Raw genomic sequence first — 55,405 nt, forward strand, 5'->3', positions numbered from 1 at the left:
CATAGGCTTGTTCTATCCTGCTTAGAATGCGAATGGGATCCAGTTGTTTTTCGAAATCTATCTTTTTAAGATAAATGACCTCGTTGGCAGTCTGGTCCAGGATACAAAAAGAAAGTCCATTCAGGTTGATCTGAATGGACAATTTCTTATTATTTGTATTCTTGTTACTCGTTGTCTTTGTCTCCACCATATCTGTCAAATCCATTACCACTGGTACTTACTTCGGTCATGGAACCAACACTTATATAACGACCATTTACATCATCCACAGACTGTACTTCGTTTTCCTGAAGAACCAATGTTCTGTCCTGGTCTGAAAGAACTACGGCTTTAGGGATTCTGGCTTCAAAAACAGGGATATCTGAATCTCCTTTTTTGATAGTTCCGGCACGTAATTCAAATTTAGCATCCACTCCTTCTACCGGTACATTCATCATTGTACGGTATCTTTCCTGATTACCTTTAAATAGGGAATCTCTTACAGGAACGAATCCTAAAGTATCAACCACTACACTTTCAATATACTGGTCAACACCATAAGTCTTTTTATATTCTTCGTCAAGGAAAGTAGTATCACGACGTTGAGTAATTGCAAATTCTGCAGTATCAAGGAATTTTACCAGGCTATCCCAGTCTCCTTGAAATTTACCAGTTACTTCTTGATGAGCCAATTCTGCAGCTCTGATATCCTTTAGGTTTTTGATAACCTTAGTGTATCTTTTTTCTTTGATCTTGTTAAATTGTAGTGGTTCGTAAACCGCGTTGAATGTAAGATATGCCAGGAAGATAATCACCAACCAAAGAAGTATCTGTATTACAAATCTCATGCTTTTAAAGTTTAGTTTTAATTTGAAGGTTATAGGTTACAGGCAAATCTACAACTTTTTTTTATTCGCAAAAGTTTCTGTCATAAAAATCCATTCTTATCTTTGAGATTTTATGCACTTTATATGGATAACCCCACTCCCGATTCCTTCTTTAAATTACTGTTAGACGACCTTGGTTTTGAACCTACGAGCAAGCAGGATATAGCATTGCAAATGCTTTCTGAATTTGTGGTAAAAGGAGGGAAGGATCGCTTGTTTTTACTGAAAGGTTTTGCCGGTACAGGGAAAACTACCATTATAAGTACTCTGGTTAAAAACCTTTGGAAAATAAGGAAGTCCGGAGTTCTGCTAGCACCCACAGGAAGGGCCGCAAAGGTGATTTCCAATTATTCCGGAAAGGAAGCATTTACCATCCATAAAAAAATCTATTTTCCTAAAAAATCGGGTGCCGGCGGAGTTCAATTCACCTTACAACCAAATAAACATAAAAACAGCTTATTTATAGTAGATGAGGCTTCGATGATCTCTGATGATGGTGGAAATTCGAAATTATTTGAAAATGGTTCTTTGCTGGATGATCTTATTCAGTTTGTATATTCAGGAAATAACTGTCAGTTAATTCTTATTGGAGACACAGCCCAGTTACCACCGGTCAAAATGGATCTAAGTCCGGCCCTGGAAGAGCAAAAGCTTGGGATGAACTATAATAAGGAGGTCTCTTTTATAGAATTGGATGAAGTGGTAAGGCAAAGTGAAGAAAGCGATATTTTACGAAATGCGACTCTTATTAGAGAAAGCCTGCAGGATGAGATCTATGAGAGCTTTAAATTTGAACTCACTTCGAATGCAGATGTGGTTAGGCTAAAAGATGGCTATGAGATCATGGATGCGATCCAGGATTCGTATGGGGTCAATGGTTATGAAGATACCAGTATTATAGTAAGATCCAATAAAAGGGCTAATATGTACAATCAGCAAATTAGGTCCCGGATACTTTTCCAGGAGGATGAACTCTCTGCAGGAGATTATTTAATGGTGGTGAAAAACAATTATTTCTGGATCAAACCAAGCAGTGAAGCAGGTTTTATTGCGAATGGGGATATTGTAAAAGTGCTGGAGATCTTTGAATTCAAGGAATTATACGGTTTCAGATTTGCTGAAGTTCAGGTGCAAATGGTTGATTATCCAAAAATGAGACCTTTTGAAACGGTTATTATGTTGGATACGCTCACCAGTAACACCCCTTCACTTACCTATGATGAGTCCAATAAATTATATGAAGAAGTAAAGAAGGATTATGCTAATGAACGTTCAAAATATAAACAGTTCATGCAGATCAAGAACAACAAATACTTTAATGCCCTGCAAATCAAATTTTCTTACGCAATTACCTGTCATAAATCGCAGGGTGGGCAGTGGAAGAATGTATTTATTGAACAACCTTATCTTCCCAATGGCGTGGGCAAAGAGTATTTACGCTGGTTGTACACAGCCCTGACCAGAGCACAGAATAAATTATATCTTATAGGGTTTGGTGATGATTTTTTTACTGAAAACTAATCTTTATTTTTACTGAAAAATTATGATGCAGCATAGAGAGAAAAACCGGGTGATCGCCATGATTCCTGCCAGATTTGAAGCTTCAAGATTTCCGGGAAAACTAATGCAGGATCTCAATGGCAAAACGGTTATAACCAGAACCTATGAAGCAGCTAAAAATACCGGATTATTTGAGGAAGTCTATGTAGTTACAGATGACGATAGAATATTCAATGAAATTGAAAAAGCAGGAGGGAAGGCTATTTTAAGCCAAACTCCGCATGAATGTGGCAGTGACAGGATCGCGGAAGCAGTAGAAAATATGGACGTGGATATTGTGGTAAACGTACAGGGGGATGAACCATTTATAGACGCGAATAGTCTGGCGAAACTACTTGAGGTTTTTGAGCAACCGGGTGCAGAGGAGATCGACCTCGCGAGTCTAAAAACCAAACTTACCGATAGTGATGAAATTACTAATCCAAATAATGTAAAGGTGATCACCGGGGAAAACAATCATGCCCTGTATTTTTCAAGATTTCCTATTCCTTATCCCAGAGATACCTCTGCCAATGTTACTTATTTCAAGCATATTGGGATTTATGCCTTTAGAAAATCTGCCTTAATGGATTTTTACCGACTGCCTATGTTACCCCTTGAAGCTTCAGAGAAAATTGAATGCATCAGATACCTGGAATATGGGAAGAAAATAAAAATGGTGGAAACTTCAGTAAAAAGCATTGGGATCGATACTCCTGAAGACTTAGAAAAAGCAAGGGAATTACTTACTGATTGCTAACTGCTTTTTTATAGGTTTGGAGTGCCCGCTCCCGGGCTTCTTTGTGGTCAACCATTTCTTCGGGATAATCTGTGGTATCATAACCTTTTACCCATCCTTTAATATATTTCCTGTCTTTATCGAATTTTTCGATCTGTGTAGTTGGATTGAAAATTCTAAAATACGGGGCGGCATCTACACCGCTACCTGCGGCCCATTGCCAGTTTCCTACGTTGGAAGCCATTTCATAATCCAGTAATTTTTCTGCAAAATAAGCTTCTCCCCATCTCCAATCGATTAAAAGGTGTTTGCAGAGAAAGGAGGCTACCAGCATTCTTATTCGATTATGCATGAATCCGGTCTTATTTAACTGCCGCATGCCTGCATCAACCAAAGGATAACCGGTTTCTCCGTTCTTCCATTTTTCAAATTCCTCTTCATTATTTCTCCAATGAATTCTGTCGTATTTTTTTCTGAAAGCATCGGTCACAGTATGTGGATAGTGATAAAGAATCTGCATAAAGAATTCCCTCCAAATGAGTTCATTCAGGAAGGTCTTAGTATTTTCATCATTGGCCTTTTGAACCATTTTTCGAACACTTACCGTCCCAAATCGCAAATGAGGTCCAAGTCTGGAAGTTCCATCTACTCCCGGAAAATTTCTTTTCTTTTCGTATGACTGGATTAGGTCTTCAGAAATTTTATATGGCGGTACTTCAATAGAAGATCTGCTAAAGCCAAGATCATTTAAGTTAAGATTTGGCAATCTGCTGTTTTGAATTAAATTTTTTAAATGCTTTTCAGAACCAAATATTTCAAGATTTGAATCTTTGAAAACATCCATCCAGGTATTTTTATAAGGAGTAAAAACTACATAAGGGTCTCCGTCTTTTTTTACAACTTCATTTTTTTCAAATATTACCTGATCCTTATGATCTTCAAATTCAACCTCATGATCATTTAAAAGATTCTTTATTTCCTGATCCCTTTCCCGGGCATAAGGTTCATAATCTCTGTTCGTAAATACTTTTTGAACTTTATAATTTTGTAAAATTTCAGTAAATACCTTTTTAGGTTGATCATGATAAATGGCTATGGAGCTACCATATTCTTCCTGTAAAGTTTTTCTAATCTTCTGAAGGGTTTCATATATAAAAGTAACCCTTGCATCATCTTTAGGAAGGTTGTCCAGAATCTCCGGATCAAATATGAAAATGGGCATCACCGGTAGCTTTTCTCGAAGAGCTGCAAGCAAACCTGCATTATTGTCTAACCTAAGATCTCTTCGGAACCAGAAAATATTTAAATTCTTCATTAATTGCTATTAATTGTAGAAAGTCCACCGTCCACACCAAGCACTTGGCCTGTGATCCAGCCGCTTTCATTACTTAGTAAAAAAGAGGCGAGATTCGCAATATCTTTAGCTGCACCAATTCGTTTTAATGGATGTCTTCGATCCATTTTTTTCCTTTTATCTTCATTTGATAATAGTTTTTCAGCCAGAGGAGTATCTGTTAAAGAAGGAGCGATCACGTTTACTCTGAATTTTGGTGCATATTCTGCAGCCAGTGATTTTGCAAATCCTTCAATAGCGCCTTTGGAAGCTGCAACACTGGTATGGAATGGCATGCCAACTTTAACCGCAACTGTACTAAAGAAAAGCAGACTTGCCTGATCTGATTTTTTTAATTTCTCAAGTACTCCCTGAAGACATTTCACCATTCCGAAAAAATTAAGATTCATTTCCTTTTCAAAATTTTCCGGTTTGATCATTTTAAAAGGTTTAAGGTCGATCGAACCTGGACAATACACAAAACCATCTAATTTTTCAGGAAGATCCAGTTGTGAAATGTCATCTTCCAATACATCAAATTTGAGATGTTTGACCTTATTTGTGTCCAATGTACCCGTGGTTCGGGAAGCAACAATTATATTATTATTTACTTTTAAAAGCTCAGAGATTTGATAACCAATCCCGCTAGAACCGCCAATCAAAAGAATATTCTTTTTCATATTTTCTAATTTATAATCTCCTGCTTTAAGGTTTTTTGCTGGTTGTGGGATTCATCAAATTCACCGAATAATTCAATAAGTTTTTCTCTTCTGTAATCAAAGATCTCCTTCAATTTGGATCTTACCAGGATTGGGTGCGCTAGTCGCCCAAGAAGCCCAAAAGGAAGTTTATAATCTATAATATCTTCCATTTCCACTCCGCCGTTTATTGGTTTTATAAAATGTTTATGATGCCATAAGGAGTAAGGGCCAAACCTTTGTTCATCTACAAAATATTCACCTTCCTTTACATGAGTGATTTCTGTTACCCATTTGGTTTTTATTCCGGCCACAGGAGTAACCAGATATTGGATCAACTGTCCCGGAAACATAGGCCTGTCACCGCCAGATATAATCTCAAAACCCATATAATCCGGAGTGATGATTTTCAGATTTCCCGGGTTTGAAAGAAAGTCCCAGGCTTGAGGGGCAGAAATGGGTAGTTTTTGAATACTGGTAAGGGTATAGATTTTCATCAAAGGAATTTTGATAAATGTACACCAGAGTTTGTTTAAAATAAAATTAATTAAGTTAAACAAAAATTAAATAGAAAGTTTCCGCTTAAATTAAGATGCTCGTAGCAAAGTTGTTGAAACTGAACCTGATAATCGCTGATGTTATTAAAAATATGAGGTAATTGGTTTAATGTTTATCTTTAAGCTATCTAAAATCAAATAATATGAAAAAATTACTATCTCTGGCATTAATATTTTGCCTTTGTTTTACAGTAAATGCACAGGTTGAAGCACCTGCTCCAAGTCCGCTTGGAAAAATTGAACAAAAAGTTGGATTAACAGATGTTACCGTCGAATATTCAAGACCTGGTGTGCGGGGCAGAACCATATTTGGAGATCTGGTTCCTTATGGGGAGATCTGGAGAACCGGAGCCAATGCCAATACCATAATTACATTTAGTGATAATGTGATGATTGATGGGAAAGAACTTAAAAAAGGTTCTTATTCCATTTATACTAAACCTCAAAAGGATTCATGGGAAGTAATGTTCTACAGTACTATCGATAACTGGGGTGTACCGCAAAATTGGGACGATAGTAAAGTTGCTTTAAAGGCAAATGCCAAGACGATAGAAATGCCTATGAATATGGAAACATTTACTATCCTTATCGATGAGCTTAAAAACGATGCTGCAACCTTGAATTTTATCTGGGAAAACACCATAGCTATGGTGGATATGAAATTCCCGACAGATGAAAAGACTATGGCCAGTATCGAGAAAATCATGAATGGTCCTACAGCAAATGATTACTTCGCTGCTGCTTCCTATTATCATGAAGCCGGAAAAGATTTGGATAAGGCTTATAAATGGGTAAATAAGGCTACTGAAATGGCCGGAGATAAAGCATTCTGGATGTTAAGAAGAAAATCTCTTATCGAAGCAGATATGGGTAAAACCAAAGAAGCTATTGCAACTGCTAAAAGATCCATGGCCGCTGCCGAAAAAGCCAACAATCCTGACTATGTAAAAATGAATAAGGAATCCATTGCGAAATGGGAAGGAAGTAAATAGTTCCTAAACTTGAAACATTTACAAAAGCTCTCATTAACCATCCGGGTTTTGAGAGCTTTTTTAATATGCCAATCCAATCTTGTTTCTAATTTCATCCAAAAGCTGGATTAGGTCCAGGGTGTTCTGATGAGTCCAAATGTTGCTTTCTATGCGTTTTTCCTGAAGCATCCTATTCACGTGTTCAGCTTCATAAGTATATCCATTATTTTCCACCCCAAAATCCCTTACCTCATGTTTATTATTCACGTATGTGGTTATAGAGGTAGGTTCATGGAACCTGGAATTTATCTGAATTCTGGCTTTTTCAAATTCAATTTCAGCCATAGTTTTGGTCTTTTCTTCAAAAGTGGAAAAAAGCTCAATTTTACGGCCATTGGAGTAAATAAATACAATTTCACAATTTAGGTCCACCCCGGTTTCTGTCATTTTAGCCTTTGCCAGAATCTCTTCTGGTTTTCCTAGTAAACTGTAAGCAAGGAATACCGGATAAATACCAATATCCAGTAAACTTCCACCGCCCAGAGATTTGTTGAACAATCTTTTAGTGGCGTCATATTCCGCAGGAAATCCAAAGTCTGCTTTTAGAGATCTTATTTCTCCATATTCCTTTTTGTTGACGATCCTGGAGACATGTTTAAAGTGGGGAAGAAACGCGGTCCAAAGGGCCTCCATTATAAAGGTGTTATTTTCCCGTGCGGTGTCGATCATTTCCTGAGCCTGGCTGGCATTAAGGGCAAAGGGTTTTTCGCACAATACAGCTTTGCCAAGTTTTAAGCATTGAATGCTGAGTTCATGATGAAAAGCATGGGGAGTAGCAATGTAAACTACATCAATTTTTTCGTCCTGCATTAATTCCAGATAGGATCCGTAGTATTTTTTACAGTTAAATTTTCCTGCAAAAGATTTAGCCTTTTCCAGATCCCTACTGGCTACAGCATGGAGTTCTGTTTTATCAGCATACATAAGGCCGGTTGCAAATTTACCGGCGATCTTACCCAGACCAATAATTCCCCATTTTATTTTAATCATGGACTAATAGTTTGTGGATTGTCATTTCTGAATAACTGTATTAAAAAAGCTATGGTAATCACCAGGACGCATCCTAAAACATTCAGCCATAAATAAGGCATGAGGTCCATCTTAAATACCAGGATGACAAGAATTTGGGTAATGATGGCAGCAATGAAAACCGCCGTGCTTTTTACATATTTGATGAAGAATGCTAACAGGAATATCCCAAGAACATTTCCGTAGAAAATACTACCAATAATATTTACCAGTTGTATTAGATTATCAAAAAGATCTGCCAGACTGGCGAATAGAATCGCAATTACTCCCCACATCAAGGTGAACCATTTGGAGGCTGCCAGATAATGTTCTTCACTTTTGATCTCTTTGTGATTCCTGCGGTAAAGATCAATCACTGTGGTGGAGGCGAGAGCGTTAAGTTCTGAAGCCGTAGAAGACATTGCTGCAGAAAGAATAACCGCCAATAATAAACCAATAAACCCGCGGGGCATATTATTCAGGATAAAATGAATAAAGACATAATCTTTATCATTGCTTTCGGCTTCCCCTTCAGAAGCATTGATAAACAGTTTTGCTTTTTCTCTAATTTCAAACTGCTCTTTTTCGAGGTTTTGATAATTCTTTTGGAAAACTGCCAATTCCTCCTCACTCATCCCGGCTTTTCGATCGGCATAATTCAGGGTGATCTCATGTTTTTTTTCCTGAACCTCTTCATGGTCGATCATCAAATCTCGGTACTGTTCAGAATAATTGGAATTTAATACGGTTTCTGTCGCTGCCGGATTGAAGTTTAATGGAGGAGAATTGAATTGATAGAAAACAAACACCATAACCCCAACCAGCAGAATGAAGAACTGCAAAGGCACCTTTAGAAGTCCGTTAAAGATCATACCCAGCTGACTTTCCCTAACCGAACCACCGGTGAGATATCGTTGTACCTGACTTTGATCTGTCCCGAAATAGGAAAGGGCAAGAAAACTTCCGCCAATCAATCCGCTCCATAAGGTGTATCGGTTCTCAAAATCGAAAGATAAATCCAGAACATCCATTTTACCCGAAGTACCGGCAATTTCAAGGGCATTAAAGAAGTCAATATTTCCCGGCAGGTAATTCAGGATTATTATAAAGGCTACGATCATTCCGGTTAAGATCACCGCCATTTGCTGTTTATGGGTAACGCTTACCGCTTTTGTACCACCGGATACTGTATAAATTATTACTAGCGTACCTATTATGATATTCAAATAAGTTAGGTTCCAGCCTAATACAGCGGAGAGTACAATGGCTGGTGCAAAAATGGTGATTCCGGCAGCAAGCCCTCGTTGGATGAGAAATAACAAGGCGGTTAAAGTTCTTGTCTTTCTATCGAATCTGGTTTCCAAGTATTCATAGGCCGTGTAAACATTAAGCCGATGGTAAATGGGAATAAAAACCATACAGATGATAACCATTGCAATGGGCAGCCCAAAGTAGAACTGAACAAAGCCCATCCCATCATGGTAGGCCTGACCCGGAGTGGATAGAAAAGTGATGGCGCTCGCCTGAGTTGCCATTACAGATAAACCTATGGTCCACCATCTGGCGTTTTTTCCTCCTCCAACATAATCTTCCACATTTTTGCTTCCGCGAGATTGGTAAACTCCATACCATACAATAAAGGCTATGGTTCCAATTAAAATGATCCAGTCTATTAATTGCATTTTAAGCGAAATATTTCATGATAATATAAAAGGCCAGAATATAAAGGGCATTGGCAATTAGAACCCAGGTATAACTTTTTTTCCAATGATATGAATCTGGTTTTTCCATTATTTTCCAATAGATAACATGTTAGCGAATAGTCGGTAGGCCCCCGGAACGGCTTCAGGAAATTGTCTAAAAAAGCTTAATCCCGTGTATATATAATATCCTTTTCCATATTGAACCACGAGCAAACTGCCGGTTTTAGGTGTCTCTCCATCATCATTCATACTGAGGATTGGAGTAAATTGTTCTCCCCAGGAATCTGGGAAATATAAACCTCGTTCCTGAACCCAATTGCCAAAATCGGCATTAGAAAGCTTGTTGGGATAATTCAATACCGGATGCTCCGGGGCAAGGAATTCCACCTTTGCATTTTCATTGGTCACCCGGTCCCTTGATAAAGTTAGTGGGTAAGGGGCGAGCTTATCGACTAAAAGCCCACGGTTGGTATTATACTGCACGATCAAAGTTCCGCCATTCTCCACATATTCCATTAAAGCCTTCTGGCGGAATTTAAGTTCGTCAATGGTGTTATAAGCGCGAATGCCTAAAACAATGGCGTCGAATTTTTTAAGATTGTTTGTCGTGATCATTCCCGGAGACAGAATACTCACGGAATAACCCATTTGTTCCAGACTTTCGGGGCCGGAATCTCCTGCACCATGAATATAGCCTATATGTTCACCTTTTTTCTCTATCTCGAGTTTTACAAGCTTCATTCCGGCCTGTTCTATGATGTTTTGATCAGGGAAATATCCATAGTTAATTTCAGTGAGCTGTTTGTCATAGGTTTTTCCCTCTACCAGGGCAGTAGGGATAAGTCTGGTTTCTGAAGCCTCTGTAGGAGGGGTGATTTTAAAACTCAGTTTTTCAATTCCTCCAGGTTGATTAATAGAGAAGCTGGAGGCAACGGGTTCAATTTTCCAGCCTTTCCCCGCTGTTAAATTAACTTTTCCTGAAATTTTAGAGGTATTGGAAACAACTTCAAGGGAGACTAATTTGGATTCTCCGTTATTAAAAACCAGTAGTTCTTCATTAAACCTAAGATTTAAAGCGGGTACAATCTCAAAATTCTTATAAGTTTCGCCTAATACATTATCGTTGTATTTGTGTACCAATGGTTGTGTAAAAACGAGGTCAACACCCTCAATTTTTAGCTGAAATTTGGCCACTGCATAATCTGGGTTTACGGGTAGACCTCTTAAAGTCTGGTCGTTTACCGTATACATCCCCATACTCGATTTATCCCTTAACCAGTAGGGAGAAGTGTATTGAGCTTTTTCCGGAATTGTGAAAACTACTGAAGAATTCCAGCTGTCATTATTTTTAAGCGATATGGAAGGTTGTATTTCAGAATTATTGGGATAAAGCGTAACTGCTTTAAGCTGAATATTTGCATCACTCCGGTTAATCGCTTCTAACTGGACTTTAATTGATTCTGAAGGGATAGCCGTGGGTTTTTCTACAACTGCTTCCAGGAATAAACCGGAAACCGCATAAATAATATCTTTAATTTGTTCGGTTTTTAAAGCTTTCCAATGTTCATCTTCAAGTTTCTGAATTAACTGATAAGCCTTTATTAATTGTGGAAGACTTGCTGAAGGATCCTCAAAATTAAAATCATTTTCTACAGCTTGTAAAATATCACCAATAGGCTTTCCTCCTTTTAACCGATTCCAGCTGGTGTCTATCCCATCGAATATATCAGAATCTTCTTCAGGCATATCACCTTTTATTAATTCAATATACTCCATTTGTTTACCACGACTTCCTGTGCTACCAAATCCCTGAGAACGGTGCTGACTCCTACTTAATGAGGCGATTTCAGGATTGGAAAGTCCTTTTAGTGGAAAATAGGTGCCCGTGTCGAAACTTATAAATTTAGATTTATCTGCTTCGGCAAAAGCTTCATCTCCTCCATAGAACCAGGGTGAAGTGTTAAAAAAAAGTCGTTTAGGCTGATGAGCCTGAACATATTTCAGCTGTGTTGGAAATTCGGTCTTATTGCCTGACAGGTCAAATGCTTCAACACTTAAAATGGCAGAAGAAGTATGATGGCCATGAGTGGAACCCGGGGTGCGGTGATCGAATCTATTAATAATAACATCTGGTCTAAATTTTCTAATAGCCCATACCACGTCATTTAAAACTTCATCTTTATTCCAAATTTCCAGAGTTTCAGAAGGGGTTTTAGAATAACCAAAATCGTTCGCACGGGTAAAGAATTGTTCTCCGCCGTCGATTTTACGTGCCGCCAGCAATTCATGAGTTCTAATTATTCCCAGTTTTTCTCTAAGATCGGGTCCAACGAGATTTTGTCCACCATCGCCTCGCGTTAGGGATAAATAGGCAGTTCTGGCATGTTTGTGATTCGAGAAATAGGAAATTAATCTTGTATTCTCATCATCGGGATGAGCAGCTATATATAAAACTGAACCAAGGAAGTTGAGTTTTTTAAGTTGTGAGTAGATTTCAGAAGAGCTCCATTTTTCCGGAGCCTGGGCATTGGTGTAGGTAAAACTAAAGAGCAGAAAGGCAATAAGAAAATTCCTCATCAAAACAGATTTTACCAAATATAAAAACTTTCAATTCTACATTCCGGATTATTTCTATTCTTTTACCTACAGGGCATCCTTTCCTTCATCACGATACCGATTCCTTTCGATAAGTGACACCGGTTTTTGTAAAATCAGGTTGTTAGGGTAGGTGATCAATTCTCCTTCTCTGGTTCTAAGGTGTAGATGAAATGCTTTAATATCCTCAATTTCTGCTTCCACCTCAAGATCTTTATCATGTATCCTAATGGTATCTCCAATCTTATAAGGAAAAGAGAAAAACAAGATGATCCCGGAAGTGATATTGCTAAGAATAGACCAGATCGCAAATAAAGCAACCCCTATAACTGCAAATACCGAAGAAAAGATCACCGACAACTCGGTTAGACCTACTCCCCAGGCAATCGCCAAAAGAAATGCTGCAATTAACAGGATTAGAATATTGATGTATTTAAACATCAGCCTGGTACGGGTGAAATTGATCTCACTTTTTTTGCCCACTTTATTGGCAGCTGTTTTAAGTATAAACTGGATAACCATCAGCAGTATGATAACAGCAAGGGAGTACAATAATTCGTCGCGGTAGGTAGTAAGTAATTCGTACATTAATCCAGATCTAATTTGTTGCGTAAAGGTAAATCTTTATTCGAATTTCTGTTCCAGTAATCGGTTCTTAAAAGTTGTTTTTTTACAGCTCTCGTAGTTAAAGTTATAGCATCATTTCCGGTGCCTGATGGATAAGTTTCTTCCCACTTTTCTACGGAATAAGGGAAGGACCTGTCAAAGTAGATCTTGAGATTTCTTTTTAAATCCGGATAATTTAGCTCGTAAACATTCAAATGGTTGTTGGTATAATATTCTCCGGTGGCAATATGAGGTTCAACTTTTTGATGGGTTAGCCGCAAATATTCAAAAGAAGGGATCATTTTAAAATTACCTACAGGTAAATCAGAATACTGAACGCGCAACCGGTTCCAGATCTCGTTCTCAAGATTTACCTTATTTATTTTTATATAAGTATCTGCCTCTCCTTCAAAATAGGAGTGGGTAACTATATCAAAATCTCCCCGGTTATTCAACTGCATATAAGTTTGCCCGCACCATTCCTGAATAGATGCCGAAACCTTAATTGCATGCGGTTTTCCATCCAGTGGATAAAAACTGCTCTGCATAATGCTATATGGATAGATTCCGGTGAGAAATTTCTTGGTTGAATTTAGTTTTAAACTGGAGATACCGCCGGAAGTAATTGAATTTGCTTTTACCTGTTGATCTGGTAATAGATCTTCGGTCACGTAAATAAGAACTGCTTCACCTTCCCTAATTTCACCGTATCGGGCTTGTTCCAGGTGGTAGGAGGTAATTTCAGCTTTTCCTGAATACCAGTAGTCTTTAAATTCATCAGTTAGCACCAATTCCGGTTGCCTGTTCATCATTTCTGAACAAGAGCTAAACAGTAAAAGAACCGCTATGAGGCTAAATTGGCGAATCATGTTTTTATATAAAGTTACAAAATTCAGCCCGTAACCATGGTTTTTAAAGTTCTGTACACCAAATCTGTTGGTAATCCAACAACATTAAAATAGCTGCCCTCGATCTTTTTTATTCCAATAAGGCCAATCCATTCCTGTATGGCATAACCTCCGGCCTTATCAAAAGGCTTGTAATTAGTGACATAATATTCGATCTCCTCATTGCTAAGTTCATGAAAGGTAACTTTGGTAGTATAGTTCACAACTTGCTGGGATTCTGAGGTTGTAAAACAAACTGAAGTAATTACCTGATGTTCTTCCCCGGATAGGGTAGTGATCATTCTAACAGCGTCATTATGATCCTTCGGCTTTCCCATGGCAGTTCCATTATGAGAAACTATGGTGTCACTGGTTATAAGGATTTGATTGGCGCTAAGATCATCTAAAAATACTTCGGCCTTTAATTTTGATAAATAATCTGTGACCTCTTCATCTTTCAAATGATCGGGATATACTTCATCGACAGATCGCACGTCAATAGTTACCGGGATCCCGAGATCTTCAAAGAATTTCTGTCTTCTGGGTGAACCCGAAGCGAGAATTATTTCGTGGTTACTAAGTAATTGTTTCAGCATGGATTAAAGTATTATAAATTGAAGCAGACCTATGGAAAGCAACCCAAAAAATAAGATGAATTTTAAAACCCGACTCAATTGGGTATAGTTTGATTTTCTGTCTGCCGAGAGTATGGATACAAGAAAATATAAAAGCGGCGCAACCAATAAAAATAAAGCATATAAAATGGCCACCCGGTTTTCGAACAGGTATTCATACATGTAATAAAGGAGGAATCCGGTTGGAATAAGTCCCAGTAAGAATAAAGCTTTATTGGTTCTTTTTTGCCCAAGAACTATAGGGAGCGTTTTATAACCTGCATTGTAATCTCCGTCAATATCTTCCTGATCTTTTACAATTTCGCGCAGGAAATTGATCAAAAATGCGAATATTGAGTAATCAATTAAAATAGAAAAAATGGTGGCTTGAGTTGATTGATTTTGAGGTGTTATAGCCGGTAAAAGGTCATATAATCCAACTCCTACCGGGATTAGCCCAACTATCAGGCTAACCAGGATATTCCCTACCAGTATAGTTTCCTGGAATTGTGAATTGTAAAGATATAAAATGGCTGACCCAAAAATGAAAAATGCCGAAAATGCAGGCCTTCCCACCATATTGGATAAATAGAAACCTAATCCAATTCCTATAATATTTAAAACAAAGAATAGGGTGTAAGCTTTCTTTTCCGAAATATGCCTGCCTACGTAGACCTTCCCCGGTTTATTATTTTTATCGGCCGTGATATCAAAAATATCATTGATCACATAACCTGCCGCTGCAACCAGAATTACTGCCAGCACCAACATGGAGAAACCAAACAAATTCAAGGTGATGGCCACCCCAAAAGGTTCAAAAAGGCCATATTTAATAAGGAACATGGTAAGGGCAATGAAAATAAGGTTCCCCGGCCTTAAGATCTTAATATAATTGATCATAGATTATGGAGTTTTTTCCATCCATTTTCCCTGTACTTTCATTACCTGCTCGATCACATCCCGTACACATCCTTCACCACCTTTTTTGTGGGATACATAAAGGGAAACTTCTTTAACTTCAGGGACTGCATCCTGTGGGCAACATGGGAGACCAACCAGTTTCATGGGATAATAATCGGGGATATCGTCTCCCATATATAAAACCTGTTCTGGATTGATATTATAAATATCAAAGAACTCATCCATTTGTTCCACTTTGTCACTAACTCCAAGATAGATATCGGTAATTCCAAGATTTCTTAATCTGCTGCGAACACCCTCATTTTTACCTCCGCTAATAATACAAACCGTATAACCGGAGCTTTGAGCAAGTTTTAGCGCATAACCGTCTTTGATATTCATGGTTCTTAAAAGTTCTCCCTGTGAAGATATCTGGATGGAACCATCTGTTAATACTCCGTCAACATCAAAAACGAAGGTGTTGATCTGGTTTAAGTGTTCTTTATAGCTTTTTTCCATGTAAATTTTGAATAGAATGGGTGATTAGTTCATATATTTTTTTGCGGTCACCGTCCAGCATGGACAGGTGTTCGTCAATAGTTTTTTGATCATTCCTGAGTGCAGGACCGGTTTGAGCTGAAAAAGGCGGGAGGCTGTCGATTTTCGAAACAGTTTCCCTGATCAATGGCTGTAAAATTTCAAAGGGAAGGTCATGTTCCCGGCAATAATCTGCTGCAATGGTAAAAAGATGGTTGCTAAAATTATTTACAAAAACTGCGGAAAGGTGTAATGCCTTGCGCTGATCTGAATTTACTTCGAATACTTTTTTACTTAAAAATGAAGCCACTTCTTTTAAAAGGCCCAGGTTTTTTTCTGAATTTGCTTCAATGCAAATTGGAATTCCGCTGAAATCTACCGGTTTATTTTTACTGAAACTTTGCAGCGGATAAAATACTCCGTGATTCTCAAATTTTGAAAGGGAATCCAGAGTAACACTTCCTGAAGTATGGACCACCAATCCGTTTTTTGAAGTTAAATTATTGGCAACTTCCGGGATGGCTTCATCTTTTACTGCCAGAATATATAGAGCTGCATCTTCAATTTCATCAAAATTACTGGACTTCCTGGTAGAACGATCGGTAAAATCAATTTTATCGATATTCCGGTTAAATACCTGGATTACATTGATTTGCTCCGTTTTTTTGAAGCTCTGGTATAAATGTCCGGCTACATTCCCGGCGCCTATAATTACCACCTTGATCATGGGGCTAAATTACCAAAAATATTAAGCCTGGGAAATTAACACCAGCTGTGCGGAGATTGAAGGTTTATAAAGGCCTATAAATGATAAAAAATCGTTAAATTTGCAGCCTTAAAAATGACTCTTTTTCATGCAGAAAAAAATTGCCTCCGTCCTTTTTTCTACCCGTATAATGGCCGTCTTGTTTATCATCTTTCCAGTAGCCATGGCTATGGGAACTTTTATAGAAAGTTGGTATAGTATAGAAACAGCCAGAATTCTTATTTACAATACCTGGTGGTTTGAAGGTATCATGCTATTTCTACTTATTAATTTTATTGGTAATATTAAACGCTATCAGCTATACAAAAAAGAAAAATGGAGTACGCTATTACTGCATCTTTCGTTTATTCTAATTCTAATTGGAGCCTTTGTTACCCGGTATATAAGTTATGAAGGCGTAATGCCAATTAGAGAGGGTGAAACAACAAATAAGTACATGACTTATGATACGTATTTTACCTTTTTTATGGATGGGGAGATCGACGGGGAACCAAGAAGAAGAGTTCTACAGGAAGTAGTCCTTTTTGGACCGGAGGTTGAAAATGATTATGTGCTGAATTCAGATTTTAATGGGCAGCCGGTAAAATTTGAAGTTACCAATTTTATTCATGGTGCAGAGGAAACACTGGTTCCTACAGAAGATGGTAAAAATTACCTGAAAATTGTTGAAGCAGGCGATGGCCAGCGTCATGATCATTTCCTCGAAGAAGGAAAAGTTAGCAATATTCATAATGTGCTTTTTACGTTAAATAGTCCGCAGGACGGAGCTATTAACATTCAGGTTGATGAAAATGGAAAGTATCTAATTGACTCTCCTTTTGAAGGAACCTTTATGCGCATGGCCGACCAATTGGAGGGAAATCTAGTTCAGGATTCTACACAAACTTTAATGTTGCGTTCCCTGTATAATATTGGGACCATGCAATTTGTTATTCCTGAGCCGGTAATTAAAGGAGAATACGATGTGGTGCCTACCAATCCTAAGACCAAGCAGGATATGGATGCGGTGACCTTAAATATTTCCTCCAATGGAGAATCTCAAACTGTTACCTTATTAGGCGGACAGGGAACTGTAGCCGAACCGGAAAAGATCGAGCTGGCCGGACTGGAAATCTTTCTTAATTATGGTTCCATAGAAAAAGAACTTCCTTTCGCTCTTAAATTGAACGATTTTATAGCTGAAAAATATCCGGGAACGGCTGATAGGGAAACACCTGGATATGCTTCTTTTAAAAGTAAAGTAGAGATCGTAGAGGAAGGAAAACAGCCGCGGCCTTATGAAATTTATATGAATCACGTACTGGATTATCAGGGATTTCGATTTTTTCAATCCAGTTTTGATCCGGACGAAAAAGGAACCGTGCTTTCCCTTAACCATGATTTCTGGGGAACCTGGATTACATATATAGGATACTTCTTATTATACTTTGGATTAATGTGGATTCTTTTTGATAAAAATTCCCGTTTTGGACAACTTAAAATAATGCTGGACAAGATCAAAGCGAAGAAAAAAACCATAACGAGTTTAGCAGTTCTATTGGCGATGTCCTTTGGAGCAAATGCACAGGATGATAATCATGAGCATAGTGAAACTGCGAAAGCCCAAATTGACAGTGTTATTGTAGAGAACGCAGTTAGTAAAGAACATGCTGCAAGATTTGGAAGACTTATAATTCAGGATGCCGGTGGAAGGATGAAGCCTGCGAATACTTACTCTTCTGAGCTGTTGAGAAAACTTAGCAAAAGTGATGAATATGCCGGATTATCATCAGATCAGGTGCTGGTTTCTATAACCGAAAATCCTGCTTTCTGGTATCAGGCTCCGCTAATTTATGTTCAGAAACAAAACGATAGCTTACATAATATCCTTGGAGTAGAGAAGGGAAGGAAGTATCTCGCATTGGTAGACTTTTTTGATGAGAAAGGGAATTATAAATTATCACCTTTCCTCGAAGGTGCTTATAAAGCTGCTGTTCCCAATAAATTTCAGAAAGATTTTATTGAAACAGATAAGAAGGTAAACCTATTGTATCAGGCAGTAAGAGGTAATATTTTAAAGATATTCCCTATTCCAAATGATGAAAATAATGAATGGGTTTCTTACCCTGAAGTTGATGAGTCTGGATTAAAAGGAATGGATTCTGTTTATGCCAAGCAAATTCTGCCTTTATATATGAATGCCCTTAGAACTGCCAGAGAAGAAGGGGATTATGCCACGGCGAATAAGTATCTGGAAAGTCTCAAAACCTATCAGGAGAAGTTTGGTAGCGAAGTTATGCCTTCAGAAGAAAAGGTTAATGCTGAGATCCTGTATAATAAGTATGATGTTTTTAGAAATCTCTTCTGGCTTTATATGGTTGCAGGTCTTATTATGTTATTCTTTGTGATCGTCCAGATCTTTAAGGATACTAAGATCATTCGATCATTGATTTATACAGCTGCCGGAGTGATACTCGTACTTTTTATATTACATACAGCAGGGCTTGGAGCCAGATGGTATATTTCTGGCCACGCTCCCTGGAGTGATGCGTACGAATCCATGATCTATGTTGCCTGGGCAACCATGTTCTTTGGTCTTGCCTTTGGAAGAAAATCCAATCTTACCATTGCGTCTACGGCCTTTGTTGCTTCCATGATCCTCATGATTGCACACTGGAACTGGATGGATCCATCAATTGCGAACCTTCAGCCTGTATTGAATTCCTACTGGTTGATGATACATGTTTCTGTGATCGTGGGAAGTTATGGTCCTTTTACCCTGGGAATGATCTTAGGGGTTGTATCTCTTCTTTTAATGATTCTTACTAATGAAAAGAACAAGAAAAAGATGGATATCAATATCAAGGAGATCACGGTAATTACTGAAATGGCTCTTACCGTTGGATTGGTAATGTTAACCATAGGAAACTTTTTAGGAGGACAATGGGCCAACGAAAGTTGGGGAAGATATTGGGGCTGGGATCCAAAGGAAACCTGGGCTTTAATCAGCATTATGGTTTATGCCTTTGTGATCCACATGAGATTGGTACCTGGTATGAGAAGCAGATGGTTTTTTAACCTTATGGCTGTAATTGCTTTTGCCAGTATAATGATGACCTATTTTGGGGTGAATTTCTACTTAAGCGGACTTCACTCTTACGCCAGTGGTGATAAGGTAATTACTCCAAGTTTTGTTTATTATTCTATCGGGGTAATCGCTGTATTAGGAGGTTTGTCTTACTGGAAATTTCAAAAGTATTTTGCGAAGAAATAGTATTGAACTTTCACTTATATAAATAGAAAAGCCCGCAAATTTTGCGGGCTTTTTTATTTATATGGAAAACTATTATTTGGTATTTCCAACCATATCTTTAGGATCTACCCATTCATCAAACTGTTCCGGGGTTACATACCCAAGATTTACCGCTTCTTCTTTAAGAGTGGTTCCATTTATATGAGCAGTGTTGGCAATTTCAGCAGCTTTGTAATATCCAATTTTGGTATTTAAAGCAGTTACCAGCATTAAAGAATTATTCAGGTGTTCTTTAATACGCTTTTCATTTGCATCGATTCCTCTTGCGCAATGTTCTTCGAAAGATACACAGGCATCACCAATTAGCTGTGCACTTTGAAGCAGTGCATTCGCCATTACAGGCTTAAATACGTTCAGTTCAAATTGACCTTGCATTCCGCCAACACTCATAGTGGTGTCATTTCCTATAACCTGAGCACAGACCATAGTAAGCGCTTCGCACTGGGTAGGATTAACTTTCCCCGGCATAATTGAAGAACCTGGCTCGTTCGCCGGAATATTGATTTCTCCAATTCCGCTTCTTGGACCCGATGCAAGCATACGAATGTCGTTACCAATTTTATTCAGAGCAACTGCAATTTGTTTTAAAGCGCCATGAGTTTCAACAAATGCATCATGAGCAGCAAGAGCTTCAAATTTATTTCCTGCAGAAACAAAAGGCATGTCGGTAAACTTCGCGATAAATTCAGCTACTCTTTTGGAATAACCTTTAGGAGTATTCAATCCTGTTCCTACAGCAGTTCCGCCAAGGGCAAGTTCAGCTAAATGCGGAAGCGTATTTTCAAGGGCTCTTATCCCGTAATCCAGTTGAGCTACATAGCCGCTAAATTCCTGACCAAGGGTTAGGGGAGTGGCATCCATAAAATGGGTTCTTCCAATTTTCACGGTATTCTTAAATTCCTCCGACTTCTTTTTAAGAGTATCTCTAAGTTTTTTAAGACCCGGTAAAGTGGTTTTGGTCACCTTTTTATAAGCCGCAATATGCATTCCTGTTGGGAATGTATCATTTGAGGACTGAGACTTATTTACATCATCGTTTGGTTGTAAAGTTTTTTCGCCTTCACCAATGGTTTTTCCGGCAAGTTGATGTGCACGGTTAGCGATTACCTCGTTAACGTTCATGTTACTTTGAGTACCACTTCCCGTTTGCCAGATTACAAGAGGAAATTGATCATCATGTTTCCCTTCAAGAATCTCATCACAAACTTTGGCTATAAGGTCTCTTTTATCAACCGGAAGCACTCCAAGTTCGCAATTGGTATATGCGGCTGCCTTTTTAAGGTAAGCGAATCCGTATATGATATCCAACGGCATTGAAGAGGCAGGTCCAATTTTAAAATTGTTTCTGGAACGTTCAGTTTGAGCACCCCATAATTTATCTGAAGGAACTTTAACCTCCCCCATTGTATCTTTCTCTATTCTGTAATCCATATTTGAAAAATTGGTTGTTTCGCAAAGTTAATGTTTCGCAAATTTTTTTGAACTAAAAAATCTGGAAATTTAAGCTCTTCATGGCTAAGAATTTATAACCAATTCTCCTCTCAAATTTTGATAAAATGCTTGACATTTTTGGTAGGCTTTATCCATAGTGATACGAAAGATCTTACAGGTAAAAATCCCTAAGGTGGAAATTTTACAGGAATTCCCTTTCACAAAATTTTAAGAAATCTACATAACTTATATCCTCTTTAATTAAATATTCATAATATGAAAAAGCACGACTTTCTACTTGTTTTTTCATTGGTTCTTTTACTTCTTGCCCCTGGTTGTAGTACCGATGACGATATGCCGGCAGAGACTGGTGAATTCTTTACTGCAAACATAAATGGTGCGACTTTCGATTCTTCTGAAAGTTCTACTGTTCTCAGGTTTGACAGAGATTATAATACTTTGGGTACAGTTACTTTATTTGTGGAATCCCTATCCGCAACCGGTCAAAAGATCGATTTTAAGATTGAAAATTATGTGGGAGAAGGGAAGTACTTTATAGGTGATTATAAGTATAATAACAACTGGATCACTTGCCAGAATTCCCAGAAAGAGGGATTATGGACTATAATGCCTAATACTGTGCTGAATGAGAGTACCAATTTTATTGAAATCACTTTGGTCCATGACGATTACATTGAAGGTAATTTGCATTGTGAAAAGCTTTGGGGAGAAGTGAATAGAAGTTATGGGTTGGTAAACGGTAGTTTTCGCTTATATTATTGACACATTAATATCTTGAAAATACTGGCGAACACTGTAAGGCTTGATTTTTTAATCTTAAAAAGTTAAATAAATTTTGTGATAAGCGGGACAGAGTTGCTATCTTTGGCGAGATTCAAATCAAACTTTGACTGTTATGTTCGAATTCGATCAATACTTAGGCTTCTTAGCATTTTTAGCGATATTAACCATGGGTTTCTGGCTTATGATCTTTTTAATGGCATTCCTTCCTTACTGGATTGGAGGTTCTGTTGGAGAGTTGATCAAGGAAAAACGTGAAGCTCGAAAAAAAGCTAAAGCGGAAAAAGCATAAAAAAAGGGACTTTCTTAGTCCCTTTTTTTTTATGTCTTGTTTTCTCTGAGATTAAAACTCTCCTTCTTCAAAATCTTCCCCGTTTCCTCTTTTTGAAGGTCGTTGTTTCTTTTGATTGAATCTATAGATAAGCGATAAAGTAAAGTTCTGTCCCTTTCTCCACTGGAACTCACTATCTCTCTCATATGTTTCGGTTAACGTATAAGAATCTCTTTTTCTGGAATTCAGCAAATCTCTTACATTTAATGATAGCGTGGCATTTTCATTAAAAATGTCTTTACTAAATGCAAGGTCTAAAGATAGGATTCCTTCCTGAGTTCCCTGTATGCCTTCATAAGCTCCACGATAAAATGCATTTGTTTGCCAGTCTATCTTGGCAGGTAAAGTTACTTTCGAACTAAAGCGGGCAAACCAGCTGTTATTTTCAGCATCATAACTTTTACCGTTATAATCCCCTTCAGTTTTAAATCTGAAGAAATTAAAACTACCATTCAGTCTAAGCCATTTTGCAGGGTTATACAGCAAACCAAGTTCTGCTCCGGTTCGATCGTTGCTGGAAAGGTTTACAGGGATGGTTCTTACCACACTGGTTCTTGCAACATTGTTCTCTATCCTCTCAAAACTGTTGGTCTCATGTTGATAATAGATAGAAGAAGTCAGGGTTAATTTTTCCCATCTTTTTAAATATCCAAGATCAAATGCATTGGAATATGCCGGACTTAAATTAGGGTTACCCTGGAAGATGTTGTTCGTACTGCTTCGTGATGGGAACGGATTAATAAACCAGCCACGAGGTCTGTTTATTCTACGGTTATATCCTAAGGTAATATTTTCCTCCTCAGCCAGTTCATAAATAAGATTCACGGTTGGGAACAAACCAAGGTAATTGTTATCAAAATCGGTATCGATTGGAATTCCAAAATTTTCTTCTAATTCTTCATCAGTAAGTTCACTATCGATCTTTCCTTTTAGTTGGGTATTCTCCAGTCTAAGACCCAGTAAGAATGATAAATCACCAAATTTGCTGCCATACTGCGTGTACACCGCATTCACATTTTCGGTATAATCAAATACATTTGATAAGATGTCATTTTTCACAAAACCTCCTTCTTCTATATTTTCCTGAAACAGGATATAATCTGTGATCTCATTTTCAAAGTTCCCACGGTAACCCGCTTCAAACTGTGAATCTTTGCTAAAAGGCAAAACATAATCTGCCTGTATCAAATATTCTTTTTGATCTTCAGTAGTATTAACCTTTTCACCAATAAGGGCGTAGTCAATATTTCCCGCGTTAGAATTTATATCTTCAGTAATGGTAGTGAATTGAGTTTCACTGTCAGTTTCATACTGGAAATCAACCGTTAATTTATGACCGTTCCTGTCGAAATTATTTACATAATTTAATGCCCATTGCCAGCTTTCATCTTTTTCCTTTTCTTTTTCTCTTCTTTCAGTTTGAAGTACCAGGCCTTCCTGACTTTTATAATAATCTGAACTGTTCGTGGTAAGATCCTCATCTTCACCATTGCGATAGAAAACCGTTCCTGTAATGGATGATTTTTCATTCAGGAAATATTCCATTCCAAAATTTGAATTGAAATTCCTGTTTAGGCGCTCAATATTTCTATCCTCAAAAATTCTGGAATAATTAGAAGAGCTGTTCTCGAAGTATCTCGTATCGAAGAATCCGCCACCCGGTGCATCAAAATACCTGTAACCCGTAGTGGTGAATAAATTGAAATTTTCTGTCCGGTAATTAATATTTGCGGTGAGCCCGGCATTGGTTGGAGTTCCGGCATTAAGCGAAACAGAACCATTAAAACCAAGTGTTTTCTTTTGCCTTAAGATGATGTTTAGAATTCCGGCAGTTCCCTCGGCATCATATCTCGCAGAAGGTGAGGTGATAACTTCAACCCTGTCTATGGCATCTGCAGGAAGATTGTTCAGGACATTGGTATCTCCAAATCCAGCCATGGCCGAAGGTTTTCCATTGATAAGAATCTTTACATTTTCATTTCCCCTAAGGCTTATCCCGCCATCAATATCCACGGTTACAGACGGTACATTGTTAAGGGCATCGCTAACAGTCCCTCCGGCAGTGGTAAGGTCCTTTCCAATATTGTATATCTTTTTGTCGAGACGTACTTCAACCTGAGTGGTTTCTGCACGGACAACCACTTCGTCCAGGTTCTCTGAATCCATACCCAAAAATATGGTTCCCAGATCCCTGTCTTTATCTATTTGAAGATTATTGAAATTTTTCGACTTATAAGAAATGAATTCTACACTTACATTATAAGTGCCACCTGCTACTTCCACCTCAAATATTCCATCGATGTTGGTAACACCTCCGGTGACCTGTGAAGGTTTGTTTACATTTTGAAGAGTGATCGTGGCATATTCCAAAGGAACCTGTAACTCATCGTCCATGACTTTCCCGGTAATGGTATACTTTTTTTCATTGGATGGGCCCTGTGCCTGAGCCTGAAAAGCAAGTGTGAAAATAAAACACAGCAATAAACTTAGAGAGAAGCAATTTCTTTTGGTCATTATTCAATTTTTATCTTTGACCGTCTTAACTCCTCTAAGTTTAATTAAGGTTCGTTAATTTTTTGTTAACGAATCTTTCTTGAAGTTGCCCCTTCTATAATTATCAGGCCTTACGAGTGATTTCTCTGCTTAAAATTAGATAATTTTCGAACTGCTCTTCGTTAAGGAATTTCTGAAGCGCTTTATGTTCACTTTTTTGAATGGTCTTTAATTTTACAATTTGCTGCTCTGTTCCCAGAGTGGAATTAATGATCTCATTCTTTTTGATGGTATATTCAATTAACGTATCTTCCAGTAACCTGGTTTGCTCGTAACTCAGCTTTAATTTCTCCTTCCAGGCTAAAGCCAGTTCTTCAGCTATTTCCTTAATTTCCCTCCTGTTCTTTTCGTGAATATGGATCTGGGAATATACAAAGCCGGCCACCGCCGCCGATGCGATCCCTAATAAGGCTATTTTATATTGTAGTTTCATCTCTTTAATTTTTAAAGAAGTTTTTCAATTTGGGAAGGTGGTCTTCCTATTACTGCTTCTTTATCAGCTTCCACGATTGGTCTTTCGATCAACTTTGGATTATTCACCATTACTCTAATAAGTTCCTTATCACTCAGATCTTTCTCTTTATAATCGTCTTTCCAGATCTTTTCGTTCTTGCGAACCAGTTCGATGGGCGCTATTTTCAGTTTATTTATTAAGCCTGATAGCTCTCCTTCGTCAAGAGGTTCCTTTAAATATTCTCTTACATTATAATCTACACCAGAGTTTTTAAGGATCTCAAGACCTTGTCGCGATTTACTGCATCTGGCGTTATGATAGATAGTATACATTTCTAAAATTTTCCTTTATAATATATTCATTCTATTTCAAAAAATAAAACTAATAATCCGGTTTTATTCGGTTTCACTCTTTTGGCCCATCATCATAAGGAATGCTTTGAGGAAATGATCGATTTCTCCATTCATTACCGCATCTACATTCCCGGTTTCTTCGGCCGTTCTAACATCCTTCACAAGTTTATAAGGATGCATCACATAATTTCTAATTTGCGATCCCCATTCGATCTTCATTTTAGAATCCTCGATTTCCCTTCTCTGGGCCTGTCGCTTTTGAAGTTCGATTTCAAATAACTGACTCTTTAAAAGCTGCATCGCTTTATTCTTATTTTCCAGCTGAGATCGGGTTTCAGAATTTTCGATCACAATTCCGGTAGGAGCATGGCGTAATCTAACTGCCGTCTCTACCTTATTTACATTTTGACCACCGGCTCCTGAGGATCTCATTGTTTCCCAGCTAAGGTCTGATGAATTGATCTCGATTTCGATACTGTCGTCAACTAGAGGATAAACGTATACAGATGCAAAGGAAGTATGGCGTTTTGCGTTAGAGTCAAATGGCGAAATACGCACAAGCATGTGCACTCCATTTTCACCTTTTAACCAGCCAAAAGCGTATTCTCCTTCTATTTCCAGGGTCACGGTTTTGATACCCGCAACTTCACCCGCCTGATAGTTTAATTCTCTAATTTTAAAGTTTCGCTTTTCAGCCCACATCAGGTACATTCTCATGAGCATTTCTGCCCAATCGCAACTTTCTGTTCCACCGGCACCGGCAGTGATCTGTAAAACGGCACTCATGCTATCACCTTCTTCAGAAAGCATATTCTTGAATTCAAGGTCTTCTATAAGTTCAGTTGCAGCCTGATTCCGATTTTCCACGTCTTCAGCAGTTGCTTCATTTTCCTTATAGAATTCATAGATAACCTCGAGGTCATCCACGAGGGTTTCAGCTTTTTCATAATCCTGAACCCAGCTTTTTTCAAAATTGACCTCTTTCATGATCTGTTCCGCTTTTTTAGGGTCGTCCCAGAAATCAGGAGCAAAGGTCTTTTCCTCCATGTTGGTTATTTCGATTTTCTTGGCATCAATGTCAAAGATACCTCCTTAACGCAACCAGGCGCTCTTTGAGATCTCGTATGTTCTCTGTAGTGATCATTTGTTTGATTTGACGTAAAAATAGAATTTAGGGGTGTTTCGGAAAAGTATTTAACGAATATTTTTTAGTTTTAGGGGGCTTATAAAACTCCATGCATGCGCAAGATTTCACTTATTATTCTGGCTTTCAGTATTTCTATAATCGCCAGGGCCCAGTTTCTTGAAAAAAAGAAAGATTTAATTACTCAGGACGGCTACTTTACTTTCCATTATAATCCGGCGGAAGATGAAATTTATCTGGAAGTGGATAGCCTGGAAACAGAATTTTTATACACACATTTTCTTACAAGTGGAATAGGATCCAATGATATTGGTCTGGACAGGGGGCAACTTGGGGGAACAAAAATTGTAAAGTTTCAAAAAGCTGGCAATAAATTATTACTTGTTCAGCCCAATCAAAATTACCGGGCACTAACCCAGAATAAAGCGGAAAAGGAAAGCGTTGCTGAAGCATTTGCCAAATCTGTGATTTTTGGTTTTGAAATTAAAGAGAACAGAAACGAGACATATATTATAGATCTTACACCTTTCCTGATGCAGGATGCCCATGGGGTTTCACAAAAACTGAAGAAAGGAAAATATGGTTCTTACAGCGTAAATAAATCTAAAAGTGCATTGGAACTTCAGCGAACCAAAGCTTTTCCTGAAAATGTAGAATTTGAAGCTTTACTCACCTTTGAAGGGCAGCCTCAAGGTCGTACGATAAGTTCTGTAGTTCCAGATCCTGAAAATATCAGTGTGATCCAGCATCATTCGTTTGTGAAGTTACCTGATGGTAATTATGAAAAGAGGATTTTTGATCCAAGGAGTGGCGCAATTTTCATTTCATATTTGGATTATGCATCTCCTGTCTATGAACCCATCACGAAGCGGTATGCAATTAGACACCGACTGGAAAAAAAGGATCCTTCAGCAAAAATCAGTGAAGCTGTCGAACCAATCATTTATTATCTCGATCCCGGAACTCCGGAGCCGGTAAGAACGGCTTTGCTGGATGGCGCAAAATGGTGGAATCAGGCTTTTGAAAATATAGGTTATAAAGATGCTTTTCAGGTTAAAATGTTACCGGAGGGAGCCGACCCTTTAGATGTGAGGTATAATGTTATCCAATGGGTGCACCGGTCTACCCGGGGCTGGAGTTATGGAGCGAGTGTGGTAGATCCAAGAACAGGTGAGATCATAAAGGGGCACGTAAGTCTGGGAAGCCTGCGTATTCGTCAGGATTTTTTGATCGCTCAGGCCATGATGGATAAACCTTTTGCTGGTAATGATGCCAATCATGATCCCATGATGGAGCTGGCTCTTGCCAGAATAAGACAGTTATCTGCTCACGAAGTTGGTCATACTATTGGCTTTGCGCATAATTTCGCTGCGAGCACGCTTAACAGAGCCTCTGTAATGGACTATCCACATCCTCAATTTGAACTGAAGAATGGTAATATTGAATTTGCCAATGCTTATGATACCGGAATTGGGGAGTGGGATAAAGTAACGGTTAAGTATAGTTATGCAGATATTCCTGAAGATAAAGAAGAACGGGATTTTTTAAATGCAGTTCTCGAAGAAGCCAGATTAAATGGATTGACCTTTATATCTGATGCCGATGCCCGTCCTGCCGGTGGTGCTCATGCATATGCTCATTTATGGGATAATGGTGCAGATGCTTCAGAAGAATTGGAAAGAGTGCTCAATATTAGAAAGAAAGCCATCGAAAATTTTTCAGTTGATAATTTTAGAAAAAATGAACCTTATACGGTCTTGGAAGATGTTTTTGTTCCGCTATATTTTTTCCATCGCTACCAAACCGAAGCAGCCGTGAAATTAATTGGTGGGCTGGAATATGAATATGCGGTAAAAGGTGGAAATAATACTGTGGTAAACCACGTGGATGGAGAAGTGCAAAAAAAGGCGATTGCCAATATTTTAAAAACCCTGGATCAAGAGATCCTTGCAATTCCTAAGGATAAGGTTGGTTTATTTCCTCCAAGAGCTTTTGGTTATTCAAGAGATCGGGAATCTTTCAGGTCGAATACAAATACCGCTTTTGACGCTCTTGGAGCCCCGGCCACAGCTGCCGATATGAGTTTGGCTTTCTTATTGAATCCGGAAAGGGCAGAAAGAATGATTCAACAAAACGCTATGGATCAAAATTTACCCGGGCTAGGATATTTATTAGCTCAGTTAACTCAGAATACCATTAAACGGCAGGTTAAAGGCAGTTATGAAAAAAGCGTCCAGAACACCATCAATTTTGTGGTGTTTAAACATTTGCTGAATCTCGCCATCACTGATAAGGCCACGCCAATGGTAAGAGCACTAACAAACCAGGAAATTGATAATTTAGCGGGCTGGATGAGAACCTCTCAGGATCCGGTTTCGAAAGAAATGTACAGAATGATCAAAAGATTCCGGGAGGCGCCGGAAGAGTTTAAACTAAAAATAAATACGCCTAAGATCCCAGATGGATCACCAATAGGTAACCTGTAAATAATATGAAAGAAATTGATTTAAGAAGCGATACAGTAACCAGACCTACTAAAGGTATGTTGCAGGCCATGATGACTGCGCAAGTTGGAGATGATGTGTATAAAGAAGATCCCAGCGTAAACGAGCTTGAACAAAAGCTCGCCGATATGTTTGGAATGGATGAGGCCTTATTTTTCCCTACCGGAAGTATGGCGAACCAGGCCGCCATTAAACTTCATACGCAACCGGCAGAGCAACTAATTTGTGATAAATGGGCGCATGTGTATAATTATGAAGGCGGTGGTGTTTCTTTTAATAGCGGTGTGTCATGTAAATTACTCGATGGCGATCGCGGGATGATCACTGCAGAAATGGTTAAAGAAAATATCAATCCGCCGGATTTTTATCATAGTCCGTTAACCAGTCTGGTGTGCCTTGAAAATACTACCAATAAAGGGGGAGGAGCTTGTTATGATATAGAGGAGATCAAAAAGATTAGAAAGGTTTGTGATGAGAATAGTCTGGGACTTCATTTAGACGGAGCTCGATTATTTAATGCTTTGGTCAAAAAAGGTGAAGACCCAAAAGTATACGGAAAGTTATTTGATACGATATCTGTATGCTTAAGTAAAGGTTTGGGAACTCCCATGGGATCTGTACTTATAGGGAACAAAGATTTAATGGAAAACGCCATCCGTGTGCGAAAAGTATTAGGAGGGGGAATGAGGCAGGTTGGATTTATGGCCGCCGCAGGAATTTATGCTCTGGATCATCAGGTAGAACGTCTCGCCAAAGATAATGAACGTGCCACTCAGATTTCGGAAGTATTGAATCAGCTTAGCTATGTGGATAAAGTGGAACCTACAGAGACCAATATTGTGATCTTCTATTTGAAGGATACCAGCAAGGAAACTGAATTTATGGGTGAACTTTCAAAAGCCAATGTGAGAATCAGCAATATGGGGCAGGGTAAAATAAGAATTGTAACTCACCATGATTATACTGAAGAGATGCATCAGTTTTTCCTGAAAACACTTAAAGTTATCAGTCTTTAAATAATCTTAACTTAAGATTAGTAGGGATTTAATATAATCTGGTTTTTAAATAATTATTTTTCGAAAAAGACGAAAATGAAAAATTTAAAACCAAGACATGAAGTTCCTGAATTAAGAGTAAAAACAACTAAAGGAGTTGATTATAATCTCCAATCCAGTAAACCGGAGAATTTCACTATGGTAATTTTTTACCGGGGGATTCATTGCCCGGTTTGCAAAAAGTATCTGGAAGAGTTAAATACTAAGATCGATCAATTCCGCGAAAAAGGAGTGGACGTAATATGTATAAGTTCGAATAATAAAGAGCTTGCTCAAAAAACGGTAGAGGAGTGGGATGTGGATAATCTTAATATTGGATACGACTTTAGTATAGATGAGGGAAGAAAATGGGGGCTGTTCATTTCAGAAAAAGAAAAAGAATCTGAACCGGATGTGTTTGTTGAACCGGCACTTTTTCTTGTAAGACCAGACTCTACATTATACTCGGCAAGTATACAGTCAATGCCTTTTGCACGACCAAAATTTGATGAATTATTAAAATCTATATCCTTCGTTGTTAAGGAAGATTATCCTGCAAGAGGAGAAGCATAAAAAAAAGCGGGTTTTAAACCCGCTTTTTTTTATTTAAACATATCCATTCCGGGGATATCCGGCATTCCATCTTTAGCAGCAGATCCAATTTCAGCTTCATTGATTTCAGTAGCTTTTTTGATCGCTTTATTCATGGTTAGAACAAGATAGTCTTCCAGTTGTTCTTTATCTGCAAGTAATTGCTCATCCACACTTATATTTTTTACCTCTCTGTTTGCGGTAATGGTAACTTTTAGCAATCCATCTCCGGATTGTTCATCTATAAGAACCGTATCAAGCCTTTTTTTGGTGGCTTCAACCTTTTCCTGGGCCTCTTTCAGTTTATTCATCATACCCATCATATCTCCAAACATATTCTTGTATTTAAAATTAATGCCAAATTTACTAAATTACCTCCTCAATCAATACATAATGAAAAGACTAATAATTCTGTTAGGAACCGTTACATTTGCATCCGCCCAAAATAATAAAGAATTGGAAAAACATATAGAGGCGCCTAAAGCCAAGAAGATCGTTAAAAACCTTGAAAAACACGGAGATATACGTGTGGATAATTATTTCTGGATGAACCAGAGAGAGGATCCTGAGGTGATTGCATATCTAAATGCAGAGAATGAATATAATGATGCCATGACTGCTCATACCAAAGACCTGCAGGCAAAATTATTCGAGGAAATGAAAGGCCGGATAAAGGAGGATGATGAATCTGTACCTTATAAACTTAACGGTTACTGGTATATCACCCGATTTGAAAAAGGATACGATTACCCCATTCATTCCCGAAAAAAAGCAAGTCTGGAGGCAGAGGAAGAAGTGATGTTCAATGTGAACGAAATGGCCAAAGACTTTGAATATTATAGTCTGGGAGGTCTAAATGTTTCTCCTGATAATAAACTCGTTGCTTTTGGGACAGATACGGTAAGCCGCAGGCAATATACCATCAGGATAAAAAATCTTGAAACGGGGGAAATCTATGATGAAAATATAGAAAATACCACCGGTGGATCTACCTGGGCTAATGACAATAAAACCCTTTATTACACAAAAAAGGACCCTCAAACTTTAAGATCTTTCCAGATATATAAGCATATTCTGGGAACCAGTCCTGCTGAAGATCAATTGGTGTACGAAGAAAAAGATGAGACTTTTAATACCTATGTATATAAATCCAAATCCAGAGAGTATATAATCATTGGATCGCATAGTACATTAACTACCGAATACAGATTTTTAGATGCGAATAATCCTGAAGGAGACTTCTCCGTTTTTCAACCAAGAGAACGGGGACTGGAATATAGCATTTCGCATTTTGGAGATCATTTTTATATCGTGACTAATAAAGACAAAGCCACGAATTTTAAACTGATGAAAACTCCGGTTGGTAGTACCATCAAAGAATACTGGACAGATGTGATTCCTCACCGGGAAGATTATCTCCTGGAAGACATTGATATATTCAAGGATTATCTTGTGGTAAGTGAACGTAATAATGGTCTTAACAAGATCAGGGTTATCGAATGGAATGGAAATAAAGAATTTTATATTCCTTTTGATAATGAAACTTATACCGCTTATACTTCCATTAACCCCGATTTTGAAACAGACGTGCTGAGGTATACCTATAACAGTATGGTAACACCAACTTCTGTGATCGAATATAACATGAAAACCGGGGATAAAGTGGTTTTAAAAGAGCAGGAAGTCCTTGGAGGTAAATTCGACAAGAATAATTATGTATCCGAAAGATTGTGGGCTACTGCGGAAGACGGAACAAAAATTCCGGTTTCTCTGGTTTACCGAAAAGGAATTAAAAAAGACGGTTCCAATCCTTTACTACAATATGCCTATGGTTCTTATGGTTCAACCATAGACCCTTATTTCTCAACAGTAAGACTTAGTTTACTTGACCGTGGCTTCGTTTATGCCATTGCTCACATTCGTGGAGGAGAATATTTAGGAAGAGAATGGTATGAGAATGGAAAATTGTTCAAAAAGAAGAACACTTTTACAGATTTTATTGATGTTTCCAGATTCATTATAAATGAGAACTATACCTCTTCTGCGCACTTATACGCCATGGGTGGATCTGCCGGAGGATTGTTAATGGGAGCGGTAGTGAATATGGCTCCAAACCTTTATAACGGAGTGATTGCCGGAGTACCATTTGTAGATGTAGTAACAACGATGCTGGACGATAGTATTCCGCTAACTACGGGAGAATATGATGAATGGGGAAATCCTAATAATAAGGAATATTATGAATACATGAAATCGTATTCCCCTTATGATAATGTAAAAGACCAGGATTATCCAAATATGCTAGTGACCACGGGGCTGCATGATTCTCAGGTTCAATACTGGGAACCGGCAAAATGGGTTGCGAAATTAAGAGAGTATAAAACCGACAATAATATTTTGCTGCTGCATACCAATATGGATGCCGGCCATGGGGGTGCTTCCGGAAGGTTTGAAGCATTGAAAGAGGTGGCTGAAGAGTACGCGTTTTTACTGGATCTGGAAGGCATTTCAGAATAATCCAAAAATTTCACTTAAATTTGAAGAGTCTTAAGAAGTAATTTTTAGGACTCTTTTTTAATAGAACTTCGATTTATGAGAGAAGATTTGCAGGTTTATGACAACATTTTACAGTTGGTTGGGAACACACCGCTAATCAGCCTGAATAAGATCACCAAAGACTTTAAAGGAAAATTTTCAGCTAAGATAGAAGCATTTAATCCGGGGAATTCATCCAAGGATAGAATTGCGCTTTATATCATAGAAGAAGCTGAAAGAAAAGGGATTTTAAAACCGGGAGATACAATTATTGAAACCACCTCAGGTAATACTGGATTCAGTATAGCCATGGTTAGTTGTATTAAAGGTTATAACTGTATACTTGCAGTTAGTTCCAAGTCTTCCCGGGATAAGATCGATATGTTAAAAACAATGGGAGCGAAAGTTTATGTTTGTCCGGCCAATGTACCGGCAGATGATCCCCGCTCATATTATGAAGTTGCTAAAAGACTTCACCAGGAAATTGATGGCAGTGTTTATATCAACCAGTATTTTAACCAGTTAAACATAGACGCGCATTTCCATTCCACGGGCCCGGAAATCTGGAAACAAACAGAAGGGAAGATCACCCATTTGGTTGCTTGTAGTGGAACCGGTGGAACAATCTCAGGAACTGCCAGATTTTTGAAAGAAAAGAATCCGAATATTAAGATTCTTGGAATAGATGCTTTTGGATCTGTTCTGAAGAAATACCACGAAACCGGGAAATTTGATAAGGATGAGATCTATCCATACCGCATTGAAGGTCTTGGAAAAAATTTGATCCCATCTGCTACCGACTTTAAATCTATTGACAGATTTATGAAGGTTGCCGATGAAGATGCAGCACACGCGGCCAGAGAACTTGCCAGAACTGAAGGTTTATTTGTAGGTTATACCAGTGGTGCGGCAATGCATGGTTTAAAATTATACAGTGAAGAAGGAGAATTTGATAAAGATTCTAATGTAGTAATTATCTTTCCAGATCATGGATCCCGTTATATGAGCAAGATCTATAGTGATGAATGGATGACCGAACAGGGCTTTATGGATAACCATACTGCTAACGCCGAAATGGATATAGAAATAGTAAAATAAATGGTTTAACATTTATTAACAAAAGCATCCTAATTTTTGTGGGATGCTTTTGTTTTTATTAGATTTCGATGTTTAAAAATATACTTTGTAGAATTGGGCCGAATTTCAGTATTTTTGCGGCTCGTCTAAAAAAAGACCGATGAAGGATTTATTTGATAAAATTTACAAAGACAAAGGACCATTAGGAAAATGGGCTGAACAGGCAGAGGGTTACTTTGTATTCCCAAAACTTGAAGGACCTATTTCCAATAGAATGAAATTTCGTGGGAAGGAAGTTATTACCTGGAGTATTAACGATTACCTTGGTCTTGCCAATCACCCTGAAGTTCGTAAGGTAGATGCAGAAGCAGCTGCTGAGTACGGATCGGCTTATCCAATGGGTGCGAGAATGATGAGTGGTCATACAGACCTGCATGAGAGATTACAGGATGAACTTGCATCTTTTGTAAATAAACAGGCAGCATATCTTCTAAATTTTGGATATCAGGGAATGGTTTCTACCATTGATGCCCTAGTATCTAAACAGGATGTTATTGTATATGATGTAGATGCACACGCATGTATCATTGATGGAGTTAGGTTACACCTGGGACAAAGGTTTACCTATAAGCATAATGATATGGAAAGCATTGAGAAGAACCTTCAACGTGCTACCAAGATCGCTGAGCAAACCGGAGGTGGTATTCTTCTAATTTCTGAAGGAGTTTTCGGGATGCGTGGTGAGCAGGGAAAACTTAAAGAGATCGTTGAACTAAAGAAAAAATATAATTTCAGATTGTTCGTTGATGATGCTCATGGATTTGGTACGCTGGGTAAAACCGGTGCAGGTGCAGGAGAAGAGCAGGGCGTACAGGACGAAATTGATGTATACTTCGCAACATTTGCAAAATCTTTAGCCAGTACCGGAGCTTTTATTGCCGGTGATAAAGAGATCATGGATTACCTTAAGTATAACCTTAGATCTCAAATGTTCGCAAAATCACTGCAAATGCAGTTGGTGGTTGGAGCATTGAAAAGATTGGAAATGCTTAGAACCATGCCGGAGCTTAAAGAAAAGCTATGGGAAAATGTGAATGCATTACAAAACGGATTAAAAGCCAAAGGTTTTGACATTGGGACTACTCAAAGTTGTGTAACTCCGGTTTACCTTAAAGGTAGTATTCCGGAAGCTATGGCTCTTGTGAAGGATCTTCGTGAAAATCATGGAGTTTTCTGTTCCATCGTGGTGTATCCGGTAATTCCAAAAGGATTGATCTTATTAAGAATGATCCCTACGGCTACGCATACCATGCAGGATATCGAGGAAACTCTGGAAGCATTCTCTGCGATTAGAGAAAGACTTGAGAACGGTACTTATAAAAGGCTTTCAGCTTCAGTTGAAGCTGCGATGTCTAACAAATAATATCAGTTACATATTATTAAAAAAGCCCTGCAAAATTTTGCAGGGCTTTTTATTTTAAACGGATTAAATTTTAAAATCCGCCTGAATCGTCTTTTTCTTCATTTTCCCGACCTAGTTTCTGGCTTCGGGCTCTTCTACGATTTCCTTCATTAGACTCCTCTATAAATTCATCTTCTTTATGAAAATCCAGCCTGTAGGATATTCCGGCGGCAACCTGCCATTTGCTGGGAGTATCTTTAAAATTCACTAATCCGGATATGTCAAATTGAAAGTTATTTCCCAGAAGGTAAGCCGCTCCGGTTCTTATAATATCATCTGCATAAATATCTCCCTTGATCCCCTGATATTCTCCAAATAGAGCGAAATTTGGATTTAATGCGTGAGTTACCGTAACAATTCCGGTGTAAGTTCTGTATTCTTCGGTTAATTTATCTGCAATCAGGTTAAGAACCAACACCCATCGGCCCCAGTTATTCTGAGTGATAAGTGCTGCTTTTGGACTGAATTTTCCTTCCCCTTCATATAAATAAGGATTATCTCCAAAAGCGAAATTTGCTCCTGCATATAAAGAAACCGCAGGGATCAGGGTTTTCCACTTAAATTTCCTGTTAGCATACCAGCTTTTAAGATTGGGCTTTTCTTCCTCAATTTCTTTATACGGATCAAAAATAAGGTACTTGGCGCCTATAGTATTCGATTTAAAATTTCTACCCGATGCATGAATGGTATTTCCCAGAAAATTGCGGGTGATATCTTGAGATTCAAAAGCTCCACTAAGGCTTAGTTCCAGATTTTCAAAAAGGAGGCCATACCTTAATTGATAGTCAATTCCCCAGATATCAGTTTTAGAATTGAAACCGGAATGATCATCTTTTCCAAGATAAAAACCGCTTTCCAGCTGGATCACATTTGTACCTACAGAAAATGCTCCCTGCGACTGCCCCGGCCGGTTCGAATTGATGGTTTCGGTATATTGAGCCTGAAGGTCAAAAACAGCCAACAACAAAATTATATTAAGAAGGAGTAGTTTACGCATATTTCACGGGGTTGATATACTCAAATATATGAGATTTATTATAATTTTATTGCTCCCTGCCCTCTCATTGTGGAGGCTTATTTTTATTTTTGCCAAAAGCGATAGCATGTTGGAAGCATCTTTAAGTGGAGTATTAAAAACGGTACTCATTATCCTCTTAGTGTACTTTGGTCTTAAAATCCTGATCCGTTTTTTTGGACCCCTTCTTTTAAAGTACTTTATGAAAAAAATGGGGAAAAAATTTGAACAACAATTCAAACAGGGATTTGGAGGCCCTGCTAACCCACCCCGGGAAAAAGGGAAGGTTACCATCGATAAAAAACCTGGCAATAATCGATCTTCAGATAAAAAAGTAGGTGAATATATCGATTACGAAGAAATTGATTAATTTCGGATTTTAACAAAGCTCTTTTAATTGAAAAGGAGCAAGGGATAAATCAAAAGTCCGATTAATGGCTAAACTGAAGAAATTCTTACCTCACCTGTTGGTATTAACAGGCTTTATTCTACTGTCTCTATTTTATTTTAATCCTGTTCTGCAAGGAAAGGAGATCTACCAAAGCGATATTATTCAATATATCGGGATGGCTAAGGAGCAAAATGACTTTCGCGAGCAAACCGGTGAAGAACCTTACTGGACAGATTCGGCTTTTGGAGGGATGCCAACCTATCAATTAGGTGCTCATTATCCTCACAATTATGTAAAAAAACTGGATTCCTTATTAAGGTTTCTGCCAAGACCTGCAGATTACCTTTTTCTTTATTTTCTTGGATTCTATATTCTGCTGCTTAGTTTAAAGCTGGATTATCGCACCGCTTTCGTGGGAGCCATAGCTTTTGGATTTTCCACATATCTCATCATTATTCTCGGGATTGGTCATAATGCCAAAGCACATGCTATTGCATATATGCCCATGGTCCTTGCGGGTATAATCTCGATTTTCCGGCATAGAAATATCTGGAGCTTCTTACTGCTTGCTGTAGCGATGGCGCTGGAAATACAGGCAAATCATTTCCAGATGACCTATTATTTACTGCTCCTTGTAATTGTACTTGGGATCGTGTACTTAATTGATGCCTTTAAAAAGGATCTTATAGGTGATTATTTTAAGGCGATAGGAATAATGGTGTTAGCAGTGGTTATTGCAATGGCAACGAATGCTACGAATCTTATGGCCACCAGTGAATACGCCGAATTTAGTACCAGAGGGAAATCTGAACTTACTATAACTCCTAATGGAGAACCTAAAGAAGATTCCGCTCTTAGTTATGATTATATAACTGAATACAGTTATGGTATCCTGGAAAGTTTTAATCTTATGGTACCTCGTTTTATGGGAGGTGGTAGCTCAGAAAATATAGGAGAAGACTCCCATATATATAATGCCATTCTTAAAATGGGTGCGAGCCCTGTTCAGGCTAAGGAATTTGCTGAATCTGCACCTACTTATTGGGGTGACCAGCCTTTTGTTGGCGCACCGGCCTATATTGGTGCCAGCGTGATCTTCTTATTTATTTTAGCGTTATTTCTTGTTAAAGGCCGATTGAAATGGTGGATAGTAGGAGGGAGCATCCTGGCTTTAATACTCAGTTGGGGAAAAAACTGGTTTGGAGGTACGAATCCAATAACTAATTTCTTTATAGATTATGTTCCTTCATACGATAAATTCAGGGCAGTTTCATCTATACAGGTATTACTTGAGCTTTGTTTACCATTGCTGGCGATAGTTGGAGTTCATAAATTATTTTCAGAAAAAATAGCTAATGACGATAAACTGAAAGCTTTAAAATTCTCCGGAATGATTGGCGGAGGATTGTTGCTGTTTTTCCTTTTAATAAGTTCAGCTTTCGACTTTGCCGGTAATAACGATTCGTTTTACCGCGAGCAGTTTGGGATGGAATTCATGAATGCTTTGAAGGAAGACCGTAAAGCCATTTTCACTTCAGATGTATTAAGATCATTATTGCTGGTTGGAGTATCTATAGGATTGATCTGGGCTTTCCTGAAAACCAAAATTTCTCGAAATGTTTTAACCGCCGGGCTGGGACTTGTTATTGTGTTTGATCTTGTAGGGGTCGACCTTAGATATGTAAACAGTGAAGATTTTGTACAGGCACGGCAAATGGAACAACCGTATCAACGCTATGAAGCTGATACAAGGATCTTACAGGATACAACCCATTTCCGTGTTTTTGACGTTTCGGGTAGTCCTTTTAATACCGGTAGAACTTCATACTTCCACAATGCCATAGGTGGTTATCATGCAGCCAAACCGGGAAGAATACAGGATCTCTACGATTTTTACCTTTCCAGAAATAATATGCAGGTCTTAAGCATGTTGAATGCGAAGTACTTTATAGTTCCTGCAGAAGATGGCATTCAGGCGCAACAGAATCCTAATGCTTTTGGAAATGCCTGGGCGGTGGAAAAAATAAAATGGACCGGAAATCAAAATGAAGAAATCCTTGCTTTGGAGAAGGTTAACCTGAAGAATACCGCAGTTGTAAATTCTAAATTTCAGGAACAGGTGAGCAATGATTTTGTTTATGATCCTGATTTTATCATTGAATTAAAAAGTCAGCAACCTAACGAACTGGTCTATGATTATAAAGCAGACTCCGCGCAATTCGTGGTATTTTCAGAAAATTATTATCAGCCAGGCTGGCAAGCCTATATAGATGGGGAGAAAGTACCGCATATACAGGCAAATTATGTTTTACGGGCAATGAATGTTCCTGCCGGGAAACATCAGATTACATTTAAATTTGAACCTGAGGTGATCCACACCGGTAGTACAATTACTCTGGTAAGTTCAATTTTACTCGGACTTATATTGATTGGCGGTTTAGGGATAGAATATAAAAAGCGTCAATAGGGATTGAGCAATCTATAACCGGATGAAAAAAGTTCTCATTATTACTTACTATTGGCCACCGGCAGGTGGTCCCGGTGTTCAGCGCTGGTTGAAATTTGTAAAGTATTTAAAGAGCTTTGATGTTGAGCCTGTTGTTTATATTCCGTCAAATCCTACTTACCCGATTATTGATGAAAGTTTAAAAACAGAAGTGCCGGGAGATCTCAGAATATTGAGCACTCGTATTTTTGAACCCTATGCCATCGCAGAATTGTTTTCCGGAAAAAAAACGCGTTCTATAAGTTCCGGAATTATAAAGAAGGAGGAAAACCAAACTTTTTTGGTAAAAGCACTTCTTTATATAAGAGGGAATTTTTTTATGCCTGATGCCAGAAAGTTCTGGATCAAACCTTCGGTTAAGTATTTAGAACAGGAGATTAATAATGAAAATTATGACCTGATCATTACCACGGGGCCACCTCATAGTTTACATCTTATTGGGCTGGAGTTAAAGGAAAATACCGGGATAAAATGGCTGGCAGATTTTCGGGATCCCTGGACCAATATAGGCTACCATTCAAAACTTCGTTTAAGCAAAGGCGCCAGGGAAAAACATGAAAAACTGGAACTTGCGGTACTTCAAAATGCAGATCACCTGGTAACAACAAGTTTTACGACAAAGGAAGAGTTTAGCCGGAAAACTGGAACGCCTATTACGGTTATTACTAATGGTTATGATATTGACCCGGAATCTCAATATAAACCGGCAGATAGTTTTGAGGTATCTCATATTGGTTCTTTACTCTCTGGACGAAATCCGGAACAACTCTGGCAGGCATTGGCTGAACTTACAATTGAAAATGCCCAATTTCGGCAATTCTTTACACTGAATTTAGTGGGGAAAGTGAGCGAAGAAGTGCTGGAAAGTATTACTCAAACCGCTTTAACTGAATATCTTGCCTTACCGGGTTATGTAACTCATACTGCTGCGGTAGATATGCAAAGAAATGCCTCGGTTTTACTGCTGCTTGAAATAGATTCTGAAGAAACTAAAGGAATAATTCCCGGGAAACTGTTTGAATATCTGGCAGCTAGAAAACCAGTTTTAGCCATAGGTCCACAGCAATGGGATGCAGGAAGGATAGTTGAAGAATCTGCTTCAGGGATTTATTTGGATTATACTTCGAAAGAAGAGATCAAAGCTTTCATCATGCAGGAATTTGAGAAATTCCTGAATAATGAACAGCAATTATTGGAAAACAGGATTGATAAATATCACCGAAAGGCCTTAACAAAAAATCTGGCTGAACTTATAAATTCAATGTAATGGGGATCATAATCAACCAATCTTTTAAAAATCTGGTGACCACCTATTTGGGCTTTGGGATTGGTGCGATTAATACCCTGTTTTTATTTACCTATTTTCTTGAAAAGGAATATTACGGTCTGGTTAGCTTCCTGCTCTCTGCCGCTAATTTAATCTGGCCTTTTCTTGTTTTTGGTGTGAATAGCACTCTTATCAAATTTTTTACTTCTTATAAAACCAGGAATGAGCGAGACAGGTTGTTGAATCTTGTCCTGCTACTTCCGGCCATTTCAGCAGTTGTACTTGGAACCTTCGGTTTAATATTTTATGAATATCTACTGGATTATTTTTCAGGTGAGAATGATCTGGTTCAGCCTTATATCTGGTTAATATTCTTGATCGCCCTGGCCACGTCTTATTTCGAAGTGTTTTTTTCATGGTCAAAGATCTATTACAAAAGTGCTTTTGGAAATTTGATGAAAGAAGTTTTCCACAGGCTTTGTATTAGTATCCTGCTCATGCTGGTATTTTATAGATGGATAAGTATCCCAACATTTATCTATAGTATCGCGGGAGTGTTTGAATTTCGAACAATTTTGATGGCCATGTATGCATTTTCCTTACATAGGCCTAAGTTGAATTTCAGGTTTCCAAAAAACCTGGTTCCGGTTTTAAAATATTCCGCTTTAATATTGATCGCAGCCTCTGTGGCCACAGTTTTACTGGACCTGGATAAGGTAATGATCGAATATTATTTGCCTATTGAAAATGTGGCGATCTATGGGATTGCCGTTTATATCGCTACAGTGATCTCGGTACCGCAAAAGGCTATGCATCAAATCACGCATCCTTTAACTGCAGAAATGCTGAATAAAAAAGATAAGCCTGGCCTTAAGGAGTTATATGAAAGGAGTTCTTTAAACCTGCTAATAGTTAGCGGACTCATTTTTATATTGATCATTACCAATGTAAACGATCTTTATGCTCTTATTCCAGATGAGTATCGAATTTCTATTTTAGTAGTATTATTGATCTCACTGGTCAAACTCTATGATAATTTTTTAGGGAATAATAATAGTATTCTTTTCAACTCAGATTACTATCGTATTGTATTAGGAATAGGGGTTATTCTGGTAATCGTAGCTGTTATTCTAAACTGGATATTTATTCCTGAATTTGGAATAGAAGGGGCGGCAATGGCAAGTTTTATTGCATTTTTTCTGTATAATACCTCTAAATTGATTTTAGTATATCAAAAGTTCAGGATCCATCCTTTTACAAGAGGTTCGCTTTGGCTTTTATTAATTACCCTCTCTTTTACTATTGTATTCTATTATATAGATATCTTTTCAATGCCAATTCTGGATATAATGGTGAAAAGTGCACTCACCGCGCTTACATATATTACATTGATCTATAAACTCAACTTTTCTCCGGAAATAAATGGGATGATCAATAAGTTTATCAAAAGTTCATAAAACGGGAAAACCCCTTCAGCAAGGCAGCTTCAGGGGTTTTCCAACTAACCAACCAAAAAATTAAATTATGAACTAACTCTTAATTATTACGATTCATATTTCGTGCCGAACTTCTCGTTGCGGAAACATTTCTAACATTTTCGCTTCGCGGGTTCACACTTCTCGAAGTTTTACTTTTTCTAACAGTATTACTTCTTTGTTTTGTTGGACGTTCTACTGAAGAATTCCTTTCAGAAGAAGTCCTTTTTTCTGTAGAAATATTTTTTCTTTCACGTGAAGACCCGGTAGATCTAACTGCAGGTGAAGTTCTTCGTTCCTGCCTTTTTGAAGCTTCAGTATTTCCTCTTGAATTTCTTCTAACTTCAGGCTGTCTGTTCTCAGGTTCTTGAGAAGTTCTTGCACTTTTCCTTTCGTTATCTCTAACTCTATCATTCCTTGTTTCAGTAGAAACAGATCTTCGGGTTCTTACCTGAGCGTCTCTGGAAGGTTGAACGGTTTTGTGATCATTAAGATTACGTCTATCAGAATATGCTCGTTCCCTGGATGCATTCTGTCTCGTTTTTACAATATCACGACTAACTCCGGTTCTCCTTCTGGTATCGACCACATTCCTTTTAGTCGAGGTTCTATGTCCGTGATTATAATTTTTAACCTTCTGGGAAGGACGATAGAATTTACGTTTATGAGAATTATTAGCGTAATAATTATTGTAAACGGTCACATATTGGTTATAGGAAACCCTTTGAGGTTCATAATAAGCTCTATATGGTCTGTGAAAAACAACAGCTGCCCGGCGGTAAGGTCTGCGATAAAAATTATGCCATGGCCTGTGTACATAATGCCTGTTATAGTGATTTATATAACCAGAAGAATGCGTATAACGGTGATTGCGGTTATAGTGTAACACCAGATTCCCAACCCTTGCTAAACGTCCATACCGGTTGTAGTCAAGAAATACATTTCCCGCCTGAACAAGTCTACCGTAATAATCATAATATAACGGCACATTCTCGATTTGAATTACCGCACCATAATCATCAAATTGAACATACGGATCGTAGTTATAACCTGAATTGTAACTGATATTTACATGCGGGTTATAATCATATCGATAACTTCCTCTTCGGAAATCCGGATTATAGAAAAAGTCAAATTCTCCATTTGGATAGACTGCGAATTCCACTCCGCCTTCCATAAAAATGAAACTATCATTATAATAGCCGGAAGAAATTGTGGCAGCAGAAGTATTATTATTTACTGAGGCAGATGCTGACCACCCAATAAACAGGAACGCGAAAAAATAGGTCAGGTTTCTCATAGTAGCAGTGTATTTATTTATGAACATTTTTATTCTTAAATACAAAGCATATGCCAAAACCCGAAAAGGCCTTCAGGTATAATGGTTTTGACCAGAAATTACGCTGTCAATTATCTGAAAAACAGCGTTTTAATTAATTTAGTTTTTCTTTAAGATATTTTGAAGTAACAGATTTTTTATTCCTTGAAACCTCTTCCGGAGTACCTTCGGCTACCAGATATCCACCATTTTCTCCACCCTCAGGGCCCAGATCAATTACATGATCTGCACATTTTACCAGATCCATATTATGTTCGATTACGATCACAGAATGTCCTTTAGAAATTAAAGCGTTAAACGATTGCAATAATTTTTGAATATCATGAAAATGCAAGCCGGTAGTTGGTTCATCAAAAATGAACAGGGCTTTGGTTTTCGTATTTCCTTTTACCAGAAAGGATGCAAGTTTAATTCGTTGGGCTTCACCACCGGAAAGGGTAGAGGAACTTTGTCCCAATTGTACATATCCTAATCCTACGTCTTTTAATGGTTTTAATTTCTTTACGATCTTGGATTGATCGTGATCCCCAAAAAATTTAGTAGCATCATCGATGGTCATATTTAGAATATCATCGATATTCTTATCATGGAAAGTTACTTCCAACACTTCTTTCTTAAACCTCTTCCCGTTACAGGTTTCACATTCAAGATGAACATCTGCCATAAACTGCATTTCTATGGTAACTTCGCCTTCCCCTTTACAGGTTTCACACCTTCCTCCATCTACATTGAAAGAGAAATGCTTCGCCTGGAAGCCACGAAGTTTTGCAAGTCTTTGCACTGCAAAAAGGTTTCTTATATCATCATAAGCCTTAATGTAGGTAACCGGGTTAGATCTTGAGGACCTTCCAATTGGATTTTGATCAACAAACTCCACAGTGCCCAGATTTTTAAAATCGCCTTCAATTTTATTAAACTGACCTGCTTTTTCTCCATAGCCACCAATTTCTTTCTGAATTGCCGGGTAGAGAATTCTTTTAACCAGCGTACTTTTTCCGCTTCCAGAAACTCCCGTAATAGCTGTAAATATTCCAAGGGAAAATTCTACATCAATATTTTTAAGATTGTTTTCTCTGGCACCAAAGATTTTGATCTTGTTCTTAGAAGTTCTGCGTTTTGCCGGAACTTCAATTTTCTTTGTCCCATTTAGATACTGCGCGGTAAGAGAATCAGATTTTAAAATATCCTTTAAGGTTCCTGTTGCAACAACATGACCTCCATTTGTTCCGGCTTCCGGACCAATATCGATGATCTCATCTGCTGCATTCATGATCTCTTCATCATGTTCCACGACGATCACCGTATTGCCGAGATCCCTTAAGTTTTCAAGCACCCCTATTAATTTTTCGGTGTCTTTAGGATGTAAGCCAATGGACGGCTCATCCAGAATATACATGGACCCTACAAGGCTGCTTCCTAAGGAAGTGGCAAGGTTGATCCTTTGAGATTCACCTCCGGAGAGAGTATTCGATTTTCGGTTTAAGGTAAGGTAATTCAATCCTACATTAGAAAGGAACTGTAAGCGATTCCTGATCTCAGTAAGCAACCTTTTGGCAATTACTTCATCGTATTCATTCAGTTCAAGCGTATCGAAAAATGCTCTTACTTTATTAAGGGGTTTATTCACCAGATCGGTAATACTATGGTCGGCGATCTTAACATAATCAGCCTCCTTGCGCAAGCGTTTTCCTTTACAAAGAGAACATTTGGTTTTGCCTCGATATCGGGATAGCATTACTCTGTTCTGAATTTTGTAAGCTTTGCTTTCCAGAAACTCAAAGAACTGGTTTAGTCCTTCAAAATATTTATTTCCATTCCAAACCAGTTCTTTTTGCTCATCGGTTAATTCAAAATATGGTTTATGAATAGGAAAGTCGAATTTATGAGAATTGTTTACCAGTTGATCCCGGTACCAGCTCATACTATCACCCCGCCATGGGAAGATCGCATTTTCATAAATGGATAATCCGGTATTGGGAATAACCAGCTCTTCATCAATTCCAATTACATCGCCGTAACCTTCACATCGCGGACACGCGCCATAAGGGTTATTAAAGCTGAACAAATGAACATTTGGTTCAAGAAAACTGATTCCGTCCAGTTCAAATTTATTGCTAAAATGTCTTGATGTATTATCTGAAAGTTTTTCAATAAAAAGCTCGCCTTTCCCCTCAAAAAATGCCGCATCGACAGCATCGGCCAATCGGTTATAAAAATCTTCCTCGTCTTTTTTAATAATCCTGTCTACTACCAGCCAGGTATTATCATCCTTGGCTTCATCCAGATTGGTTTCGTCAATCCTTACAACCTCGTCATTTAACTTAATCCTGCTATATCCTTGTTGCGCCAGAATTTCAATTTTTTTACTTAAAGATCTGCCTTCTTCAACATGAATTGGAGCAAGCAATAATAATTTTTCCCGTTCCGGAAATTCCTTAATATAGTTTATTACATCGGTAACCGTATCTTTTTTAACCTCGTTCCCGGAAACCGGTGAGTAGGTTCGGCCAATCCGTGCGAATAATAATTTCAGGTAATCATATATTTCAGTAGAAGTACCAACGGTAGAGCGGGGATTGGTAGAATTTACCTTTTGTTCTATGGCAATAGCCGGAGCGATCCCTTTTATGTAATCGACTTTCGGCTTATTTAACCTACCAAGAAATTGCCTTGCGTAAGAACTTAAACTCTCTACATACCTTCGCTGTCCCTCTGCATATAAAGTATCAAAAGCTAAACTGGATTTTCCTGAACCTGAAAGGCCGGTTATCACCACAAGTTTATTACGGGGTATAATTGCATTTATGTTTTTAAGGTTATGCAATTTAGCACCCTTGATTATGATATTCTTTTTAGGATTTACGTTGGCTATATCTACAGTCATATTTTATATGGTAATGCGGCAAAGTTACTCATAATGATACGGAGAGGAAAGCCTGCCTATGCTTATAGTATTGTTAAAAATTTAAGCTATTATTTGTATATCTAAAATATATCTTGCTATATTTGAAGCATAATCAAAATAATTCTGCCTATAAAACACAGTTACTTTTTTAAAACTAAATAACCTAACCCTCAGGAAATCTTTTTCCTGTTTTATAAAGTAACTGGTATGAATAACACTAAGGAGACTGACGCTTCCCTTGTTCGTAATTATTTAAACGGAGAAGAAAACGCACTGGGTATTCTCATCAACAGGCATCAACACCGTATTTACAGTTTTGTTTATACAAAAGTCTATGACAGAGATGTGGCTGAAGATATTTTTCAGGACACTTTTATCAAGGTAATACGAACCCTGAAAAGAGGTAAGTATAATGAAGAAGGCAAATTTCTTCCATGGGTAATGAGAATTGCTCATAATCTGGTAATTGATCATTTTAGAAAGAATAAACGAATGCCCAAATTCGACAATAGCGGGGATTTTAATATTTTTTCTGTGTTAAGCGATGGAGATCTTAATATTGAAAAACAACTTATTAAAGATCAGATAGAGTCTGATGTCCAGGAGTTGATTAAAGAATTGCCGGAAGATCAACTGGAGGTTCTTACCATGCGCATCTATAAAGACATGAGTTTTAAAGAAATTTCTGAACGCACCGGTGTTAGTATAAATACCGCGTTAGGAAGAATGCGTTATGCTTTGATCAATTTGCGTAAGATCATCGAAAAGAGAAATTTGATATTAACAAATTAAATTTACAATATTCCCCTAAATGGTTCGTTAATTTATAAAACCACCTTAAATAGCACCAAATGGGGAAACTTTACTTTAAAAAATCTTCTAAAGAAGAAAAACTTACTCAACCGCATCCACGCCAGGAGACGGTAGATTTTCTTTTGAATTATTCAAAGGCATTAAATGTTAGCGAATACAAAAGTCTAAAATTTGAATTGCTTCTAAACTAGTTTATAAAAGACCTGTATAATTAGCCTACAGGTCTTTTTATTTCTTTTTAGCAAGGTACTGGACAATTACACTCTTCCGGCCAATAGTTTTAGTAATTATATCCTTATCAAGATTCCAGCCACGTGCCGGAGAATACTGTCTTCCATACCAGATAATCTGCAAGTGTAATTTATTCCAGTGATCTTCTGGGAACAATCTTTTGGCATCCTTTTCTGTCTGTTTAACATTTTTTCCATTCGTAAGATTCCATCTGTACATTAACCGGTGAATATGAGTATCTACCGGAAAAGCAGGGATATTAAAGGCCTGTGCAATAACAACACTTGCTGTTTTATGACCAACAGCCGGTAATTCTTCCAGTGCTTCAAGGCTTGCAGGAACTTCCCCGTTATATTTGTCGATAAGAATTTGGGAAAGGCCGTGTATACCTTTCGATTTCATAGGCGATAATCCTACAGGTTTGATGATCTCTCTTATTTCTTCAACAGATAATTGAACCATTTTATAAGGATTATCTGCAACTTCAAATAAAAGAGGCGTAATTTGGTTAACCTTTACATCGGTACTTTGAGCAGATAACAAAACGGCAATAAGTAAAGTGTAAGGGTCTTTATGATCTAATGGAATTGGAACTTCCGGGTATAATTCATTTAGTGTATCAATAACGAACTGTACCTTTTCCTGTTTGGTCATAAAATTTTATTTTAGACAAAAGTAATAATTATGACAACATTGAAAGAAGGGGATAAGGCGCCCGATTTTAAAGCCGAAGATCAGGACGGAAATACGATCCAGCTAACAGATTATAAAGGAAAAAAACTGGTGTTATTCTTTTATCCAAAAGCCAGTACTCCCGGATGTACAGCAGAAGCCTGCAATCTGAATGATAATTATGAGTTGATGAAATCGAAAGGCTATGAAATACTTGGCGTTAGTGCCGACTCGAAAAAAAGGCAACAGAATTTTAAAAATAAATATGGGTTTGATTATCCGCTCTTAGCCGATGAGGAAAAAGAAGTGATCAAGGCTTATGGGATATGGGGACCAAAGAAATTTATGGGAAAGGAATATGAAGGTATCCACCGCACAACTTTTATAATAAATGAAGAAGGGGTAATAGAGAAAGTGATCAAGAAAGTAAAAACCAAAGCTCATTCTGAGCAGATCCTTGAAGAATAGGGGTTAATTTTTTGAATAATAAAAAAGGTGACTATTAATGGTCACCTTTTTTATATGCTGCTTTTTTAATGGTTGCGATACTGTCGCAGTTTACGATTTGCAACTCCAATTCTTTTGAGTTCACCATCCCCTTCACAATATAGATATTGCAGGGTTTTGCTTCGGTGTTACTTTTATTAAAATCTACATCGCCATTTTCTAAGATTGCTGAAACCGACGAAGTATCTATTTCATTTTTTTGGAAGAAAGCCAGGGAACTTGATGTGAATTGCCTTTTCTTTATTTTAATATTCTTTAAAACACGGGCATTAGGGGAATAATCACAGGAAGTCTTTTTTCCGCTAAGAAAAAATATTAAGATCACTATTCCAAAAAACAGGCCTACTCCATAATAGCCCAAACGATGAATAAATTTCATTCTTTTTTAAAAAATCAACAGGTTAATATCTCTATATGAAAGATTAAACCAGTCTGCAATAGATTTACTGGTTAAAATTCCGTGGTAAAAATACAAACCATTACGCAGACCTCTGTCAAATCTCAAGGTATTTTCTAAACCTCCCTCTTCAGCAATATGAAGTAAATAAGGTGTAAAAATATTACTGATGGAAAGTGAAGAAGACCTGGCATATCTTGATGGGATATTAGGAACACAATAATGAATTACATCATGTTTGGTGAAAATAGGTTCATCATGGGAAGTGATTTCACTGGTTTCCACGCAACCACCCATATCGATACTTACGTCTATAATTACAGCCCCTCTTTTCATGGATTGAACCATTTCTTCGGTTACAAGAATAGGAGAGCGGTCTTTTCCACGAACAGCACCAATCATAACATCAGCACGTTTTAAGGCTTTTGAAAGATTTTTAGGCTGGATGGTACTGGTGTAAAAAGTTTGTCCAAGCCTTGATTGGATATTTCTCAATTTGGTAAGTGAGCTGTCAAAAACTTTAATATTTGCACCCAGGCCAATCGCTGATCTTGCTGCAAATTCACCAACAGTTCCGGCACCAATTATTACCACTTCAACCGGCGGAACACCACTAATATTCCCGAACATTAAGCCATTCCCATCAGCATGATTGCTCATAATTTCTGACGAAATAAGTACAGATGCTGTCCCTGCAATTTCACTCAGGGCTCTTACAATGGGATAACTTCCATCATCATCCTTTATAAATTCAAAACCAAGAGCTGTAATTCTTTTTTCTGCCAGCTTCTGAAAGTATTCTTTACACTGAGTTTTTATTTGCAGAGCGGAGATAAGGATGGTTTGAGGGTTTATGAAGTCCAGTTCCTGGATAGAAGGCGGTTCTATCTTAAGAAGCATAGGACAGGAAAAAACCTTTTGAGTGTCTTTAGTAATTTCAGCCCCGGCATCGGAATAATCTTTATCACTGAAGCGGGCCCATTTTCCCGCACCAGACTCGATCATAACTCTGTGACCATGTGCGGTTATAGCTGCCACGGCATCGGGACTCAGGCAAATACGTTTTTCCTGATAGGCTGTTTCTTTGGGAATACCAATGAATAATTTTCCTTTTTTCTTAAAGATCTCCAGAGTTTCTTCTTGTGGAATAAGTTGTTCCTTGGTAAAAGGAGAGACCTGCTGCTTGCCCATATAAATTAAGTTAAAGCAGTTAAATTACAATATAATTTAGAAAAAGGAATAAGGATGTTTAAAGTTTACGGTAATAGTCTTCGACCAGGATATTGGAATGATTATAGGAATCATCCTCATCATTCTGAAATTCTTTGATTTCTTTAAGATCTTTATCTGAAATATTAGAGAAAACTGAGATTTCGGTTTCTTCCAATTCTGAAAGGTCCAGACCATAAACTCTATCAAATATTTTTATACGAATAAGATATACTATAGAAAGAATAACAATAAAAAAGGGAGCAAGATAGATTAATTGATTAATGTCAATATAATCTGTTCTAAGATAAACATCGTCATATATTACTACAACAAGTTGATAAGAATACATTGAAATTGGAATCAAGATAACATGATACCACCAATGTTTACAGGTGAAAAACCAAAGGAGAAGTAAAAATAAGGGCGTAATTTTACCCAAGTAAGTCCAGGCTGCGGTAAGTACATCCTCGAAATAAAGACTTTCGTACTTAAAAAAAGAAGTTTCCCAAACGGGACCGCTTGGGAAAATCTCATATAAATAAAATATGTATGGTGAAAATGCTATACTAAGCGCAACAAGACTACCCAGCAGAAGGTACCCTGATCTTTGATTTTTGTACGGCTTGTTCTTTGATTTCATTCTTATTGATATCGTCGTTTGAAGTTGAAGTTACAAAAAAACTTGCTCCAAAAATTGCGGCTGCGAAAAGTACTGCTTTAAGTTTCATAATAATAGGTTTTAAGATTGTTGTTTCGTTCTGTTTTCTGTTTCAAACATATAACAACTTAATCACCTGTCAATTACAACATTAGTCGTACCTTTGCGCCTTTTTTTGAGCCAAAAAATTGGCTAAAAATCGTATTTTTAACTTTAAAAATGTTAGTTCAAATTTATATATAAATCGTTAAATGAATTAATATTTCAAAAATCACTTTTCATATTAATCCATTAGGTAATAATATTCTTACAATTAATTTTTTGCCATCAATATCCTAAAAATTGAGTTTGTTAACAAAACTTTAACTTTCTTATGTTTTTAGATTCAACCGTTATTAGCAGTTTTTGGGTGTTATCACCTATAAATTTTTCCACTTTTTCCGGCCATTCTATTAAATTCCACTCTCCGGATTCCAGGTAATCTTCAAAACCAATGTCCAAAGCTTCCATCTCATTTTCGATCCTGTAAAAATCGAAATGAAAAACCGGGCCTTCATCTGATACGTAATGATTAACTAGGGAGAATGTTGGGCTGGAAGCTACATCAGTAACTCCAAGAGACTTAACCAGCTCTTTTATAAGAGTTGTTTTTCCAGCACCCATTTCACCATAAAAAAGCAGGGTTTTGCTTTTGGTGTTTTCTAAAATGTGCTTTACAGCTACATCGAGTTCGTGAAGTTCGTAGGTTAACTCCATAATTTCAAAATGTCAGATTTGGGACTATAAAGATATATAAAAATTCCATACACTAGCGCAGTGCTCTGATACCCAGGGGGATATAAACATAAAAAATGCATTATATCGATAAAAATAAACCTTTTGTCGTTTATTTTGGATTAAGGACTACAAATGGGATTACAACTTCTTCTAAAGAAATTCCACCGTGCTGGTAGGTATTTCTATAGTAGGATACATAATGATTAAAGTTATTTGGATAGGCAAAGAACAGGTCTTCCTTTGCGAAAATATAGGAACTACTCATATTAAGAGTGGGCAGATAAACAGATCGCGGATTCTCAATTGCTAAAACATCCTTATTCTCAAAACTAAGGCTCTTGCCGGTTTTATATCTCAAATTTAAACTCGTGTTCTTGTCTCCAATTACTTTTGATGGGTTCTTTACATTAATAGTACCATGATCTGTTGTGATAATGAGCTTAAAACCTGATTGCTGTGCTTTCTGAATTATTTCTAGTAAAGGAGAGTTTTTAAACCAGCTTTGAGTTAAGCTGCGATAAGATTTATCATTTGAAGCTAATTCTTTGATTACCTCCATTTCAGTTTTTGAATGGGAAAGCATATCCACAAAATTGTAAACGATCACGGTAAGATCGTTAACCTTCTGGGTTTTAAAATTATCAACCAGTTTACGGCCTGCTTTTAGACTGCTTATTTTATGATATTCATATTTATAGTCTTTCCCAAGTCGTTTAAGTTGTTCTCCAAGAAATTCAGCTTCATAAAGATTTTTCCCTCCATCATCTGTATCATTCTTCCAGTATTTTGGAAATAGCTTCTCCATTTCACTTGGCATGAGGCCTGAAAAAATTGCATTCCGTGCATATTGAGTAGCCGTGGGAAGAATACTGAAATAAGCCTCTTCCTTTTCTTTTTTATAATAAGCATTAATAATCGGTTCCAGAGCTTTCCACTGGTCATATCTTAAATTATCCACCACGATCATTAAAGTAGGGTCTCCTTTTTTAATTTCAGGAATTACTTTAGATCTGAATAAAGTGTGGGACATTACCGGTGGTTCTGCATCTTTCTCGAACCAGCTTTCATAATTACGGGATATGAATTTGAAAAATTGATTATTTGCTTCCTGTTTCTGAGATTCAAGGATTTCGAACATTCCTGAATCTTCTATCTCTTCAAGCTGGATTTCCCAATACACCAACTTTTGGTAGAGTTCCACCCACTCTTCATAAGAATTTACCTGAGAGAGTTCCATGGCTATTTTCCTGAACTCCTGTTGATAATTGGAAGTGGTTTTCTCTGAGATCAAGCGGGAGTGATCCAGGTTCTTTTTAATACTTAGAAGAATCTGGTTTGGATTCACCGGTTTAATAAGATAATCGGCGATTTTAGAACCAATTGCCTCTTCCATTATATATTCCTCTTCACTCTTAGTGATCATAACAATGGGAATTGTCTCCCGCCGTTCTTTTATTTCAGCTAAAGTTTCGAGACCTGTTAATCCGGGCATATTTTCGTCCAGGAAAATGATATCAAAATTTTCCTTTTCAATTTGCTCCAAAGCTTCAGTTCCACTCTTACAGGTTTGAACATCATAATTCTTTTTTTCAAGGAACATTATGTGAGGTTTGAGCAGATCGATTTCATCATCTACCCATAAAATTTTGATATTATTCATAATTTATATTTTGACTTATTCGAGTATTGAACCTGCTCATTTTATATTGATATGGAAGTTATTACCTCCAGTCGGCCCAGATATGTATCTTTGTTTGAAATATTATATAAAAATAGCTTGGCTTCACAAACTAAACTTAAAATACTAAACGATCCAATTTACGGTTTTATTACCATTCCTAATGACACGGTATTCCGCATAATAGAGCATCCTTACTTTCAGCGACTCCGCAGGATTTCGCAAATGGGACTCTCTTATCTGGTCTATCCGGGAGCTCATCATACCAGATTTCATCATGCGCTGGGCTGTGTTCATTTAATGCAGAAAGCCGTGAGAGTACTTAAGCATAAAGGGGTTAAGATCTCGAAAGTTGAAGAAGAAGCTCTGATGATTGCTATTCTTATGCATGATATTGGGCATGGTCCTTTTAGTCATGCTATGGAACATAGCCTTGTGGAAGGAGTAGATCATGAGACGATTTCTCTATTATTTATGGAGAAAATGAATCGTGACTTTAACCAAAATTTAACGCTGGCCATTCAGATCTTTAAGGGCAGCTACCACCGTAAATTCATGAATCAGCTTATTTCAAGCCAAATGGATATGGACAGGCTGGACTATCTAAAAAGGGATAGTTTTTATACCGGAGCGGTGGAAGGAAACATCAATAGTGAACGGCTCATTACCATGCTTAATGTGGTGAATGATGAACTGGTGGTTGAAGAAAAAGGAATTTACTCGGTTGAAAAATTCCTTATTGGTCGCAGGCTTATGTACTGGCAGGTGTACTTACATAAAACCAGCCTGGTTGCAGAGCAATTACTAATTAGGGTTTTGGTTCGAGCCAAAGAATTGATAGGTCAGGGTAAAACATTGCATGCGAGTGGTTGCCTGATGTATTTTCTGGAAAATAAGGTGAACCGGGATAATTTTAATGAGGATACTTTGGAAATGTTTTCAAGGCTGGATGACAATGATGTTATTTCAGCAATGAAAGAGTGGATGTATTCTGATGATTTTGTACTGAGTAACCTTTGTAAAATGATCATAAACCGGGATCTGCTTAAGGTGAAAATAAAGAAGAAGCGACCATCAAAAGAAAAATTGGAACAGCGATCTTTAGCCCTTCAGAATAAATATGGCATTTCAGCAGACGATGCTTCCTATTTTGTGTTTGAAGGTGAAATTGCAAATCTTGCGTATAAACGAGAAACCGACAATATTAATATACTTCATAAAAACGGGAAAATTAATGATGTGGTAAAGGTTTCAGATCAATTTAACCTGAAAGCCTTAACCAATACGGTAACCAAATACTATATGTGTTATCCAAAAGTTAAAGATTAAACCATTTTTTTTACTTTTGCCAGAATGAAGTTTACAGCAGCGCAAATTGCGGAAATATTAGAAGGGAAGGTTGAAGGGAACCCTGAAGCGGAAGTTTCAGAACTTGCCAAGATCGAAGAAGGGGGAGAAGGCTCTCTTACTTTTTTAAGTAATCCCAAGTATAATTCCTATCTCTATACTACTAATGCCAGTATTACCATTGTAAATGAAAGTTTTGAAGTTGAGCAACCGGTAACTACTACTCTTATTAAGGTAAAGGATGCCTATAAAGCCTTTTCCACACTCCTTGAAT

Annotated in this window: 51 protein-coding genes; 21 read left to right on the plus strand and 30 right to left on the minus strand. The window is 37.7% G+C overall.

All coding sequences use genetic code 11. The features are described from left to right. Together ACNKXV_RS06990 and ACNKXV_RS06995 are read right to left on the minus strand one after the other, a co-directional pair. Positions 1-205 (minus strand): DUF3822 family protein (locus tag ACNKXV_RS06990; protein ID WP_417907000.1); only part of this gene is annotated, 205 nt, incomplete at its 3' end. Next, positions 165-827 (minus strand): hypothetical protein, encoded by a 663-nt coding sequence (locus ACNKXV_RS06995; protein ID WP_417907001.1) that lies wholly within the window; start codon positions 825-827, stop codon positions 165-167. The genes ACNKXV_RS06990 and ACNKXV_RS06995, both read right to left, overlap by 41 nt. A gap of 123 nt (positions 828-950) precedes the next feature. Between ACNKXV_RS06995 and ACNKXV_RS07000 the strand changes: the two genes are divergently transcribed. Both ACNKXV_RS07000 and kdsB read left to right on the plus strand, forming a co-directional pair. Beyond that, positions 951-2,387 carry an ATP-dependent DNA helicase gene (locus tag ACNKXV_RS07000; RefSeq protein ID WP_417907417.1) on the plus strand — a complete coding sequence of 479 codons (1,437 nt, stop codon included), beginning with the start codon at positions 951-953 and terminating at the stop codon, positions 2,385-2,387. Positions 2,388-2,412: 25 nt separating this feature from the next. Next, positions 2,413-3,165 carry a 3-deoxy-manno-octulosonate cytidylyltransferase gene (gene kdsB, locus ACNKXV_RS07005; protein WP_417907418.1) on the plus strand — a complete coding sequence of 251 codons (753 nt, stop codon included), beginning with the start codon at positions 2,413-2,415 and terminating at the stop codon, positions 3,163-3,165. On the opposite strand, the gene ACNKXV_RS07010 is transcribed toward kdsB, so the two are convergent. Genes ACNKXV_RS07010 through ACNKXV_RS07020 form a run of 3 tightly spaced genes read right to left on the minus strand, consistent with a single transcriptional unit; the run spans position 3,152 to position 5,672 of the window. After that, positions 3,152-4,459: a cryptochrome/photolyase family protein gene (locus tag ACNKXV_RS07010; RefSeq protein ID WP_417907002.1), complete on the minus strand. Its 1,308-nt coding sequence runs from the start codon at positions 4,457-4,459 to the stop codon at positions 3,152-3,154. The genes kdsB and ACNKXV_RS07010 overlap by 14 nt on opposite strands. After that, positions 4,459-5,157 carry an SDR family NAD(P)-dependent oxidoreductase gene (locus tag ACNKXV_RS07015; protein ID WP_417907003.1) on the minus strand — a complete coding sequence of 233 codons (699 nt, stop codon included), beginning with the start codon at positions 5,155-5,157 and terminating at the stop codon, positions 4,459-4,461. Before ACNKXV_RS07015 ends, ACNKXV_RS07010 begins: the two co-directional genes overlap by 1 nt. Positions 5,158-5,162: 5 nt before the next feature. After that, positions 5,163-5,672: an SRPBCC family protein gene (locus ACNKXV_RS07020; protein WP_417907004.1), complete on the minus strand. Its 510-nt coding sequence runs from the start codon at positions 5,670-5,672 to the stop codon at positions 5,163-5,165. A 203-nt stretch (positions 5,673-5,875) separates the two neighbouring features. Between ACNKXV_RS07020 and ACNKXV_RS07025 the strand changes: the two genes are divergently transcribed. Next, complete coding sequence (locus ACNKXV_RS07025; RefSeq protein WP_417907005.1) at positions 5,876-6,724, plus strand: DUF2911 domain-containing protein; 849 nt, start codon at positions 5,876-5,878, stop codon at positions 6,722-6,724. 60 nt (positions 6,725-6,784) lie between these two features. Here the strand turns inward: ACNKXV_RS07025 and ACNKXV_RS07030 are convergent, their stop codons facing one another. From ACNKXV_RS07030 to ACNKXV_RS07070, 9 genes are all read right to left on the minus strand, one after another. Beyond that, positions 6,785-7,753, minus strand: a complete 969-nt coding sequence (locus ACNKXV_RS07030) for a Gfo/Idh/MocA family protein (RefSeq protein ID WP_417907006.1) — start codon at positions 7,751-7,753, stop codon at positions 6,785-6,787. After that, positions 7,750-9,453: a sodium:solute symporter family protein gene (locus tag ACNKXV_RS07035; protein WP_417907007.1), complete on the minus strand. Its 1,704-nt coding sequence runs from the start codon at positions 9,451-9,453 to the stop codon at positions 7,750-7,752. Before ACNKXV_RS07035 ends, ACNKXV_RS07030 begins: the two co-directional genes overlap by 4 nt. Before the next feature lie 108 nt (positions 9,454-9,561). After that, entirely contained in the window at positions 9,562-12,051 is a 2,490-nt protein-coding gene (locus tag ACNKXV_RS07040) for a PIG-L family deacetylase (protein ID WP_417907008.1), read from the minus strand. A gap of 66 nt (positions 12,052-12,117) precedes the next feature. Beyond that, positions 12,118-12,657, minus strand: a complete 540-nt coding sequence (locus ACNKXV_RS07045; protein WP_417907009.1) for a mechanosensitive ion channel domain-containing protein — start codon at positions 12,655-12,657, stop codon at positions 12,118-12,120. Then, the gene (locus tag ACNKXV_RS07050) at positions 12,657-13,544 is read right to left on the minus strand and encodes a septum formation inhibitor Maf (protein ID WP_417907010.1); all 888 of its coding nucleotides are present in this window, start codon (positions 13,542-13,544) and stop codon (positions 12,657-12,659) included. The genes ACNKXV_RS07045 and ACNKXV_RS07050 overlap by 1 nt, the downstream gene beginning before the upstream one ends. A 23-nt stretch (positions 13,545-13,567) precedes the next feature. Then, positions 13,568-14,158 carry a Maf-like protein gene (locus ACNKXV_RS07055; RefSeq protein WP_417907011.1) on the minus strand — a complete coding sequence of 197 codons (591 nt, stop codon included), beginning with the start codon at positions 14,156-14,158 and terminating at the stop codon, positions 13,568-13,570. Positions 14,159-14,161: 3 nt separating this feature from the next. Beyond that, positions 14,162-15,076 (minus strand): geranylgeranylglycerol-phosphate geranylgeranyltransferase, encoded by a 915-nt coding sequence (locus tag ACNKXV_RS07060; RefSeq protein ID WP_417907012.1) that lies wholly within the window; start codon positions 15,074-15,076, stop codon positions 14,162-14,164. A 3-nt stretch (positions 15,077-15,079) separates the two neighbouring features. Beyond that, complete coding sequence (locus ACNKXV_RS07065; RefSeq protein ID WP_417907013.1) at positions 15,080-15,595, minus strand: KdsC family phosphatase; 516 nt, start codon at positions 15,593-15,595, stop codon at positions 15,080-15,082. Then, on the minus strand, positions 15,579-16,340 hold the full coding sequence (locus tag ACNKXV_RS07070) for a Rossmann-like and DUF2520 domain-containing protein (RefSeq protein ID WP_417907014.1): 762 nt from the start codon (positions 16,338-16,340) through the stop codon (positions 15,579-15,581). The genes ACNKXV_RS07065 and ACNKXV_RS07070 overlap by 17 nt, the downstream gene beginning before the upstream one ends. A gap of 127 nt (positions 16,341-16,467) precedes the next feature. On the opposite strand from ACNKXV_RS07070, the gene ACNKXV_RS07075 reads away from it, so the two are divergent. Continuing rightward, on the plus strand, positions 16,468-19,632 hold the full coding sequence (locus ACNKXV_RS07075; protein WP_417907015.1) for a cytochrome c biogenesis protein: 3,165 nt from the start codon (positions 16,468-16,470) through the stop codon (positions 19,630-19,632). A gap of 72 nt (positions 19,633-19,704) precedes the next feature. Here the strand turns inward: ACNKXV_RS07075 and fumC are convergent, their stop codons facing one another. Next, the gene (gene fumC / locus ACNKXV_RS07080) at positions 19,705-21,102 is read right to left on the minus strand and encodes a class II fumarate hydratase (protein ID WP_417907016.1); all 1,398 of its coding nucleotides are present in this window, start codon (positions 21,100-21,102) and stop codon (positions 19,705-19,707) included. A 276-nt stretch (positions 21,103-21,378) separates the two neighbouring features. Between fumC and ACNKXV_RS07085 the strand changes: the two genes are divergently transcribed. Then, positions 21,379-21,885 (plus strand): hypothetical protein, encoded by a 507-nt coding sequence (locus tag ACNKXV_RS07085; protein ID WP_417907017.1) that lies wholly within the window; start codon positions 21,379-21,381, stop codon positions 21,883-21,885. A gap of 133 nt (positions 21,886-22,018) precedes the next feature. Next, complete coding sequence (locus ACNKXV_RS07090; protein ID WP_026934940.1) at positions 22,019-22,195, plus strand: hypothetical protein; 177 nt, start codon at positions 22,019-22,021, stop codon at positions 22,193-22,195. Positions 22,196-22,246: 51 nt separating this feature from the next. Here ACNKXV_RS07090 and ACNKXV_RS07095 read toward each other — a convergent pair whose 3' ends face one another. The 4 genes from ACNKXV_RS07095 to prfB form a co-directional block, all read right to left on the minus strand. Next, positions 22,247-24,748, minus strand: coding sequence for a TonB-dependent receptor (locus tag ACNKXV_RS07095; protein ID WP_417907018.1), 2,502 nt, complete (start codon positions 24,746-24,748; stop codon positions 22,247-22,249). A gap of 103 nt (positions 24,749-24,851) precedes the next feature. Further along, positions 24,852-25,220 carry a hypothetical protein gene (locus ACNKXV_RS07100; protein WP_417907019.1) on the minus strand — a complete coding sequence of 123 codons (369 nt, stop codon included), beginning with the start codon at positions 25,218-25,220 and terminating at the stop codon, positions 24,852-24,854. Between the two features lie 11 nt (positions 25,221-25,231). Beyond that, entirely contained in the window at positions 25,232-25,573 is a 342-nt protein-coding gene (arsC, locus tag ACNKXV_RS07105) for an arsenate reductase (glutaredoxin) (protein ID WP_417907020.1), read from the minus strand. 63 nt (positions 25,574-25,636) lie between these two features. Beyond that, positions 25,637-26,738 (minus strand): peptide chain release factor 2 gene (gene prfB, locus ACNKXV_RS07110; protein ID WP_417907021.1). Its coding sequence is split into 2 segments (ribosomal slippage): positions 25,637-26,674 and positions 26,676-26,738, totalling 1,101 coding nucleotides; the frame shifts between segments, so codons are not numbered across the junction. A 95-nt stretch (positions 26,739-26,833) separates the two neighbouring features. Here prfB and ACNKXV_RS07115 point away from each other — a divergent pair. From ACNKXV_RS07115 to ACNKXV_RS07125, 3 genes are all read left to right on the plus strand, one after another. Further along, on the plus strand, positions 26,834-29,224 hold the full coding sequence (locus ACNKXV_RS07115) for a zinc-dependent metalloprotease (protein WP_417907022.1): 2,391 nt from the start codon (positions 26,834-26,836) through the stop codon (positions 29,222-29,224). Positions 29,225-29,229: 5 nt separating this feature from the next. Continuing rightward, the gene (locus tag ACNKXV_RS07120) at positions 29,230-30,258 is read left to right on the plus strand and encodes a threonine aldolase family protein (protein ID WP_417907023.1); all 1,029 of its coding nucleotides are present in this window, start codon (positions 29,230-29,232) and stop codon (positions 30,256-30,258) included. A gap of 75 nt (positions 30,259-30,333) precedes the next feature. Further along, entirely contained in the window at positions 30,334-30,849 is a 516-nt protein-coding gene (locus ACNKXV_RS07125) for a redoxin domain-containing protein (RefSeq protein ID WP_417907024.1), read from the plus strand. Between the two features lie 29 nt (positions 30,850-30,878). Here ACNKXV_RS07125 and ACNKXV_RS07130 read toward each other — a convergent pair whose 3' ends face one another. After that, positions 30,879-31,202 carry a YbaB/EbfC family nucleoid-associated protein gene (locus tag ACNKXV_RS07130; protein WP_417907025.1) on the minus strand — a complete coding sequence of 108 codons (324 nt, stop codon included), beginning with the start codon at positions 31,200-31,202 and terminating at the stop codon, positions 30,879-30,881. Positions 31,203-31,260: 58 nt separating this feature from the next. On the opposite strand from ACNKXV_RS07130, the gene ACNKXV_RS07135 reads away from it, so the two are divergent. The 3 genes from ACNKXV_RS07135 to ACNKXV_RS07145 all read left to right on the plus strand — a co-directional run bounded on the left by ACNKXV_RS07135 (position 31,261) and on the right by ACNKXV_RS07145 (position 35,902). Then, positions 31,261-33,384: a S9 family peptidase gene (locus tag ACNKXV_RS07135; RefSeq protein WP_417907026.1), complete on the plus strand. Its 2,124-nt coding sequence runs from the start codon at positions 31,261-31,263 to the stop codon at positions 33,382-33,384. A 75-nt stretch (positions 33,385-33,459) separates the two neighbouring features. Then, a complete protein-coding gene (locus ACNKXV_RS07140) occupies positions 33,460-34,500 on the plus strand; it encodes a cysteate synthase (protein ID WP_417907027.1) in 1,041 nt (346 codons plus the stop codon). A 139-nt stretch (positions 34,501-34,639) separates the two neighbouring features. After that, on the plus strand, positions 34,640-35,902 hold the full coding sequence (locus ACNKXV_RS07145; protein ID WP_417907028.1) for a cysteate-C-fatty acyltransferase: 1,263 nt from the start codon (positions 34,640-34,642) through the stop codon (positions 35,900-35,902). Positions 35,903-35,972: 70 nt separating this feature from the next. Here the strand turns inward: ACNKXV_RS07145 and ACNKXV_RS07150 are convergent, their stop codons facing one another. Then, on the minus strand, positions 35,973-36,938 hold the full coding sequence (locus tag ACNKXV_RS07150) for a transporter (RefSeq protein WP_417907029.1): 966 nt from the start codon (positions 36,936-36,938) through the stop codon (positions 35,973-35,975). A 106-nt stretch (positions 36,939-37,044) separates the two neighbouring features. Between ACNKXV_RS07150 and ACNKXV_RS07155 the strand changes: the two genes are divergently transcribed. The 4 genes from ACNKXV_RS07155 to ACNKXV_RS07170 all read left to right on the plus strand — a co-directional run bounded on the left by ACNKXV_RS07155 (position 37,045) and on the right by ACNKXV_RS07170 (position 42,577). Further along, positions 37,045-37,326: a DUF4834 family protein gene (locus ACNKXV_RS07155; RefSeq protein ID WP_417907030.1), complete on the plus strand. Its 282-nt coding sequence runs from the start codon at positions 37,045-37,047 to the stop codon at positions 37,324-37,326. Positions 37,327-37,390: 64 nt separating this feature from the next. Further along, complete coding sequence (locus tag ACNKXV_RS07160; RefSeq protein WP_417907031.1) at positions 37,391-39,814, plus strand: YfhO family protein; 2,424 nt, start codon at positions 37,391-37,393, stop codon at positions 39,812-39,814. Positions 39,815-39,836: 22 nt separating this feature from the next. After that, positions 39,837-41,120 carry a glycosyltransferase family 4 protein gene (locus ACNKXV_RS07165; protein ID WP_417907032.1) on the plus strand — a complete coding sequence of 428 codons (1,284 nt, stop codon included), beginning with the start codon at positions 39,837-39,839 and terminating at the stop codon, positions 41,118-41,120. Further along, positions 41,120-42,577, plus strand: coding sequence for an oligosaccharide flippase family protein (locus ACNKXV_RS07170; RefSeq protein ID WP_417907033.1), 1,458 nt, complete (start codon positions 41,120-41,122; stop codon positions 42,575-42,577). Before ACNKXV_RS07165 ends, ACNKXV_RS07170 begins: the two co-directional genes overlap by 1 nt. A 79-nt stretch (positions 42,578-42,656) precedes the next feature. Here ACNKXV_RS07170 and ACNKXV_RS07175 read toward each other — a convergent pair whose 3' ends face one another. Continuing rightward, positions 42,657-43,895, minus strand: a complete 1,239-nt coding sequence (locus tag ACNKXV_RS07175; RefSeq protein WP_417907034.1) for a hypothetical protein — start codon at positions 43,893-43,895, stop codon at positions 42,657-42,659. Between the two features lie 133 nt (positions 43,896-44,028). After that, positions 44,029-46,818 (minus strand): excinuclease ABC subunit UvrA, encoded by a 2,790-nt coding sequence (gene uvrA, locus ACNKXV_RS07180; protein WP_417907035.1) that lies wholly within the window; start codon positions 46,816-46,818, stop codon positions 44,029-44,031. A gap of 228 nt (positions 46,819-47,046) precedes the next feature. On the opposite strand from uvrA, the gene ACNKXV_RS07185 reads away from it, so the two are divergent. Both ACNKXV_RS07185 and ACNKXV_RS07190 read left to right on the plus strand, forming a co-directional pair. Next, positions 47,047-47,631: an RNA polymerase sigma factor gene (locus ACNKXV_RS07185; protein ID WP_417907036.1), complete on the plus strand. Its 585-nt coding sequence runs from the start codon at positions 47,047-47,049 to the stop codon at positions 47,629-47,631. A gap of 59 nt (positions 47,632-47,690) precedes the next feature. Continuing rightward, positions 47,691-47,843 carry a hypothetical protein gene (locus ACNKXV_RS07190; RefSeq protein WP_417907037.1) on the plus strand — a complete coding sequence of 51 codons (153 nt, stop codon included), beginning with the start codon at positions 47,691-47,693 and terminating at the stop codon, positions 47,841-47,843. A gap of 37 nt (positions 47,844-47,880) precedes the next feature. Here ACNKXV_RS07190 and ACNKXV_RS07195 read toward each other — a convergent pair whose 3' ends face one another. Then, the gene (locus tag ACNKXV_RS07195) at positions 47,881-48,537 is read right to left on the minus strand and encodes an endonuclease III domain-containing protein (RefSeq protein WP_417907038.1); all 657 of its coding nucleotides are present in this window, start codon (positions 48,535-48,537) and stop codon (positions 47,881-47,883) included. 30 nt (positions 48,538-48,567) lie between these two features. On the opposite strand from ACNKXV_RS07195, the gene bcp reads away from it, so the two are divergent. Then, positions 48,568-49,023, plus strand: a complete 456-nt coding sequence (bcp, locus tag ACNKXV_RS07200) for a thioredoxin-dependent thiol peroxidase (protein ID WP_417907039.1) — start codon at positions 48,568-48,570, stop codon at positions 49,021-49,023. Positions 49,024-49,057: 34 nt separating this feature from the next. Here the strand turns inward: bcp and ACNKXV_RS07205 are convergent, their stop codons facing one another. The 6 genes from ACNKXV_RS07205 to porX form a co-directional block, all read right to left on the minus strand. Next, positions 49,058-49,441 (minus strand): hypothetical protein, encoded by a 384-nt coding sequence (locus ACNKXV_RS07205; protein WP_417907040.1) that lies wholly within the window; start codon positions 49,439-49,441, stop codon positions 49,058-49,060. Between the two features lie 6 nt (positions 49,442-49,447). Beyond that, complete coding sequence (locus ACNKXV_RS07210) at positions 49,448-50,650, minus strand: alanine dehydrogenase (protein WP_417907041.1); 1,203 nt, start codon at positions 50,648-50,650, stop codon at positions 49,448-49,450. A 58-nt stretch (positions 50,651-50,708) separates the two neighbouring features. Beyond that, positions 50,709-51,020, minus strand: coding sequence for a hypothetical protein (locus ACNKXV_RS07215; RefSeq protein WP_417907042.1), 312 nt, complete (start codon positions 51,018-51,020; stop codon positions 50,709-50,711). A gap of 232 nt (positions 51,021-51,252) precedes the next feature. After that, positions 51,253-51,399: a hypothetical protein gene (locus ACNKXV_RS07220; protein ID WP_417907043.1), complete on the minus strand. Its 147-nt coding sequence runs from the start codon at positions 51,397-51,399 to the stop codon at positions 51,253-51,255. Positions 51,400-51,680: 281 nt separating this feature from the next. Further along, positions 51,681-52,085, minus strand: a complete 405-nt coding sequence (gene tsaE / locus ACNKXV_RS07225) for a tRNA (adenosine(37)-N6)-threonylcarbamoyltransferase complex ATPase subunit type 1 TsaE (protein ID WP_417907044.1) — start codon at positions 52,083-52,085, stop codon at positions 51,681-51,683. Between the two features lie 130 nt (positions 52,086-52,215). Then, entirely contained in the window at positions 52,216-53,766 is a 1,551-nt protein-coding gene (gene porX, locus ACNKXV_RS07230; protein ID WP_417907045.1) for a T9SS response regulator signal transducer PorX, read from the minus strand. 117 nt (positions 53,767-53,883) lie between these two features. Here porX and ACNKXV_RS07235 point away from each other — a divergent pair, with 117 nt between their 5' ends. Further along, a complete protein-coding gene (locus ACNKXV_RS07235; protein WP_417907046.1) occupies positions 53,884-55,113 on the plus strand; it encodes an HD domain-containing protein in 1,230 nt (409 codons plus the stop codon). 24 nt (positions 55,114-55,137) lie between these two features. After that, a partial coding sequence (locus tag ACNKXV_RS07240) for an LpxD N-terminal domain-containing protein (protein WP_417907047.1) occupies positions 55,138-55,405 on the plus strand: 268 nt, incomplete at its 3' end.

The organism is Christiangramia aquimixticola (assembly GCF_048285835.1).
GTDB lineage: Bacteria > Bacteroidota > Bacteroidia > Flavobacteriales > Flavobacteriaceae > Christiangramia > Christiangramia aquimixticola.

What these genes read in the sequence shown, in the direction of transcription:
- ACNKXV_RS06995 (WP_417907001.1), bottom strand. Translation starts at nt 827, where the DNA reads ATGAGATTTGTAATACAGATACTTCTTTGGTTGGTGATTATCTTCCTG.
- ACNKXV_RS07000 (WP_417907417.1), top strand. Translation starts at nt 951, where the DNA reads ATGGATAACCCCACTCCCGATTCCTTCTTTAAATTACTGTTAGACGAC.
- kdsB (WP_417907418.1), top strand. Translation starts at nt 2,413, where the DNA reads ATGCAGCATAGAGAGAAAAACCGGGTGATCGCCATGATTCCTGCCAGA.
- ACNKXV_RS07010 (WP_417907002.1), bottom strand. Translation starts at nt 4,459, where the DNA reads ATGAAGAATTTAAATATTTTCTGGTTCCGAAGAGATCTTAGGTTAGAC.
- ACNKXV_RS07015 (WP_417907003.1), bottom strand. Translation starts at nt 5,157, where the DNA reads ATGAAAAAGAATATTCTTTTGATTGGCGGTTCTAGCGGGATTGGTTAT.
- ACNKXV_RS07020 (WP_417907004.1), bottom strand. Translation starts at nt 5,672, where the DNA reads ATGAAAATCTATACCCTTACCAGTATTCAAAAACTACCCATTTCTGCC.
- ACNKXV_RS07025 (WP_417907005.1), top strand. Translation starts at nt 5,876, where the DNA reads ATGAAAAAATTACTATCTCTGGCATTAATATTTTGCCTTTGTTTTACA.
- ACNKXV_RS07030 (WP_417907006.1), bottom strand. Translation starts at nt 7,753, where the DNA reads ATGATTAAAATAAAATGGGGAATTATTGGTCTGGGTAAGATCGCCGGT.
- ACNKXV_RS07035 (WP_417907007.1), bottom strand. Translation starts at nt 9,453, where the DNA reads ATGCAATTAATAGACTGGATCATTTTAATTGGAACCATAGCCTTTATT.
- ACNKXV_RS07040 (WP_417907008.1), bottom strand. Translation starts at nt 12,051, where the DNA reads ATGAGGAATTTTCTTATTGCCTTTCTGCTCTTTAGTTTTACCTACACC.
- ACNKXV_RS07045 (WP_417907009.1), bottom strand. Translation starts at nt 12,657, where the DNA reads ATGTACGAATTACTTACTACCTACCGCGACGAATTATTGTACTCCCTT.
- ACNKXV_RS07050 (WP_417907010.1), bottom strand. Translation starts at nt 13,544, where the DNA reads ATGATTCGCCAATTTAGCCTCATAGCGGTTCTTTTACTGTTTAGCTCT.
- ACNKXV_RS07055 (WP_417907011.1), bottom strand. Translation starts at nt 14,158, where the DNA reads ATGCTGAAACAATTACTTAGTAACCACGAAATAATTCTCGCTTCGGGT.
- ACNKXV_RS07060 (WP_417907012.1), bottom strand. Translation starts at nt 15,076, where the DNA reads ATGATCAATTATATTAAGATCTTAAGGCCGGGGAACCTTATTTTCATT.
- ACNKXV_RS07065 (WP_417907013.1), bottom strand. Translation starts at nt 15,595, where the DNA reads ATGGAAAAAAGCTATAAAGAACACTTAAACCAGATCAACACCTTCGTT.
- ACNKXV_RS07070 (WP_417907014.1), bottom strand. Translation starts at nt 16,340, where the DNA reads ATGATCAAGGTGGTAATTATAGGCGCCGGGAATGTAGCCGGACATTTA.
- ACNKXV_RS07075 (WP_417907015.1), top strand. Translation starts at nt 16,468, where the DNA reads ATGCAGAAAAAAATTGCCTCCGTCCTTTTTTCTACCCGTATAATGGCC.
- fumC (WP_417907016.1), bottom strand. Translation starts at nt 21,102, where the DNA reads ATGGATTACAGAATAGAGAAAGATACAATGGGGGAGGTTAAAGTTCCT.
- ACNKXV_RS07085 (WP_417907017.1), top strand. Translation starts at nt 21,379, where the DNA reads ATGAAAAAGCACGACTTTCTACTTGTTTTTTCATTGGTTCTTTTACTT.
- ACNKXV_RS07090 (WP_026934940.1), top strand. Translation starts at nt 22,019, where the DNA reads ATGTTCGAATTCGATCAATACTTAGGCTTCTTAGCATTTTTAGCGATA.
- ACNKXV_RS07095 (WP_417907018.1), bottom strand. Translation starts at nt 24,748, where the DNA reads ATGACCAAAAGAAATTGCTTCTCTCTAAGTTTATTGCTGTGTTTTATT.
- ACNKXV_RS07100 (WP_417907019.1), bottom strand. Translation starts at nt 25,220, where the DNA reads ATGAAACTACAATATAAAATAGCCTTATTAGGGATCGCATCGGCGGCG.
- arsC (WP_417907020.1), bottom strand. Translation starts at nt 25,573, where the DNA reads ATGTATACTATCTATCATAACGCCAGATGCAGTAAATCGCGACAAGGT.
- ACNKXV_RS07115 (WP_417907022.1), top strand. Translation starts at nt 26,834, where the DNA reads ATGCGCAAGATTTCACTTATTATTCTGGCTTTCAGTATTTCTATAATC.
- ACNKXV_RS07120 (WP_417907023.1), top strand. Translation starts at nt 29,230, where the DNA reads ATGAAAGAAATTGATTTAAGAAGCGATACAGTAACCAGACCTACTAAA.
- ACNKXV_RS07125 (WP_417907024.1), top strand. Translation starts at nt 30,334, where the DNA reads ATGAAAAATTTAAAACCAAGACATGAAGTTCCTGAATTAAGAGTAAAA.
- ACNKXV_RS07130 (WP_417907025.1), bottom strand. Translation starts at nt 31,202, where the DNA reads ATGTTTGGAGATATGATGGGTATGATGAATAAACTGAAAGAGGCCCAG.
- ACNKXV_RS07135 (WP_417907026.1), top strand. Translation starts at nt 31,261, where the DNA reads ATGAAAAGACTAATAATTCTGTTAGGAACCGTTACATTTGCATCCGCC.
- ACNKXV_RS07140 (WP_417907027.1), top strand. Translation starts at nt 33,460, where the DNA reads ATGAGAGAAGATTTGCAGGTTTATGACAACATTTTACAGTTGGTTGGG.
- ACNKXV_RS07145 (WP_417907028.1), top strand. Translation starts at nt 34,640, where the DNA reads ATGAAGGATTTATTTGATAAAATTTACAAAGACAAAGGACCATTAGGA.
- ACNKXV_RS07150 (WP_417907029.1), bottom strand. Translation starts at nt 36,938, where the DNA reads ATGCGTAAACTACTCCTTCTTAATATAATTTTGTTGTTGGCTGTTTTT.
- ACNKXV_RS07155 (WP_417907030.1), top strand. Translation starts at nt 37,045, where the DNA reads ATGTTGGAAGCATCTTTAAGTGGAGTATTAAAAACGGTACTCATTATC.
- ACNKXV_RS07160 (WP_417907031.1), top strand. Translation starts at nt 37,391, where the DNA reads ATGGCTAAACTGAAGAAATTCTTACCTCACCTGTTGGTATTAACAGGC.
- ACNKXV_RS07165 (WP_417907032.1), top strand. Translation starts at nt 39,837, where the DNA reads ATGAAAAAAGTTCTCATTATTACTTACTATTGGCCACCGGCAGGTGGT.
- ACNKXV_RS07170 (WP_417907033.1), top strand. Translation starts at nt 41,120, where the DNA reads ATGGGGATCATAATCAACCAATCTTTTAAAAATCTGGTGACCACCTAT.
- ACNKXV_RS07175 (WP_417907034.1), bottom strand. Translation starts at nt 43,895, where the DNA reads ATGAGAAACCTGACCTATTTTTTCGCGTTCCTGTTTATTGGGTGGTCA.
- uvrA (WP_417907035.1), bottom strand. Translation starts at nt 46,818, where the DNA reads ATGACTGTAGATATAGCCAACGTAAATCCTAAAAAGAATATCATAATC.
- ACNKXV_RS07185 (WP_417907036.1), top strand. Translation starts at nt 47,047, where the DNA reads ATGAATAACACTAAGGAGACTGACGCTTCCCTTGTTCGTAATTATTTA.
- ACNKXV_RS07190 (WP_417907037.1), top strand. Translation starts at nt 47,691, where the DNA reads ATGGGGAAACTTTACTTTAAAAAATCTTCTAAAGAAGAAAAACTTACT.
- ACNKXV_RS07195 (WP_417907038.1), bottom strand. Translation starts at nt 48,537, where the DNA reads ATGACCAAACAGGAAAAGGTACAGTTCGTTATTGATACACTAAATGAA.
- bcp (WP_417907039.1), top strand. Translation starts at nt 48,568, where the DNA reads ATGACAACATTGAAAGAAGGGGATAAGGCGCCCGATTTTAAAGCCGAA.
- ACNKXV_RS07205 (WP_417907040.1), bottom strand. Translation starts at nt 49,441, where the DNA reads ATGAAATTTATTCATCGTTTGGGCTATTATGGAGTAGGCCTGTTTTTT.
- ACNKXV_RS07210 (WP_417907041.1), bottom strand. Translation starts at nt 50,650, where the DNA reads ATGGGCAAGCAGCAGGTCTCTCCTTTTACCAAGGAACAACTTATTCCA.
- ACNKXV_RS07215 (WP_417907042.1), bottom strand. Translation starts at nt 51,020, where the DNA reads ATGTATTCTTATCAACTTGTTGTAGTAATATATGACGATGTTTATCTT.
- ACNKXV_RS07220 (WP_417907043.1), bottom strand. Translation starts at nt 51,399, where the DNA reads ATGAAACTTAAAGCAGTACTTTTCGCAGCCGCAATTTTTGGAGCAAGT.
- tsaE (WP_417907044.1), bottom strand. Translation starts at nt 52,085, where the DNA reads ATGGAGTTAACCTACGAACTTCACGAACTCGATGTAGCTGTAAAGCAC.
- porX (WP_417907045.1), bottom strand. Translation starts at nt 53,766, where the DNA reads ATGAATAATATCAAAATTTTATGGGTAGATGATGAAATCGATCTGCTC.